Source organism: Shewanella sp. GXUN23E (assembly GCF_050865035.1).
Lineage (GTDB): Bacteria > Pseudomonadota > Gammaproteobacteria > Enterobacterales > Shewanellaceae > Shewanella.
This window is the reverse complement of sequence record NZ_JBOZWP010000009.1, coordinates 115,343-158,984: the sequence shown is the minus strand read 5'-3', so window position 1 is coordinate 158,984 and position 43,642 is coordinate 115,343. Positions and strand designations below refer to the sequence as shown.

Genomic DNA, 43,642 nt, shown 5'->3' with positions numbered 1-43,642 from the left:
GTCATTAGATCAAACTTTTAATCAAATTGGTATTATCACGCGTTTTGTGCAACTGACGAAGTTGTTCCAAGCCTGACTGCAATCATCCACTATGTCCTGATATCCTTTGAAACAGCGATTAGCGAGATGATGTTGACGTAGCGAGCTCCATACCTGCTCAATGGGGTTTAGCTCTGGAGAATACGGTGGCAATTTGAGTATCGACAAGTTGGGGATATCAACGGCAATGTCATTGGTATGCCACCCTGCACTATCCATTACCACCACAGCATGTCGTCCTGGTTTAGTGCGCTTGGCGATCAACTCCAGGTGCTGGCCCATGATGTCCTTGTTCACAAATGGCGTGATGATAGCTTCAGTTTCTCCCGTTACAGGACAGATAGTGCCGAAGAGGTGTGCGTATTCAAACTGCTGCTGTTTCAGCACTCTGGGTTTACTGCCTTTCGGTGCCCAGAGTCGTGTCGTTGTATTTTGCTGACCAAATCTGGCTTCGTCTTGAAACCAAGTATCAATCTGGTGTGGCAGTACATGGATGGGTGTGTGAAGGATTGTTTCCAGAGGGAACTTTTTTAAAAGCGTCCTGCACGCCCTGAGTCTGTTTTGGAAGCCTTGAGCGGCTGGTTATCCAGCTGAACCCAATGCTCTAAAGTAGCTTGTAGATATGATTGAGGTGGTACTCGACACCAAACTCACTCGATATGTATTGCCGGATATCTGCCCCGGTTAGCCTGCCGCCCCCATCCGATTGTGCTTTGAACTCAATATATCTGGCGAGTCTCTGCTTTGGGTCATTGGACAATGATGGTTTCTTGCCGGGTCGCTGCTTATCTTCAAGCCCCGCGGGTCCTTGTTCAAGATCGCTTGAGCCCCATGAGTTGACACGGATCTTGCCACCTTCTACTGGCTTGCTACTTGAGTACGATTACGGGATTGCAAAAATAAGGATACGGCGAGCAACCGCATACGCTTGTGAGGATTTTTTCTCTTTTGAGAGGCTAAGTAAGCGGTCAGCGGTTTCAAGTTTCATAATCCAATCGTAAGCAATTGAGTACCCCCACTATTAGTTCAAACTTCAAGGCGGAATGGTATAACACCAGACACTTCAGGCCCTATCTCATTCTGTCATTTTCCCAGGCCACTACAATCCTCTTTATCCAAATCAGAGCATTAGGTTAATGTTTTGGGGAGTCTATTGCTATCCAATGCCAGCTCTCTTACCTTTAGCGCAACCATATGATTCAGGGACCGACAATGAAACTCGAAATGATCTGTACCGGTGAAGAAGTGCTGTCCGGTCAAATAGTGGATACCAACGCGGCCTGGTTTGCCGACACTATGATGGCAGAGGGGATTGAAGTCTCCAGAAGGGTGACTGTGGGTGATCGACTGGATGACTTGGTGGAGGTGTTTCGTGAGCGCAGCCTGCATGCCGACGTGATTTTGGTCAATGGCGGACTTGGGCCCACTACCGATGATCTGTCTGCTGAGGCAATGGCGCTGGCCAAGGGAGAGCCTTTGATTGAAAACCGGGAGTGGCGTCAGCGACTGGAGGAGTGGTTCACCAGGAATAATCGGGCGATGCCGGCGAGTAACCTTAAGCAGGCGCTGTTACCCGCCTCGGCAGTGATGGTGGACAACCCTGTAGGTACAGCATGTGGTTTCAGAGTAAAGCTTAATCGCGCCTGGCTGTTTTTTACCCCTGGTGTGCCGTTTGAGCTTAAGCGGATGGTACCGGATCAGTTTATTCCTTTTATCAAGCAGGAGTTCAGACTGGATACCCCAACGCGGGTGAAGAAATTACTGACCCTTGGGCAGGGTGAATCCATGCTGCAGGACAAACTCGCACCTTTGTCGTTACCTGAGGGGATCACTCTGGGTTATCGCTCCAGCATGCCTTATATCGAAATCAAGTTATTTGCCCGCGGTACGAAAGCTATAGCTGCACTGGATAGCCTGATTGGTACTGTTCGCAACATGCTTGGCAATGCCATTGTTGCTGAAGACAAACCGTCGCTGGCAAAAGAAATCCATGATTTGATGTTGGCTAAAGGAAAAACTCTGAGTGCGGCTGAATCCTGTACCGGCGGTATGCTCACCAGTCAGTTGGTGGATTTCCCCGGAAGCAGTGCCTATTTGATGCAGGGCCTGGTGACTTACAGTAATGAAGCCAAGGTGCGTATTCTTGGGGTAAGTCCACAGATACTGGATGATTTTGGCGCGGTATCGATAGAAACCGTTGAAGCCATGGCGACGGGGGCACGGCAATTGCTCGACAGTGATTATGCCCTTTCCACCAGTGGCGTTGCCGGCCCGGATGGGGGCACGGATTCCAAGCCGGTTGGTTCGGTAGCTATCGCTCTGGCTACCCGTTATGGCGTGCATAGTCAGATGATCAAGTTGCCCCGTCGTTCCCGTGATTTGGTGCGCCAGATGAGCTGCGCTGTGGCCTATGACATGTTGCGCCGGGAATTAATCGGTGAAGCACCTATCGTCAATTATGAATCGATAGGACGCTTTCCCAAATAGTCTGCTGCGAGGCTTAAGTTGATATAGAAAAGCACAGCCAGAGCTGTGCTTTTGTTTTTTTGAGCAAGCGGTAAAAGGGTTATTTGAACACCAGTACCAATTTACCCGGCTCGACTTTGATTTCTTCAGTCACATTGGCCAGCATGGCCTGCTTTGACTCTTCGCGGTTGAGTACATATACCGGCTGGGTTTCCAGAAAGCCACGGATATAGCGCATCAATTCGGGAGCCACGCCTTTGATGGCCACCTCCAGATCTTTGGGGTTGGAGCTCAACTGGCTCAGCTGCAGGTCTTTCAGATAAATCCCCTGATTGTGTTTGTCATACCAGGGTTTGGCGTCAAACTCTGCGGTCAGGGTTGCCCGCAGGGGCAGCAACGGATTATTGATGGTGATACTGGAGTTGGCCAGTACCGTCATGGTATCCGGCTTTTCTCCCAGCCTGACTTCCACCTGATTGAGTTTCAGGTTTGCTGAGACTATGCCTGTACCCTGCTTCACATCGAAGCTGATCTCCTTGTTCAGATAGTCAGTCAGCTCCTGCTGACTGATACTGTACTGCGCGGCGCAGCCGGATAGCATCATCAAGCCCGCAGCCATAAATGGCAATAAAATGCGTTTCATCCTGTGTTTCTCATTCCAGCGGCAACACCCGCAATGGTTAACATCAGTGCCAATTGTACATTGGCAGACGCATCTTCTTTACGGGTACGGGCCAATAATTCCGTTTGCAGGAAGTTCAATGGGTCAATGTAAGGATTTCTCAACTGCACCGATTCCCGGTTCCAGGGCGTATGGGACATCAGTTCATTGGTGCCGGTCAGGGCCAGCACCGCATCTATGCCTAACTGCAAACGCTCTCTCAGAGTAACGCCTAGGTGATGCAATGGCTCAGGCACCAGCACGGTTTCGTAATAGCGGGCGAGATTGGGCTCTGCCTTGGCGTAAACCATCTCCAGCATGGAAATACGGGTATCAAAGAAAGGCCAGGCCGACATCTCTTTGAGCAATTGGCTTTCACCTCTGTCCATGGCGCTTTGCAGTGCTTCACCGGCGCCAAGCCAGGCAGGCAGCATCAGGCGGTTCTGTGACCAGGCAAAAATCCACGGAATGGCCCGCAGACTCTCGATGCCACCATCCACTTTACGTTTGGCCGGACGGCTGCCAAGGGGCAGCTTGCCCAGCTCAACCTCTGGTGTAGCCGCGCGGAAATAGGGCACGAAATCAGGTTCTTCCCGCACCACTTTGCGATAGGCCAGCACCGACTCATCGGCGATGCGTTGCATGCAGCTGCGCCACTCTGGTTTGGGTTCAGGGGGCGGCAGCAGGGTGGCTTCCATAACCGCAGAGGTATAGAGCGCCAGAGACTGCACTGCCAGTTTGGGCAGGCCGAACTTAAAGCGGATCATTTCGCCCTGCTCGGTAACGCGGATACGACCATCCACAGATCCCGGAGGTTGAGACAGAATCGCCCGGTGAGCAGGACCGCCGCCCCGGCCTATGGTACCGCCACGACCGTGGAACAGGTTGAGTTTAACGCCGGCATCCCGACACACCTGCACCAGTTGCTCCTGTGCCTGATACTGAGCCCAGGCGGCTGCCATTACGCCAGCGTCTTTAGCTGAGTCAGAGTAACCAATCATGACTTCCTGCATGCCTTTGGTATATCCACGATACCAATCAATAGACAGCAGTTCGCGGATGCAGTCAGCGGCATTGTTGAGATCATCCAGGGTCTCAAACAGCGGGACCACACGGATCGGGAAATGACAGCCGGTTTCTTTGAGCAGCAGCAACACTGCCAGCACATCAGACGGTGAGCTGGCCATGGAGATAACATAGGACCCCAGGGCCCGGGCAGGTTGTCTGGCAATCTCACGACAGGTTGCCAGTACTTCGGCAACATTGTCAGAAGGCTGCCAGTCGGCGGGCAGCAATGGGCGTTTCCCGGTCAGCTCGCGCAGCAAAAAGGCCTGCTTCTCGGTTTCAGACCAGTGGGCGTAGTCTCCCATGCCCAGATAACGGGTCAGTTCGGCAATGGCTTCGCCGTGGCGGCCGGCGTCCTGACGGATATCCAGTCTCAGCATGTGAATGCCGAAACAGGCCAGACGTCTGAGCATATCCAGCAGCAGGCCGTTGGCAATCAAACTCATGCCGCAGTCACACAAGCTTTGATAGATCTGGTTGAGCGGAGTTTTCAGATCATCCTCTTGCCAGATGATGCTGCTCATATCTACTTCCGGATTGTGGCCCTCGATGCGCAGGTTCAGATAATCAATGGTATTGCGCAGTTTTTGCCGCAGGTCCCTGAGCATATCGCGGTAGGGTTCATGGCTGTTATTGGTCAGAGCCTTAACCTCGGCATTGGCCTCTTCCATGGACAGTTCATTGACCAGCAGCACTATGTCTTTGAGATACAGACGGGCTGCAGCATGGCGATTTCTGTCGAGCACTTCGGCGGTCACTTTGGCAGTGACAAACGGGTTGCCGTCGCGGTCGCCGCCCATCCAGCTGGAGAAGCGAACCGGGGCGATATCAATCGGGATCTTTTTGCCGGTGCGCTCTTCAATTTGGTCATTCAGCTGACGCAGAAAGTCAGGTACCGCCTGCCACAGGGAGTTTTCAACGGTCGACAGGCCCCACCTTGCTTCATCCACCGGAGTTGGCCGTTCATTGCGGATCTCGTTGGTATGCCAGATCTGGGCGATCAGTTGCCGCAGTCGCAGGTGCTGGCCTTTGCGTTCCCGCTCACTGAGCTGATCATTTTCCAGCGCGCTCAGGCAGTCGATAATGGCTGAATATTTCTGGATCAGTGTGCGGCGGGAAACTTCAGTGGGATGTGCCGTCAGCACCAGATCGATATCCATATTCTCCAAGCACTCGAGCATCTTATCTTCATCGATGCGGCCATTGAGCATACGTCCCAGCAGCAGCTCGACCGGATCGGGCACGCAGATCAGCTCATCACAGTTGCGGCTGATGGTATGGAACTGTTCGGCGATATTGGCCAGATTGAGAAACTGGTTGAAGGCTTTGGCAAAAGGCACCAGCTCATCGTCCGGCATGGCGGTCAGCAGAGTGAGCATTTGTTCGCGGGCATTAGCATTGCCCTGACGGGATTGTTTCGCCAGCTGCCGGATCTGTTCAACCTTTTCCAGAAAGGTATCACCCAGATCACTCTTCATGGTATCACCCAGGATTTGCCCCAACAGGCTGACGTTGGCGCGCAGCGAGGCGTACATATCTGTCATATTTACTCCGGAAATATCACATGGATTACCGTCAGGCCAATTTTACCCAGCCTGAGGATACAAGCGGCAATCCGTTATCATTGTCTGTTCATCATACCCGGCTGTGTGTCTCTGTACAGGGGCGGGAAGGGCTTCAAATTTATTTCATGCAAGCGTTATAAATCAGCTCCTTAAGTAAGCTGATTGTGGGTTTGATATAGGCGGTGTCGAGATACTCATCCGGTTGGTGGGCCTGCTCAATGCTGCCTGGACCCAGTACCAGAGTCTGACAACCCAGATGCCGGAAGTAAGGCGCTTCAGTGGCATAGTTCACCACTTCAGGCTGATGTCCGCTCAGCTGGCTGACCTCTGCAACCCAGGGGGTATCACAACGGCCATGAAACGCCTCAGAGCCGGGGTACAGAGAGAAGATATCCAGAGTGCCGGGATACTCATCCTGCACAGGTGAGAGATATTGACGCAGTAAAAGTTCCAGATCTTCCAGTGGAATGCCCGGAATGGGGCGGATATCCAGATGCAGCTCGCAGCAGCCGCAGATGCGGTTGGCGGCATCGCCGCCGTGTATGTGTCCCAGGTTTAGGGTGGGATAGGGCACACTGAATACCGATTCACAGTAGTTGGCTTTAAGGTGTTCTCTGAGTTTCAGCAATTGTGTGGTTGCCAGGTGCATCACTTCGATGGCATTCAGTCCCTTGGCGGGATCTGAGGAATGACCGCTGCGGCCGGTGATGCGGATACCCTTCGCCAGATGGCCTTTGTGCATATACACAGGTCTGAGGCCAGTAGGCTCGCCAATAATGGCGTAATCCGGCTTGATGCGAGTTTCAGCGGCGAAGGCCTTGGCACCATTCATGGTGGTTTCTTCATCGGCGCTGGCGAGGATATACAGAGGCTGGGTCAACTTCTCCAGCGGCAACTCCTGCAGGGCTGCAATTATCAGTGCAAAGAAGCCTTTCATATCGCACGTACCCAACCCATACCAGCGGCCGTTTTTCTCGGTCAGCTGGAAAGGATCGCTGGACCAGCGGGCATCATCGAAGGGCACGGTATCTGTGTGGCCACTGAGCAGCAGGCCGCCGCGGGTATGGCCCGGTGGTACTATGCTGGCCAGCAGATTTTGTTTGCCCCGGCTATTGAACACGCTTTGGATCTGGCATTGAAAGCCCAAATCTGTCAACCAGTTATGCAAAAGGTCGATTAACGGACGGTTGGATTGATCCTGCTCAACCTCCAGTGCACTGATGGTTGGCGTGGCGATGAGGGATTGAAAGCAGTGGGTTAGACCCGGAACCTTGGGCATAGGGTAGTCTCAATATATTTATAAAATAGTTATTCATTTGAGTTGAATAATTAGTTTTCTGTGTTAGTCTGTCAATCAGTTTGAATATTTATCACTTTCGAGGCTGTAGCGTGAACATGGAATTGTATTGTGCTCTGGAGTCTGGCACTGCAACCGCGCAAGCGGATATCAACATGGTTTCTTCCTTCCTGCGACGATAATCCTTGTCATCGGCTTCTTGCCATGGGCGTTTGTTGTGCCCACTGTTTTTTTCCTCTCTACCTTAACAATAAACAGAACTGCTAAATGAAAAAAATCGCCATTATCGGAGCCAGCGGCTATACAGGCGCGCAACTGGCGGCCTTACTGAATCAGGAATCCGGCTACGCTATTCAGGGCCTTTATGTGTCTGAACAAAGTCAGGATCAGGGCAAAGCGCTGAAGGATTTGTATCCAGCATATCAGTCTCTGACTCAGGTACTCAAACCCCTGAATGACCAAAGTAAAGCCGACATTCTGGCGGAGGCTGATGCTGTGGCGCTGGCCACAGATCACCATATTAGTGCCGAATTAGTCGCCTGGTGTGTCGGGCAGAAGATGCCGGTATTTGATTTGAGTGGCGCCTATCGTTTTGCCGATAGCGGCCAATACCCCTCCTGGTATGGCTTTGAGCATCCTTATCCTGAGCTGCTGACCCAGGCTGTTTACGGCCTGGCCGAGTGGCATGCCGACAAAATTGCAGGCGCGGCTCTGGTAGCCGTTCCCGGTTGTTACCCTACCGCTTCACTGCTGGCGCTCAAGCCGGTGGCCGCCTTGCTGGATCCGCAAGTCAGACCCGTGATCAATGCCGTCAGTGGTGTGACCGGCGCCGGGCGCAAAGCGCAGCTGCATACCAGTTTTTGCGAAGTCAGCCTGACGCCCTACGGCGTACTGGGTCACAGGCATCAGCCGGAAATTGCCACTCAGCTGGGGGCGGAGGTTATCTTCACGCCGCATCTGGGTAACTTTAAGCGCGGCATTCTGGCCACTATTACCGCCAAGCTATTGCCGGGCGTGACTCAGGCCGACTTACAACAGGCGTTCAGCTGTTATGACCAGGCTCAGTGCGTGCATGTGCTGCCTCAGGGATTTCCCAAGGTAGACGATGTGGCTGGCACCAGTCAGTGCCTGATTGGCTGGAAGTACGATGAAGCCAGCCAATATCTGGTGATCGGCAGTGCTATCGACAACCTGATGAAGGGCGCGGCCAGTCAAGCTCTACAGTGCATAAAGATTCACTTTGAAAATAAATGAACCTTACTGGTCTAACCGTACCAATTGAATGGTGCTAAATCGAATCGGACTAATTGAACCGTACAGTAGGCAATCGCCTGGTGATGAGGGAAAGGAAATGTCATCCGCAAAGCAAAAAACACTGGTGTTGAAGGTTGGCGGCGCACTGCTGGAATGTGAAATGGGCATAGCCCGTTTGATGCAAACCGCAGCCAGCCTGCTGGAGCAAGGTAAGTCCTTGGTGATAGTCCATGGCGGCGGTTGTCTGGTCGACAAGCAATTGCAGCTCAATGGCATGGTGACGGAAAAGAGGGAGGGTCTGCGGATCACCCCGCCTGAGCAGATGCCCATTATTGCCGGTGCGTTGGCCGGCAGTGCCAACAAGTTGCTGCAATCTGCAGCCAAGGCGGCGGGGATGGAGAGCGTCGGTCTGTGCCTGGGTGACGGTGGTTTGCTGGAGGGACAGATTAAGGACGAAACGCTTGGCGCTGTGGGTCAGGTCAGTGGTGGTAATCCGGCTTATCTGAATTTCATCCTGTCCCAGGGCTGGTTGCCAATCATCAGTTCGATTGCGCTGGATATCAATGGTCAATTGCTCAACGTCAATGCTGATCAGGCGGCAACGGCGGTGGCCAAGCTGGTGGATGGTCAACTGGTATTGCTGTCTGACGTGTCCGGCGTGCTGGATGGCAAAGGTAAGTTAATCCCCTCGCTGGATGCGCAGGGCATTGCTGATCTCATCAAGCTTGGGGTGATAGATAAAGGCATGAAGGTCAAGGTGGAAGCGGCGCTGGAAGTGGCGCAGTGGATGGGCGAGCCGGTACAGGTAGCGTCCTGGCGGGATGCCGAACAGATGCTGGCACTGACCCGCGGTGGGCAGATAGGTACCCAAATCCAGCCTTAAGAACAAGTCAAAACAGAACATGAAGAATCCGCTGTTGAAGGAGAACGGGATGCAAGACTTACTGACGTTAAAAGAGCTGACGCAGGAGCAATTCAAAAGCTTACTGGCGCTCGCCAAACAGATAAAAGCCAGTCCGCAGGACTATGCCCAGGCGCTGGCGGGTAAAAGTGTGGTCATGTTGTTTGAGAAACCGTCTCTCCGAACCCGGGTCAGCTTTGATATTGGTATCAATAAGTTGGGCGGACATAGCCTGTATCTGGATCAGCAGAACGGTGCGCTGGGCAAGCGTGAGTCGGTGGCAGACTTTGCCAGCAATATTTCCTGTTGGGCCGATGCTATTGTCGCCCGGACCTTCAGCCACAAGACCATTGAAGAGCTGGCACAGCACGCCACAGTGCCGGTAATCAATGCGCTGTCTGATCTGTACCACCCCTGTCAGGCGCTGGCGGATTATCTCAGTCTGGCAGAGCAGATGGACGATCTCAGTCAGCTGAGACTGGCCTACGTTGGTGATGGCAACAATGTCACCCATTCACTGATGTTTGGCGCGGCGCTGCTGGGCGCGAAAATGACCGTTATCTGCCCGGAAGGACATTTCCCTGACGGCTTGATGGTGGCTCAGGCGCAGGAACTGGCAGCTCAATATGGTGGCGAGATAGTGCTGAGCTCTGAGATCGACAAGATTGAAGGCCACGATGCCATTTATACCGATACCTGGATCTCCATGGGCGACACCACCAAACTGGACGATATCAAAAACAAGTTTGCTCCCTATCAGGTCAATGCAGCCCTGATGGCCAAGGCCGGAGCGAGCTTCTTTATGCATTGTCTGCCGGCGCACCGTGGCGTGGAAGTGACTGATGAGGTGATGGATGGCGCAGGCTCGCTGATCCTGACTCAGGCAGAAAACCGTATGCATGCCCAGAATGCCCTGCTGGTGACTTTGCTGGCAAAATAACCTGTTACCCTGTTTCGGGCGCGCCACGCGACCCCTAAAAAATCTGAAGGATAGAAATAAAAATGAGCGATAAGGTACAAGTCAAAAAGGTGGTGCTCGCGTATTCCGGCGGTCTGGATACCTCTGCCATCATTCCCTGGCTGAAAGAAAACTATGACAACTGTGAGATAGTGGCTTTCTGTGCCGATGTGGGTCAGGGTGCGGCAGAACTCGAAGGACTGGAAGCCAAGGCGCTGGCATCCGGCGCGTCGGAATGCCATATCGTGGATCTGAAAGAAGCCTTCGTCGAAGAGTATATCTACCCGACTATCGCCACCGGCGCTATCTATGAGGGTACCTATTTACTGGGCACATCAATGGCCCGGCCGATCATTGCCAAAGCGCAGGTGGAAGTGGCCCGTAAGGTGGGTGCCGATGCCCTGTGTCATGGTTGTACCGGCAAAGGAAATGATCAGGTGCGCTTCGAGGGCTGCTTTGCCGCGCTGGCGCCGGATCTGAAAGTGATCGCCCCCTGGCGTGAATGGGATATGGTCAGCCGGGAAGATCTGCTGGAATATCTGGCTGAGCGCAAGATCCCAACCTCAGCCTCCGCCACCAAAATCTACAGCCGAGATGCCAATGCCTGGCATATCTCCCACGAAGGCGGTGAGCTGGAAGATCCCTGGAATGAGCCATCCAAACAGGTTTGGACCATGACGGCTGATCCACAGGATGCGCCAGATGAACCCGCTTACGTCACCCTGAAAGTGGAAGATTGCCGGGTGACCGAGGTCAACGGTGTTGCCATGAGCCCCTATCAGGCGCTGATGACACTCAATGAAATCGCCGCTCCCCATGGCGTTGGTCGTATCGATATCACCGAAAACCGGCTGGTGGGCATGAAGTCCCGCGGCTGCTACGAAACCCCGGGCGGTACTGTGATGTTTGCTGCGCTGCGCGCGGTGGAAGAACTGGTACTGGATAAAACCAGTCGTGAATGGCGTGAACAGATCGCCGCCCGTATGGCGCATCTGGTGTATGACGGCCGCTGGTTTACCCCCTTGTGCGCCTCGTTGCTGGCCGCCTCTGAGTCGTTGGCGACCCTGGTCAACGGCGAAGTGGTAGTCAAGCTCTACAAGGGGCAGGCGACCGCCGTGAAGAAACGTTCGCCCAACAGCCTGTACTCGGAAGCCTTTGCCACCTTTGGTAAGGATGATGTCTACAACCAGAAACATGCTGAAGGCTTTATCCGCCTGTACTCGCTGGCCAGTCGCATCCGTGCGCTGAACGAAAAGTACTAAAACGAGAAGCACTAATAAGCGTAAGCGGTAACTGACAACAGACGAATAAGGAGAGGGCGATGGCCTTGTGGGGTGGCAGGTTCAGTGGTGAGAGCAGTGCTCTGTTCAAACTGTTCAATGATTCACTGCCGGTGGATTACCGGCTGGTCGAGCAGGATATTCAGGGATCGGTCGCCTGGGCGATGGCGCTGGTGAAAGTCGGTGTGCTGACAGAGGCGGAAGGGCAGGATCTGAAAGCGGCACTGGATGCTCTTTTGGTGGAAGTGGCGGAAGATCCGCAGCAGATCCTGGCCAGTGGCGCCGAGGATATCCACAGCTTCGTTGAGCAGGCGCTTATCGACAAGGTCGGCGATCTGGGCAAGAAGCTGCACACAGGTCGCTCCCGCAACGATCAGGTCGCCACCGATCTCAAGCTGTGGTGCAAAGCTGAAGGTGAGCAGATCCTTGCCAGAATGCAGGTGGTCAGAGTGGCGCTGCTGGAGCTTGCCAGCCGTGAGCAGCAGGCGGTGATGCCGGGCTATACTCACCTGCAGCGGGCACAGCCGGTCACGTTTGCCCACTGGGCGCTGGCCTATGTGGAGATGCTGGAGCGGGACATCAGCCGGCTTGAAGATACGCTTAAGCGCCTCAATACCTGTCCGCTGGGCAGCGGCGCACTCGCCGGTACCGCCTATCCCATCGACAGGCATGCATTGGCTGCCAGTCTGGGATTTGCCGGGCCAACACTCAACAGTCTGGATGCGGTGTCAGATCGGGATCATGTCATTGAGCTGTGCTCATCGGCGTCGATCAGTCTGATGCATTTGAGCCGCATGGCGGAAGACCTGATCTTCTTCAACTCAGGCGAGGCCGGTTTTATTGAGTTGTCTGATCAGGTGACGTCCGGCTCATCCCTGATGCCGCAGAAGAAAAACCCCGATGCGCTGGAGCTGATCCGTGGCAAAACCGGGCGGGTGTATGGCAGTCTGATGGGCATTCTGACCACCATGAAAGCCCTGCCGCTGGCCTACAACAAAGACATGCAGGAAGACAAGGAAGGGCTGTTCGATGTCATGGACACCTGGAGTATCTGTCTGGAAATGCTGATCCCTGTGCTGTCCGGCCTTAAGGTCAAACGTGCCAATACCCTGGCTGCGGCGCAGGGCGGCTATGCCAATGCCACTGAGCTGGCGGATTATCTGGTCGCCAAGGGCATGCCATTTCGTCAGGCGCACCATGTAGTAGGTGAAGTGGTGGTGAAGGCCATTGCCGAAGGCAAGCCGATTGAGGCGATGTCACTTGAGTCACTCAAGGCATTTGCTGCGGTCATCGAGCAGGATGTGTATGAGATCCTTACCATTGAGTCCTGCCTGAGCAAGCGTGATGTGTTGGGGGGCACCGCGCCTAATCAGGTGGCTGCGGTGCTGGCGGCCAAATCCTGAGCCATGTCAAACCCGAAAAAAACGCCAATGTTGTCATTGGCGTTTTTTTTGATCTCTGAGCTGACACGGATCAGCTCAAGCACATCGATTTATTACAGCCTGAATCGATTGATTTCTTTATGAATTGCCCGGCTCTCTTCCTGAATTAGCATACATTGCTGCTCGCTGCTCTGGGCTTGAGTGGACACATCTTCAGCCGCATCCTTAACTTCCTGGGTGTTGCGGCTGATTTCTTCACTCACTGCTCGTTGCTCCTCTGCCGCGCTGGCGATTTGAATTGCCATTTGGCTTATCTGGGTAATGCCAACAGTGATCTGGCCCAGTCGATCGCTGGCGCGATTGGCGCAGTCGACACTGAGATTGGCCTGCCCGGCGCTGTCTTCCATGGCTGCCACGGCCAATGCAGCATTCTGCTGCAAGGTCTTAATCATAGTACCGACTTCTTCCGTTGCGGCATGGGTTCGCTGACTCAGTACCCGAACTTCATCAGCAACGACGGCAAAACCCCGTCCCTGAGCCCCCGCTCTGGCAGCCTCAATTGCCGCGTTCAGAGCAAGCAGGTTGGTTTGATCTGCAATTCCCTGAATATTTGAAAGGATTCTGTGAATTCCCTGCACATTTTCATCCAGCTCGCGTATTACCAGCTCCGCGCCTTGTAGTTTTTCCGCGACTGAACCTATGGCATTGAGGTTTTCCGTGATGATTGTTTGCCCCTGTTCACAGGCATCGGCGGAGTCTTTGGCTGCCTCTGCCGTCATCTCTGCATGGCTGGCCACCTCTCTGGCAGATACCGACATCTCGTGAATTGCGGTTGCCACTTGATCTACCTGATTACGTTGACGTTCTACTGCCCGGGTTGTTTGAGCGACGTTGTGTCCTGTTGCCAGCACCAGCTCATCCAGGTTACGGGTGTTGCTGGCGATACCACCAATTAACTGTTGCAGCAGAGCGATGAAACGGTTGACGCTGAGGGCGACCTCCCCAATCTCATCCTGCCTGACCAGCGTCAATCGATGGCTGAGATCCGCATCCCCCTGAGACAGCTCGTCCACCGCTTGTTTCAGCTCCTGCAGTGGTTGCAGCAGTCGTCCGATTATCCAGGTTGTCAGCAGGGCAACGCAGATGAACAGCCCCAGGCTCATCAACAGATTCAGTGTGGCCTGCTCTTCGACAGCCTGCATGGCGGTATCTTTGTCCATGACGATACCCAGACGCCAGTCAGTACCCGCGACCGGATAGATTGTCAGCCATTTTGTGCGTTGATCTCCCGCCCACTGAAACTCGTGTTTTTCGTGGTCGGCAACGATGTGATTCACCAGCGAAGAGGTCAGATCTTTGCCGATATAAGTCAGCGGCTTACCGGTCAAGGATTCATCTTTGTAGGCGAGCAGTTTGTTGTTGCCATCCACCAGGAACGCAAAGCCCTGATTCGTGACTTTGGTTTCAAGTACCAGATCGATGATCTTGTCGATTGTCAAATCGGCGGCCAGTACGCCGCTGCGTTCACCGCGGAAGGATTTGGCCAGGCTGACAACCAGGCTGCCGTTAACGTCCCGATAAGGCGCGGTCAGAATAACGTCGTCTGCCTGTTGTGCCTCCCGATACCAGGGGCGGGATTGGGCATCATAATTGGCAGGCCGGTTTTCTGTTTTATCGCCGGTCACGAAACTGCCGTCAGTAAACCCGGCATACACAGAAAGAAACCCGCCGGTTTTCTTGGTATGCAGCAACAGAGGGCTGATATCGTCGGGTCCGGCGATAGCCACTTCATTGACCAACACCATATGTTTGTGGCTTTGCAGCCAGTCACTGATGTAGCTGCTGGTAAACAGACCAATCTGGCTGAGTTCGGTATCGACGCTTTGTTGAGTTTGTACAGTCAGTACCTGATTGGATATCCCGGCTAACAGGGTACACACACAGGCCACTATGCTGACGCTGAATATAGTGAGTTTCTTCTTGATTGACAGTGACATTGCTGGATTCCGAGGCATTTTTCAAAACAAAGCCTTGTACCAGCTTTATGACGCAAAACAAATGCCGGTTGCCGTTAAAGCAGCAACCGGAAAAACTTGAATCAATTTTTGTGAGGAGATCAGGATTTTTTTAAATTGGTTATTTCATCTTCCCACACGATTTTGCCGCCCCGGATGCCATCTACTTTTTCACTGAACAGCTTTTCCAGTACATGACGTTTAATCTTGAGGGTTGGGGTCAGCACATCGTTTTCAATGGTCCAAGGTTCACTGACCACGACCACGGCATCCACGGTTTCGTGGGATTCCAGATGAGGATTGATGCCATCCAGCGTTTGTTTCAATGACGCGCGCACATGTTCCCTCGGCTGCTCACTGGCACCGGCGGACAGCTGCACCAGAGCCACAGGATGGGGCAAACCTGAGCCGATAACGCAGATCAGTTCCACATGGGCATCCTGTGCCAGCATGCGCTCGATAGGTACAGGCGCCACATACTTACCCTTGGCGGTTTTGAAGTTATCTTTCACCCGGCCGGTAATAGTGATGCAGCCATCTTCGTCAATGTTACAAACATCGCCGGTATGGAAGAAACCGTCGGCATCAAAGGCTTCTTCGGTTGCCTCGGGTTGCTGATAATATTCACACATCAGCCCCGGGCTTTTGATCATCAGCTCATCGTTTTCGCTCAGCTTCACCTGACAGCCTTCCACCGGCTTGCCAACTGTGCCTATCTTACTGGCGTCAAAGGGGTAATTGATAATTGAATAAGCACAGTTTTCGGTCATGCCCCAGGCTTCACAAATGTCGATCCCAATGCTGTGATACCAGCTCAGCAATGATGGCGGAATGGGGGCACTGCCAGAGCCGTTCAGGCGGCAATGTTCCAGTCCAAGCCCTTTGTGGATCTTGCGTTTGACCAGAGTGCGCAGCAGCGGGATTTTCAGCAGCAGGTCAAGCTTCTTGGCACTGCCGACCTTGGTGATGATGTTTTTCTGAAACAGGCTCCACAGCCGGGGGACCGAGAAGAATACAGTTGGTCGGCAGCGCTGCACATCGGCCACAAAGGAGTCCAGACTTTCCACAAATGCCACAGATGAGCCGGAATAGAAGGAAGAGCCCTCAATTGCGACCCGCTCGGTAATGTGCGCCAGCGGCAGATAGGACAGCAGTCGGTCTTCACCATGGGTTTTCAAATCCCTTACCACCGCCTGACAGGTCCAGCCATAAGCGGCGAAGGTTTGTACCGCACCTTTGGGCTTGCCGGTGGAGCCTGAGGTGTAGATGATGGTCATCACCTGCTCAGGTGTTGGCAGCGGAGCATCAGTCAGGGCTGCACCCAGAGTCAGCAACTTGTCCCAGCTGTACTGCGCCGGCATGGTGTTATAAGGCATGGCCAGGCGTAAAATTTCACCGCCTACGCCCGGCTCCTGATCTTGCCAATAGTCCAGCTTGCCGACGAATACCGCCTTGGCACCACTGTGCTCAAGTACATATTGAATGGTTTCGGCGTTGGCGGTCGGATAGATGGGGACACTGATATAGCCGCCATGCATCAGCGCCAGATCGGTAATAAACCACTCGGCGCAATTCTTGGAGAGGATGGCAACCTTGTCACCCGGTTGCAAACCCAAATGTCGCAACGCACCGGCAATTTGTTGCATCTGGGATTGAACATCACGCCAGCTGAATTGCTTGTACTGGCCATTGATAGGTTGCTTCAGATAGATGCTGTCTCCCTGGGTGCGTACCCAATGTGCCAACATCTCTACCGGGGTCTTGATTGCAGTTTCCATAATGGGTCTCTTGGGATTTTTATTGTTGTTTTTATTAGGGTTAGCCTGAATATCAGTGTCGCTGAACCAGTATGGCGATTTTTGTGATCGACCGCAAATTTTTGGTCTGACCAGATGGGCTCATTCAGGCGGGAATACAAGGGCAATCATAACTTGTATATACAAGGTTGAGGGTCAGACCTCTGGAGCTTCGCGCATTTTGCTCCACCAGGATTTATCCGCAACTATCTGGCCTTGCTCATTGATTACCGGATAGGGGATACCTTTGCGACGGCAGGCCTTGGCATAGATGGGATGGCCATTTTCAAACAGCATGGTCTGGCAAAAAGTATCATCGAGTTTGCGCTTGCCGTACATGCCGGCCGCCAGTCGTTGCCTTTGGGCTTCATACATCAGCAGGGCGGCTGCCACTGACACATTCAGGGATTGCACCATGCCTACCATGGGTACGGTCACATGAAAATCGGCGCTGTCGGTGGCTTGCTGACTTACACCGACTCTTTCATGCCCGAGCACAAAGGCGGTGGGTTTGGTGTAGTCCAGGGTGCGATAATCTACGGCATCGGCGCTCATGCCTGTAGTGACAATCTGCATGCCCTGCTGTGAAAAATGTTCCAGCGCCTGGTTGATGTGTGGGTATCTGCGCACTTTTACCCACTGTTGACTGCCGGATGCGGTATTGCCTGAGACCCGCATATCATCTTCCGGCCAAACGGCATGTACAAAAGGAATGCCGGCAGCATCGGCAGTGCGTAACACTGCGGCGATATTATTGGTCTTGTGAACCTGATCCAGGCAGAGGGTCAGATCCGGCTGGCGGTTATCCAGCATCTCATTGATGCGGGCAAATCGTTCCGGGCTCATAAGCCATCCTTATCGATATCTTCAGAAAAGCAAAAGGGCGCCAAAGCGCCCTCAGAGAAAGAAAACTGGTTTACAGTTCCATGATGCCGTCCATTTCGACCTGAGCATCTTTTGGCAACTGTTTCACACCTATGGCCGCGCGGGCCGGATAGGGCTGCTGGAAATAGCGCCCCATGACTTCGTTGACCGTCGCAAAGTTGGCCAGATCTGTCATATAGATATTGAGCTTGACGATATCGGCCAGGCTGCCGCCGGCGGCTTCACATACTGCGCTGAGGTTTTCAAATACCTGGACCACCTGGGTTTCGAACTCATCAGAGGCAATAGTCATGCTGAGTGGATCCAGCGGGATTTGCCCGGACAGATATACAGTATCACCTACCCGTACAGCCTGAGAGTAGGTACCTATGGCCGCCGGGGCCTTGTCTGTGGCGATAATGCGCTTGTCTGCCATTGGATATGTTCCTTGTTATCAACGGTTTCGTGAAGTGCGCAGAACTTCCGGCAGCACCCGGATACGGCGCATGACATTCGCCAGATGTACCCGGTCATGGACAGAGATCCGCAGGTTAATCAGATACACCCGACCATCCCGTTCTTCGGTGCTCAGGTTGTGAATATTGGAACCCTCGGAGGCAATAATCGAGGTGATCTTGGCCAGCGCACCCTGGTGATTAACGATTTCAATGCGCAAATTGGCCTGATATTCCGCGCCTTCCACATTATCCCACTGCACCGGAATGTACTTTTCCGGCTCCAGCTGGTAGCCACGAATGTTGGCGCAGTTTTCCATGTGCACCACCAGACCTTTCCCCGGACTGACGTGGGCAATCACGGTATCGCCGGGAATAGGGCGACAACAGTTGGCAAAGGTCACCAGCATGCCTTCGGCGCCACGGATTGGCATCAGGTTCTGCGGCCCCTTGGCCTTGGGCTCGGATTTTCCAAGCAGGCGCTGGGCGATAACCACACTCATGGCGTTGCCCAAACCTATGTCGGACAGCAATTCTTCCAGGGTGTTGTGTTTGGTTTCGGCTACGACTTTGTTGATTTGCTCAGGCGCGATATCTTCCAGTTTCACGCCATCCAGGGCGTGATTCAACAGACGTTTGCCCAAAGATACTGCATCTTTGCTGGTCAGACTTTTGAGCATCTGGCGGATCTTGGAGCGGGCCTTGGCGGTCACCACAAAATTCAGCCAGGCTGCGTTGGGACGGCTGCCCTGAGTGGTCATAATCGCCACTGTCTGACCACTGCGCAGTGGTTTGCTCAGTGGATAGGCCTGATTGTTGACTCTGGCGCCAACACAGGAATTGCCGACGTCGGTATGCACTTCATAGGCGAAGTCCACCGGCGTGGCACCCAGCGGCAGTTCCAGAATACGGCCATCCGGGGTAAATACGTAAATCTCTTCCGGGAACAGCTCGGTTTTGACGTTTTCCACAAACTCATAGGAGTTGGTGGCACTTTGCTGTAACTCCAATAGACTCTGCATCCACTTGCGGGCGCGCACCTGAGTGGTGGTGCCTTCGCTTTGCGGTTCGCCGTTTTTGTATATCCAGTGGGCGGCTACGCCTTTATCTGCCATCTGATCCATATCTTCAGTACGGATCTGGATTTCGATGGGGATACCACGGGGGCCGATCAGTGAGGTATGCAGCGACTGATAACCATTGGCTTTGGGAATGGCAATATAGTCTTTGAAACGCTTGAGTTTGGGCTTGTACAGGCTGTGCATGGCGCCCAGCACCCGGTAACAGGTATCGACATTGTCGACAATAATGCGGAACGCATACAGATCGGCAATTTCGGCGAACGACAGCTCTTTATGGCGCATCTTGTTGTAGATGGAAAAGAGGTTCTTCTCGCGGCCTTTTACGTCTGCGGCAATGCCGTTGTCTTCCAGACGGGTGACAATGGCGTTGTAAATATTGTCGATGATGGCTTTGCGATTGCCCCTGGCGGAACTCAGTGCGCCTTTGAGCGCCCGATATCGCATTGGGTAATAAGCCTGAAAACCCAGGTCTTCCAGCTCATTCTTGATATTATGAATACCCAGACGGTTGGCGATAGGCGCGTAAATTTCCAGCGTTTCTCTGGCAATCCGCCGGCGCTTATCGGGACGCAAGGCGCCCAGCGTCCGCATGTTGTGGGTGCGGTCGGCCAGTTTGATGAGAATGACCCGGATATCCTGAGTCATGGCCATCACCATTTTGCGGAAGTTTTCAGCCTGAGCTTCTTTCTTGTCGCGAAATTTCAGCTTATCCAGTTTGGATACGCCTTCGACCAACTCTGCCACCGAAGCACCAAATAACTCCGCCAGATCCTGGAAGGTGACGTTGGTATCTTCGATGGTGTCGTGCAGCAATGCCGCCATGAGCGTCTCGTGATCGAGACGCATCTCGGCCAGGATGCGGGCTACCGCAACCGGATGGGTAATGTAAGGTTCGCCGCTGGTGCGCATCTGCCCTTCGTGGGCATCTTTTGCGACCTGATAGGCCTGCTTGAGTAAATCAACTTGCTCGGGTTCAAGATACCCGGACGCAGACTCCTTGAGACCTTCAAACAGATACAATCAGCGCTCCTTACTTACAGATGATTACAGTGAACGGCCTTCGGCGATGGCAGTCACAGCAGCCAGTTCAGCAGCTTCACGCTCACGTACGCTCTGGCGCTCGTCGGCATCCAGAGTCTGGGCGTTGACCAGGCCCAGTTCAATTTCACGCAGGGCGATAACAGTAGGCTTATCGTTCTGCTCTTCAACCATAGGGTCTTTACCCTGTACGGCGATTTGGCGAGCGCGACGCGCTGCAACCAGGATCATGTCAAAACGGTTGCCGATTTGCTTAGCGGCGTCTTCAACAGTTACGCGAGCCATGGTTTGAAACTCCAGTATTTTCGGGTGGGAAAAATGACGCAAAATTGTACATGAAGGCAGTTATTCTGCCAACAGATCATTAAGCATACCACTGTGGGTGCGGATCTGACCAGCGGCCGTCAATCGCTGACTGCGAATGATGGTGCGCAGATCATGCAGCGCGGTTTCGAAGTTGTCATTGACTATGATGAAATCGTACTCAGCATAGTGAGACATTTCCGATACCGCCTGTGCCATGCGGCCGGCGATCACCTCTTCACTGTCCTGACCACGACCGGTCAAACGGCTTTCCAGCTCTGCACGGGAAGGAGGCAGAATAAACACGCCAATGGCTTCTGGCATCAGGGATTTCACCTGCTGGGCGCCCTGCCAGTCGATATCCAGAAACACATCAATGCCAGCGGCCAGGGTTTCCTCGATAACGGTGCGGGAGGTGCCATAGTAGTTGCCGAATACTTCGGCCCACTCAAAGAATGCACCTTGCTCAATCAGGGCTTTGAACTCATCGACTGAGACAAAGTGATAGTGCTGGCCATTGACCTCGCCCGGACGGGGCTGACGAGTGGTGTGAGAAACGGACACCTGCATATCTTTCGGCTTGTCTGACAGTAACGCCGAAATCAAAGAGGATTTTCCTGCACCACTGGGGGCAGAAACGATGAACAAATTACCACGCGCGCTCATGAGCCAATATCCGCTATCAAAATTAAAGAATAAATTCAGAATAGCCGGATATTATAACTGGGTGAAAGGTCCCAGTGCCAGAGTTTGACGATCTATTGTTGTTCTCTTGGCAATCAGGGAGGGTCAATGCTCCTTGCCGGTCTTCACTCGGCGCTGACGTCATTCACTCTGCCCGGCCAATCTTTGGCATTGCAGGGCGATTTTCCGTGTTGGCCAACGCGCTTGCTTAGCTGACAGCGACGGGGGAGATGATTTAAGCTGCCAGCAGATTTGGCACTGCCACAGAAATAAGGAGTGATAGTTTGTTCAGGTCGTTGTTTTGTCTGAAAGGGACTGACACCCGTAGTCGTTTTCTTGCCATAGTTGGTGCCTGCTGGACGGTGTTGTTGATCCTGCCCGTGCTGTTTGGTGCATCATTTTTTTCCTTGTTATTCATTCTGCCTGCTGCCGGCGTGATTATGGCCAGTGCGCAGCGGGTGAGCCATCCCGTTGGCTGGCCGGCATTGCTGCTGCCGCTGCTTTACGTTATCAGTGGCGTGCTGGTGGCCATAGCCTGGCCTGTGATGGCCTTGATAACGGCATTGATATCGTTGCTGCCTGCCTGGCTGCTTGGCCGGGCCGGAGTCACCGCATTGCCGGGTGGCACTCAGGGGTATCTGGCACCGGGGCAGCGCATGTCGCCGGGACGCAGACGGCGGGAGCCGGTATTTGGCGAGCAGGATGAGGCGGCCACTTTTGTGGACACTGAGGTGCAGTATTCAACTGCCGATACCGGCGCATCCGAGCCTGCGTTGCGGCAGCGCCCGGCGTCGACCCCGGCTGATATTGTTGGTCAATTGAAGAGGCTTGTCGCCTGCCATCCCAAGCTGCTTCCCGGGCTGCTATTGGTGACTGCGATTCTGGTGGTATTAACTGTGGTGGCAGTGCTATGGCCGACATCGGCGGAGGTTTCAACGCCGCAGGACGCTGAGCCGGCAGTCGAACCAGCTGTGGTCAGAGACGAAGTGAAATTACCTGATGGATTTTCGCTGGCGCTGGTGGATGACAGACTGGTGATGAGCTGGTTGGGTGATAAGGCGCCTGCTGGGGAGCTCTGGTCCCTTGCCACAGCCCGGGGCGATAAGCGCTGCGCAGCATTGACCTTCAACGATGGCAGTGAGTTCCGGCCTGTGGTGGTTAATATGACCGGAGATACCGTTACTGAAGCCTGGTTCTCGCCACTGGATGCCCGCAGTATTGTGCGCAATGTTGCTATGCGCGGCAGTGCCAAACTCTGTGGTTATGAGTTTTCACTGAAGGGCACTCAGTCGCGGCTTGAGGCCAACAAGGCTTTTGCCCAGTATCTGTAAATGCTTTACACTTGCCGCCTTGTAATGGAATGGTGAAAACCTCCCATGAGACAGCCGCCGTTGGCGGCTGTTGTGTTTTGTGTCGGCAAATAATAACGAACATCCAAATGCAGAATTCCGCGAACCTCACCCTGGTGATTATGGCAGCCGGTATGGGCAGCCGTTTCGGTGGCGATAAACAACTGGCGAACCTGGGGCCAAACGGCGAAACCATGTTGGCCCTGTCTCTCAAGTCCGCATACCGGGCCGGTTTTCGCCGTGCCGTACTGGTGATTCGCCCTGAGCTCGAGGCGACACTGACGACTCAGTTGGCCGGGTTACTGCCCGCGGATTTTGCCTGTCATTTTTGCTTCCAGCGACTGGACGACCTGCCAGTGGCCGTTGATATCAGCCATCGTACCAAGCCCTGGGGAACCGCCCATGCGCTGTACGCAGCGCGGCATTTGGTCAAAGGGCCGATGGCGGTGATCAATGCTGACGATTACTATGGTGATTCGGCTTTTGTGGCGCTGGCCGACGGCTTGGCAACGGGGGATGAGTGGCTGATGGTTGCTTACCCTCTGTATCGCACACTGTCGGAGTTTGGCGGGGTCAACCGGGGAGTATGTCAGGTCACTGATGGACGGCTGGAGTCAGTTGTTGAGTGGCTGAACATTCGACAGGAGCAGGGAGTACTGAGCGGCGAGCTTAACGGCCTGCGGCTGAATATCTCCAAAGATGCGCCTGTTTCCATGACCTGCTGGGGCTTCAGAGCCAATATTTTTCCACTGCTGGAGCAGGCCCTGAGCGATTTTGCACGTCATCATGCCGGTCAGGAAAAGTCTGAATGTTTCCTGCCATCTGTGGTGCAGTCGGCCATCGATGCCGGCCAAAAGGTTGCCATCTCAGTGGCTCAGGAAAACTGGCTGGGGGTCACTTATCCCGAAGATGCAGCCTGGGTAAAAGAACAATTAATGGAGTTAGCCGGTGAATGAATTGGTTTGGCAGCAGGTGCTGCCGCACTTTGGCGTCAGCCGTGGCAATGCCAAAGTCATGCCTTTGGGAAATGGCCATATCAATGACACTTTCCTGGTGCGTTCCGAAACCTGTGATTTTGTGCTGCAACGCCTGAACACTCTGGTATTCCCGACGCCCTGGGAGCTGGTGGGTAATGCCGAGCGGATCAGCCGCCATCTGGGCGCCAAACGTATCTCGGGTGAATACCTGTTACAGGTAGTGTCTCCCCATGCCTGTTGCAATGAATCACTGGGTGTTGATCTGGGGGAGGATGGATTCTGGCGTGCGATTGGTTATCTGGCCCACAGCACCAGCATTGAAGTGGTGGAGTCGCCGTTGCAGGCGCAGCTGGCTGCTCATGCGTTTGGTCATTTCGCCCGCAGCCTGAGCGATCTGGATGCCAATCTTATCCATGATGTCATCCCGAAATTCCATTTCCTGCCAGGTCGTATAGAAACGCTCAGGCAGGCCGCCTCGCAGGATTCTTTGGGGCGTTTGGCTCAGTGTAGCGAATGGGTGGATTTCGCGCTGGGACAGACAGGCCTGTTTGATGAACTGCGCGAGCTTGAGCCAAAACTGCCGCTGCGTATTTGTCACAATGACACCAAGATCAACAACATGCTGTTTGATAAGCGGGATATGAGCGCCATGGCGATCATCGATCTCGACACCTGCATGAAAGGGCATCTGATGTATGACTTCGGTGATATGGTGCGCACCTTCTGCTCGCCTGAGGCGGAAGACTCAATTGCGCTGGATAAGGTCGTGGCCCGTCCGGAGATCTTTGGCGCATTGGCCACCGGTTACACCCAGGCCATGGGAGAAGTGCTGACTGATGCCGAGCGGCAGAGTCTGTGGCTGGGTGCCCGCATCATGCCGCTGATGATAGGCGTACGTTTCCTGACAGATCATCTGCAGGGTGACACTTACTTCCATATTCATCGTGAAAACCACAATCTTGAGCGTGCTGCCAATCAGTTCACTCTGTATCAGAGTCTGTTGGATCAACAAGCGACATTAAAGCCCATGCTGGGCTAAGCCTGCTGTGATGAAAAAGCCCCGCAAGTTAAAACCTGCGGGGCTTTGTTATTTTGGCTGAATAGCAGAACTAGTCAGAAAGTTTTCTGAAGATCAGCGAAGTGTTGATGCCGCCGAAGGCAAAGTTGTTGCTCATGATGCAGTCGGTCTGCAGTTCACGGCCTTCGCCGCGGATATAGTCCAGGTCGCCGCAGCGCTCATCGATATTATTCAGATTGAGTGTGGGGTGGAACCAGCCGGTGTGCATCATCTCCAGCGCCAGCCAGGCTTCGACCGCGCCACAGGCACCCAGGGTGTGGCCCAGATAGCTCTTGAGTGAGCTGATAGGCGTGCGATTGCCAAAGATGTTGGCGGTGGCATTGCTTTCGGCAATATCGCCTTTCTCGGTGGCCGTGCCGTGGGCCGACACATAGCCAATGGCGGCCGGCTCGACAGCGGCCTGCCTGAGTGCCATTTCCATACAGATCTGCATGGTTTCCATCTGAGGCTGAGTCACATGGGCCGCGTCACAGTTGCTGGCATAACCGATGATTTCAGCATAGATTTTGGCGCCGCGGGCTTTGGCGTGCTCATACTCTTCCAGTACCAGACTGCCTGCGCCCTCACCAATCACCAGACCGTCTCTGTCGGCATCCCAGGGGCTGGGAGTCGTTTTGGGGGCATCATTTTTCAAACTGGTGGCAAACAGGGTGTCGAACACCGCGGATTCAGTCGGACACAGCTCTTCGGCACCGCCGGCCACCATCACAGTCTGGTACCCGTGTTTGATGGCTTCATAGGCGTAGCCGATGGCCTGACTGCCTGATGTACAGGCGCTGCTGGTGGGGATCACCCGGCCTTTCAGACCAAAAAACAGTCCCACGTTGACCGCCGTGGTGTGCGGCATCATCTGCACATAGGTCGTCGCGGTAATGGCGCTGGTAGTCTTGTCGTTGAGCATCACCCCAAAGGCGCCAATGGCCGGAGTGCTGCCGGTGGAGGAACCATAAGCAATACCGGTTTCACCATTGGTCAGTACCGGATGGCCAAGCAGTCCTGCCTGCGCCAGCGCCTGCTCGGTGGCCAGGGTCGACAGTTGCGATACCCGGCCCATGGAGCGGATTTTCTTGCGGGTATAGTGAGCGGGCAGCTGGAAGTTTTCGATGGGCGCTGCCAACTTGGTATTCAAGCCATCATATTGCTCGTAGCTTTCCATGTAGCGCACGGCGTTTTCACCGGCCCGCAGGCGGGGCTCAATTTCAGCCCAGCTGTTTCCGAAGGCTGTCACGCCTGACATACCGGTTACCACTACACGACGACTCATACCAAACCTCCATTAATGGATATCACCTGACGGGTGACATAGGCTGCCACATCCGACATCAGGTAACTGACCAGACCAGCCACTTCCTGTGGTTCTCCCATACGGCGCAGTGGTACCAACGGCAGCGCGTGTTCTTTGACCTGCTCATCCACCATGCCGGTGTCGATAAGACCGGGAGCCACGCAGTTGACCGTGATTTTTCGCTTGGCCAGCTCCAGCGCCAGTGATTTGCTGGCACCGATTATCCCGGCTTTGGACGCGCTGTAGTTGGTCTGGCCACGATTGCCGGCCATGCCGGAGACAGATGCCAGGGTGACGATGCGGCCACCTTTACGCAGCTGGATCATCGGCATCACGCAGGGATGCAGCACATTGTAAAAACTGTCGAGATTGGTGTGTACCACGCCATCCCACTCTTCACCTGTCATGGCGGGGAAGGCGGTATCTTTGGTCAGCCCGGCATTGCTGACTACGCCATAAAACGCGCCATGCTCGCTAATATGAGCCTCCAGTCTGGCCTTGCACTGCGCCCGATCGCGGATATCAAACTGGATGAGGTTGCCTTTGCCACCAGCGGCTTCAATGCTTGCCAGCGTCTGGGCGGCACCTGCCTGATCACCCATGTAGTGCACTGTGACCTCAAAACCATCCTGCGCCAGTTGGATGGCGATGGCCTGACCTATTCCTTTACTGGCTCCGGTGACCAGCACCCGACGATGATGACTCATGACTTCGCCTCTTTGTGTTGTTGCATGGCTGCGAGTTTCTCTGCACTGGGGACAAACGCGTTGAGCTGACTGACGGCTAGCTGCTGTCCCTGGCTCTCAATCCGGCAGCTGAATACTGCCATGCCATTATCTTCCATCAAGCGCTCTGCCCTGATGTCCAGGATCTGGCCCAGAGCGAAGGCTGACACGTCGCTGTGATATCGGCGACTGCCCAGCAAAAAGCCAATGGGCGGCAGACTGCCGGCCTGCCGGGCACGATAACCCGACCAGGTCGCCACTGTTTGGGCCATCAATTCTATGCCAACCCAGGCGGGGATCGTCTGGCTGTCGTGGTCGAAAAAGGTGTGCGCCTGTGTCACTTCCAGCTGACAGTGCACATGTTCTTCACCCGCGCTCAGTACTTTGTCGATCAGGATCATGGGGGCCTGATGCGGTATCAATTCGGCGACCGGAGGCAGCGGGATTGGAGTGGAAAAATCAGTCATTGGGGTATCCAAATATCAGGCTGATGTTATTGCCGCCAAAGGCAAAGGAGTTGCTGAGAATGACAGGCTTTGCCAGCGGGCAGCTGTCGGTAACCAGTTGAATGTCAGCGATATCGGCGCCAATTTCACCGCTTAGCGCCTGTTTGGGCAGCGGCAACTGATACTGCAGCAGGTGCCAGCAAATGGCGGCTTCCGTGGCGCTGGCGGCGCCCAGGGTATGGCCGGTCAGCGGCTTGGTTGAACTCACCGGGACACGGTTGCCAAACAGGCGGGCGATGGCTTTGGACTCCATGGCATCATTGAGTGCAGTGGCCGTGCCATGGGCATTGATATAACCCACATCAGCCGGTGTCAGCCCGGCATCGGCCAGCGCCTTTTGCATGGCTTCGAGTGCGCCTTTGCCTTCTGGCTCAGGGGCCGAGATATGGTGTGCATCTGAGCTGTCACCTGCGCCCAGCAGTTGCAGCGGGGTGTCACTGTCATCCCGCTCCAGGCTCAGCAGAGTAAAAGCGGCCGCCTCACCGATATTGATGCCGCTGCGCAGCGCCTCGAAGGGGCGGCACAGCTCGCTGGACAGGGCTTCAAGGCCATTAAAGCCATTGAGCGTCAGCTGGCACAGGGTATCGCAGCCGCCAACAATGACCGCATCGGCAAGGCCCGCGCGCAGCAGATTACGGGCTGACAGATAGACCCGGCCGCTGGAAGAACAGGCGGTGGACACAGTATAAGAGGGGCCGCTGACGCCAAATATGTCCGCCACAAAGTCGTTCAGATTGGCCAGCTCCTGCCGGTAATAGTGGTAACCCTCGGGAAACTCATCGTTTTTCAGGTACTGGGTAAAGGCCACTTCACCATCGGCAATGCCGGAGGTGCTGCTGCCAACGACCACGGCGATGCGCTCTGCGCCGTATCTTTGTTTGGCGCGCTCGATAAGCGGCAGCAGTGGCTGCAATGCCGACCAGGCCAGTTGGTTATTGCGGGTGTGATAGTGCGGATTGGCATGCGTTATTTGCGGCAGCACCTCAGTCACCCGGCCCACCACTGTGGATCTGCCATTATTCAGCACAGTACCCGCCGTCATCATGACGGGATTCACTCCGCTGGTCAGACACTGATGAATGCTCTCATGCTGCTGACCCATGGCGGAGTGAAAGCCGCAGCCGTGAATGTAAATGGCGGCGTTAGTGTGACTGTGATGAGTCATGGTCCGCTCCCTGGGAAAGCGTAGTAATGGTGATGGTCAGTCCGAGTGCGTTGTCCCTGAAGCTGATTGGGCCCGCCAGCTTATCGGCAGCGCTGTAATCAATCCGGATCATTGGCAGACCCTCTGGGCTTAGTAATTGTCGGCTCAGTCCCTGCTGCTGCAATTGCCAGCCGGTGCCGGCCAGCGCTTTGTCCCAGGCGGAGATGGGCCAGAGTGTCAGCATCAGATTCAGCGCCACCTGCTCAGGCTTGGGCAGGGTGTCGCCAAGGCCGGGCAATACGGCTGTGGTGATTTGGCCATTCTCATAAGTCAGGCTGAGAATACGGCTGCCCCAGGAGGAAAAGCCCGCCAGTGCCAGCTTTTGTGGGGTGATCTGCAGTTGTACCGGCAAAGTGCGGGTTTGGGCTTTGCCTTCCTGTTGCCAGCTGATGCGGATCAGCTGCGAGGCGCTCAGCGAGCCGCCGTACTCGGCCGGTGAGGGCAGAGTGATACGCACGCCCGGCGCCAGTTCCACCAGATTGTCATTGTCCGGCTGGGGCGACAGGCTGCAACCTGCCAGCCACAGCAGTGGCAACAGGGTCAGCCAGCGAATGGCGGACATAAAACGACTATTGCAGTGGTGCACCGTCACTCCTTGTTGATGTTTTCTCCATGGACATTTTTTCCGTGGATATTTTTTCCATGGGCATTTTTTCCATAGACATTTTCTCCATGGATATAGGTGCCAGGAACCAGGCCACTATGATACCTGTCAGTACCGTGATACCAAAACTGTGGATGGCCATGGTGTTACTCAGTGCCAGCAGGCCAAAGGACAGCAGGGTGGTGGCGGCCGACAGGCTGATCGCCAGCAGGGTACTCTGGCGCGACAGACTGTCATGCTCCCGGCGCCTGCCCTGCTCGGCAAAAAACAGGCTGTAGTCTATGCCGATCCCCAGGATCAGAATAACGGCCAGCAGATTGAACAGATTCAGTGGCAGACCGGTGAGATTGGTCACCGCCAGTCCGGCGATAGCAGCGACCAGGGTCGGCAGCATAATCCACAGCGAGCGCCGGGCGCCAAAACGCAGGGCCAGCAGGGCAAAAATCAGCCCAAACGCCAGCAGCAAAAGTTCGGTGACCCGGACGCGATACTCACCGAACAGGGAGGAAATTTCATCGGCTTTATCCAGCAGGCGAATGCTGCCGGAGTTAGCCGGGGCTTTCGCCTCCCCGGGATTTACCGGGGTGTTTGTCAGGGTGTTGGTAGCATCCGGGTCAGGGATGACCTCAAGCGCTTTGATGGCCTGCACATCCTGGATGCCGCTGAGCAGGATCACGGCGGAATACTGGCCGCTGGCATCCTGCCCCAGCCACAGGAACTTAAGACGCTGGGCTGCCGGTGATGCCAGCAGCTGTGCTGGTGTCAGGGGCGAGAATTGCTCCGGCGCTGTGGGCAGCTGTTTCATGCCCAGACTAGCCGCCAGCTGTGGCCCCTGACTCCGGTACAGCTGGTTAATCAGCGTAAAATTATGCTGCTGACTGGCAATGGAAGGTAAGTAGGTGCCCAGGCTGGTGAAGCTGGCCAGCTGTCCTGTCTGGGTGAGCGGTTGCAGCTGCGCATCCGTGTGCGCCAGTGCCTGCAACAATGCCTGCTCGCTGGCTGCGCTTATCAGCAGCATCTGCTGGGTGCTGCCCATGCCGGTGACCGCTTTGATCTCGGCTTCCTGCGCCTGCAGCGCAGCCGGCAGGGCCTGCAGCTGGCGGATGTCGTCATCATAATGCACATGATACAGCCCCAGTATTGAGATCAGCAGTAAGCCGGTTGGCAGCAGCGCTCTGATCCCGGGACGCTGCCAGAGTGCCAGTGTCTGCGACAGCAGATTAACCAAGGGCAGAGGCGCGTCTTTGACTTTGCTGGCGGCCAGCAGCGGATACCAGCACACCACAGTGAGATAGGCGCCAATCAGGCCAATGGCAGAAAACAGCGCCAGCTGCTGCAGGCCGGGAAAGGGCGCGACCAGCATGCTCAGATACCCCACCAGGCTGGTGACAAGGCCCAGGGTGATGGCGGCAAAGATATGCCTGAGCCCTTTAAGCGGATCCCAGTGGCTGCCGGCGGCCAGTCGGTCGGTCAGATAGTGGAAGGCATAATCGATGGACACGCCAATCAGGCTGGCGCCGAACACCAGACTGAACAGATGCACCTTGCCGAAAATCAGCAGGGTTCCGGCCAGGGCGCACAGCAAACCGCTGCCGATGGACAGCAGTGCCAGCAGCAGTGGCAGCGCGGAGCGGTAGATCAGCAGCAACAGCAGGACTACGCCGAGCAAAGATCCCAAGCCTATGGTGCTGATTTCATCTTTGGCACTCTGGGTACCAAAGGCGGCGTAAAACAGCACGCCTGTGTGCAGCACCTGTGCCTGCTGGCCATCAAAGCGCTGCTGCGCCAGCGAGTGCTCCAGCTGCTCCAATTGCGGCAATTTACTTTGCAATGCAGGCGAGTAGGGCGAGCCGGTCAGTCTGGCGGTGAGCAGCACATAGCTGTGGGTTTTACCCTCGGCATCGGGCTGATTGGCCAGTAGATACCCCTGCTGCATGCGGAATTTGCCCGCCTGTTGCCCCAGTGACTGCAGAAAGTCGCGAAACAGCAAAAACGGGTCATTGCCAAGTTCAGCGGCGGTGACCCCGGAAAACGGATTATATATCGCCTGCACCACCTTTTGGGTCTGTGCCTGTGGCTGGGTTTGCAGCCGCTGTTGCTGCTCTGTGGTCAGCAGATTGGCCTTGTGGGGATAGTAAAGCGAGGCCCAGGCCTGCTGCTCCTGCTCACTTATCTGCCCCTGAATATCGGTCAGCCAGCCAAGTGTGGCCAACTGTTTGCTGAAGGCGCTCGCTGCCTCGATGGCACTGTTGTCCGACGGCGCTTTGATCAGAAACAGCAGCTGATCTTCCATCTGCCCGGCTATCTGCTCAAACGCCCGTTGTGACAGCGGGTCCTGCTGGTTTTGTGGCAGCAGTTTAAGAATATTGGTCTCTATGGGGGAGCTGCCGCCAGCCAGAAACTGTGGCGCGAACTTCCAGCCCAGTACCATTGCTGCCAGCACCATAACGGCCAGCCACACCAGTCCTGCCAGCCACCTTAATACAGGCAGTCTGGGCGCCGTTGGCTGCTTGCTGTCAGAGGGCGAAGACACTGCGCTCATCCTGAGTCAGTTCGCTGGGGTGCGATTGATGCTGGAAGTGGATTTCCGTACTGTCGCCGCGCAGCTCGGATAGCACAAGGGTGTCGAGATCGGCGCCGCCACTCAGGGCTATGCTGGCAAACACCTGGGTCAGCGGCGGATGTTTGGGCGTCAGCAACAGCTGCCAGTGGCTGGCCGTACCGCTGAGCGACACCTCGAACTGCTGCTGCAGTTTTTGGGTATCCCCCTGAAACAGCGATAAAAACAGGTGACTGAAGTAAAACACCATAGGGTTTTCCTCAGCGCTCATGAGTTGCGGGGAGTCATCGCCGAATTGCTGGCTCAGTGTGTCCTGGGTAAGGATCAGTGACACGGGGAATGGCTGAATCTGTTGCCACCAGAGTCCCAGCTCCCGTGACAGCACAAACTGACCACTGGAGCTCAGCGGCTGATTGAACATGGCCATATGCCGCACCTGGGTAAAATCGCCTTTCACCAGCGCGTGGGCCGCCAGTTGCTGCTGCAACTGGCTGAGGTTGAACTCCTGCGCGGCAGTGGACTCTGCTGCTGACTTTGCTCCTGATGTTGCTGTTGGGTCAGCGGCATCAGCATCAGCCGTTGCCCACGCCGGGGCGACAAGCAGCCACAGGGGCAGCAGCAGGCTGATAAGCCATTTAGTCCGTGCCATGTTGGAATGCCTCCAGTTTATCCAGAAATACTCTGGGGGATGCCAGCAGCATTTCTTTGTCCTGCATGCGCACAGCCACCTGCATGGTGTGGGCCTTGGTCATCCGCTCGCCGCTGGTGGCGTCATAAATCACGTAATCCACCCGCATGCGGTTTTCCCATTCGGTCAGGGTGGCGGTCACCCGGATGGAGTGATTAAAGGGCACAGAGCGGATGTACTTCACCCGGGTGTCTATGATGGGCCACAGATAGCCGGAGTCGACCATCTCCAGATAGCTGTAGTGGATCTTTTCCATCATCACCCGGCGGGCTTCCTCGAAGTAGCGGAAGTAGTTGCCGTGATACACCACCCCCATGGGATCGGCATCCTGAAACGAGGTGGTGAGGGTGACTTCGGCGCTCAGCACTCTGGGTTGGGTGGCTTGCTCCATCAGTACAGACTCCAGTGGCGCTGCTCAATACGGGCGATAAAGTGACGCAGATCCGCTTCCAGCGGCCTGTCTTCCACCACTGGGGCGAATTCGGCCAAAACGGCCGCCACCATGGACTTCATCGCTGGACTGAAATGGCCTTCGTTCAGTTCATGGTGACGCTTGCGCAGCACTATGGCCTGGGTGGCGGCCAGCAAACTGGCGGCTGTGACCTGCTCGGTCAGCTCCAGTACCCGCAGGCAGTCGCGGGCGGCGATGGTGCCCATGCTGACTTTGTCCTGATTGTGGCACTCGGTGGAGCGCGAAAACACGCTGGCCGGCATGGTGTGCTTGAGTGCCTCGGCGGTCCAGGCGGATACGCCAATCTGCACCGCCTTGAAGCCGTGGTTAATGGGTTTGCGATCGCCTTCTGCGCCGGTCAGGTTGAAAGGCAGGCCATTGTTGAACTTGTAATCCATCAGCTGGGCCATCTGCCTGTCCAGCAAGTCGGCGATATTGGCGATGGCGGTTTTCAGGGTGTCCATGGCCATGGCAATGTGGCCGCCGTAGAAGTGGCCGCCGTGCAATACCCGCTCATTTTCGCCGTCGATAATCGGATTGTCGTTGGCGCTGTTCAGCTCATTTTCAATCAGCTGGCGCAGCCATGGCAGGCTGTCCTGCAGCACACCTATCACATGGGGAGCACAGCGCAGGGAATATCTGTCCTGCAGGCGATCGCTGTTGCGCGGTGGCCTGTCGGCCTGCAGATCGGCGCGCAGCCAGGCGGCGATCTGCTGCTGTCCTGGATGGGGCTTAACGGCAAACAGCGCTTCATCGAAATGGAAGTCATTGCCCTGCATACCCAGAGTCACCATGGCGGTAATGCGCGTCGCCAGCTGCGCCAGATATTCGGCGCGCTTGTAGGCGATACAGGCCAGCGCCGTCATCACAGAAGTGCCGTTCATCAGTGCCAGTCCCTCTTTGGGGCGCAGCACTATCGGGGCGATATTCAGCTCGGCAAATACCTCTGCGGTGGGGCGGTACTCACCCTTGTGCAGCACTTCGCGCTCACCAATCAACGCGGCCGCCACGTAGGACAACGGAGTCAGATCGCCACTGGCGCCGACCGAGCCCTCCTGCGGAATGCGCGGGGTAATATCCTGATTGATCAGGGTTACCAGTTGCTCCAGCAGCTCCATGCTGACGCCGGACATGCCCTGACTGAGGGAACACAGGCGGGTCGCCAGCACGGCTCTGGCTTGCTCACGGGACAGGTTTTTGCCCAGCCCGCAACCGTGAAAGCGGGTCAGGTGCAGTGGCAGGGTGGGCACCAGCTCGGGGGGAATACCAACCGTGCAGGAGTCACCATAGCCTGTGGTCACGCCATAGATAACCCCGTCTTCCTTAAGCAGGCGATCGAGAAACGCCACGCCGCGGTTAATCCGTCCGACAAAGCTGTCGTTGTGGTTTAACTCGGCGCCTGCGCCCTCACTGATGGCCACCACATCTTCGATAGTGAGGCGGTTTTCACCAAATAGAATACGGGTATTACTTGTCATGGTGTTGTCCAGTTAACTGCCAGAAATTGTAAAAGTTGTACCACTGCAATGGTGCCTTGAGGGTGTAGTGCTCCAGCCGGTGGGCATAGTCGCTGACCACCTCGGCCAGCGCCTGCTCCCTGTCTTGGCGGGGCAATATCAAGGGCTCCCTGAAGGGCTCGATATGTACGTGGAAATGGGGCTGGCTGCTGTTGTCATCCCGCAGGCCAAACAGCAGAAACACCGGCGCCCGGAGCGCCGATGCCAGTAAAAAAGGTCCCTGTGGGAACGGTGCCGGCTGGCCCAGAAAATCGGCCCACACCACCCGCTCTTCCTGGGTGGCCGAGGTGCGATCGCCGACAATCACCACGCATTCGCCGTCATCCAGCTTTTGCTTGAGCAAAATCGCGGTGGCAGGGCCCAGACTGTTGACCTGAATGAGATTCACACCCGCATCCGGGTTGATGGCCTGCATCACCTTGTTGAACTGCTCGGCATGCTGGGTGAATACCAGCGCATTTATCCTGATATCGGTATTTTGCCGCGACAGTGCCCGGCACAGCTCCAGATTGCCCAGGTGAGAGCCCAGCAGCAGCATGCCCTGTTTGCCCGCCGCCAGCCGCTCGAAATGCGCCTGACCATGCACGGTCAGATTGGCAGGGGTAAAGTCGCCCTGCCAGGCGGCCAGCTTATCCAGCATAGTTTCACCGAAGGATAACTGGTGGCGATAACTGCTGAGGTTTGCCGGCAGTTGAATGTCCCGCGCGCTGGCGTATTGACGCAGGCGATATAAAAAATCTTCGGATGCCGCGCGGGCCTGTTTGCCGGTCAGGTGGTAGTAACCGATCACCGGTCTGAGCATCAGACTGAATGCCCGTCTGCCCAGCAGGCGGTAGATCCACAGCAGGGATTTGATGCCCAGTATGGTGCCGCGCTCTTTGGTGCCGGACCAATGGGTTTGGGTGTTTGCCTGCGGCTGGCTGCTGGTGGTGTTATTGGCGTGCCTGAGTTTGCGGGCCAGCAGTGTGGGAATACGCGGCAGCATGCCGAAAAACAGCCGGGTGTGCATGGCGCTGATCTTGACGTTGTCCCGCAGCGCATCGAAGTGGGAGATGCCGCCTTCAGGGTAAATAACTCTGGTGGGGATAAAGCGGATATCGGCACCGGCCCAGTAGCTGCGCACCAGAATTTCGATATCAAAATCCATGCGTTTGCCCAGATGGCAGCTATCGAGCAGCGCCACCGTCGAGGCCAGTGGATAGGCGCGAAAGCCACACATGCTGTCTTTAATGTCCAGCGACAGGGTTTCTATCCACACCCAGATATGGGTGGCATAGCGACCATAAAGCCGGGATTTGGGTATCGACTCATCATAAACCGGCTGGCCGGAGATCAGGCTTTGCGGATAGTCGGCGGCCATCTGCAGCAATCCGGGCACGGACGCAAGATCATGTTGGCCATCGGCATCGATCTGAATTGCGTGACTGAAGCCCAGCGCCTGCGCCTGCCGAAGCCCCGCCATCACCGCGCCGCCTTTGCCCTGATTGTGTTGCAGCCGCAGCAGGTGGACATCATCCGACTCTGCCAGTTTGTCCAGGGCGATGCGGGTGGCCGCTTCACTGCCATCATCCACCACCACCAGTGGCAGCTTAAACGGGCGCAGTGAAGCCACTACACCGGCGACTGTGCTGCCGTGGTTATAACAGGGGATCACAAAGCAGGGGCGGAAATCCGTCATGCATCAGGCTCCAGTTTAATGCGTCCTGAAGAGTGCACGCCTTTGGGTGAACTGTAGCTGAAGGTCAGTTTGTTTTTGTCCGCCAGCCAGTTCAGTTCCAGCGTGACCCGCATGTCCGGCTCTATAGGTTCCTGAAACTTAATCACTTCCATGCCGCTGAATCGGGTCGGTGTAGCCAGCAGCTGACGGGCAAAGCGAATCGCCCAATCGATTTGGGTGACGCCGGGCAGCAGGGCAAACTGGGCAAAGTGTCCCTGAAAATCTGTCAGTGACGCCCCGGGCTGCAGTTCAACCCGGGCGCTGTGGCCTGTGACTTGTGTGGTCAGGGGCGTGGGAAGGACTCTGGCCATGTTATTGTTTCTCTTGTTGTTGGTCTTCAGTCTCAGCGGTAAACAGCTGATACAGCATCTGATATTGGCGCTTGCCCTGACTGTTCACCGGGATCTCGTCCAGCATGCGCAAACGTCGCGGGATCCCCACAGGCTCAAGATAATGTCTCAGCGCGCTGCGCAATGCCAGTTTGAACTTGCCTTTACCCAGGCGATTCAGTTCGGTTTTTCCTTTGTCGCTCAGGCAGATCACTGCAGCCACCGACAGACGCTGACCATCATCCAGTGGCAGCGCGACCGCATCATCGAGCCAATCGAGCTGGCACAGATAGCGCTCTACCTCGACCAGTGAAATCCTCTTTTCCTCGATTTTTACTATCCGATCGCTGCGCCCCTGCAATGAAAAATGCTGCTCATCGAGCATGTCGGCGCAGTCGCTGGTGCGATACCAGCCATCAAGGCAATCATCCGGGTGAACAAAGGCTGATTTAAGCAGGATGCAGCCATCGGCCGTCAGGGTCATGGCGTGATCCGGGAACAAACGCCAGGGAGTCTGTTCACTGTACTGCTGGCGGTAGGCAATACCACCGGTTTCGGTGGAGCCGAAAATTTCGAGCGGCAGCTGTCCAAACAGGGCCAGACAATCGGCGGCGGCCTGCGATGGCAGTGGGCCGCCGGAGGAAAACAGCTGGCGGTATGGCAAGCCGGCGGTTTCATTGCCCAGCCGTTTGAGCAGCGCCGGGCTGCTGATGAGGCAATTGTCCGGGGTGGCTGCTGCCATCACCTGTTCCGGGTAGGTGAGATCGTGGCGGGCGAATGGCATGCCTGCGCACAGCGGCCAGAGAATACGAAACAGCAGGCCGTAAATATGCTGGTGCGACACAGTGCTGACAATACTGCAACCTGTGAGTGCAGCTCCCCACTGCCGCTGCAGTCCCTGAATTTCCGCCTGCAACAGGCCCAGGTGTTTGCGAATGGCTTTGGGGGTGCCGCTGGAGCCGGAGGTAAAGAGTGTCAGGCTGATCTGTTCAGGCATCAGCGAGGTCAGGGGAGCCAGGGTATTACCCAGATGATCCGGCAGCTGTATCACAGATCCGCAGAGCTGTGAGGCTATATCGGTGGCAGCGTCGGTCAGCAGCGCATCAAAATGCGGCTGCAGCGCGGCCAGTGCGCCGGCCTGGTAATTGCCGGGCAGCACCAGTTGTTTGCCACTGTGACAGGCGGCCATAAAGGCCACGGCAAACCAGTAGCTGTCATCAAAGCACAGCGCCCAGCGTGACGCCTTGCAACGGCGCAGCTCTGAGGTCAGGCTGGCCACATCCTGTGTAAACCGGGCGCCATGGATGGGCTGTTCGCCGCCAAAGGCAACGGTGACATCTGCGGCCAGCGCCATGGGGATGTCTGCCAGCGGCAGGCATGCCTGCGGGGTTATTGTGTCTTTTTTGCCCATTGGCGTACCAACAACTCACAGATAAACAAGGTGCCTGCCAGCAGGTAGCTGAGCAGACCATTGTAGAGGGTCCAGATATGCAGGGGCATGAAGCAGGTGGCCAGCGCAATGCTGCCGTTCACGGCAAAAAAGCCGCACCACAGCAGGGTCACCTTGCGGGTGTAGCGTACGCCACTGGGGGGCAGATCCGGCTCCTGTAAACGGGCCAGTCGTTCGATAATGGTTTGCTTCTGCCACAGGCTGGTGGCAAACAGCGCCAGCATCAGCAGATTGACGACCACAGGATAGAAGGTCAGCCAGGCCTGTTTTTGAAACAGGTAACCAAGCCCGGCCAGCAGCAATCCGGCACCGCCGCTTATCCAGGCGAGGGTCCTGAGTTCTGCCAGTTTAGCCTGTTTGGCCGCGACAATACGCAGCAGAAAAATTCCCGCCATCAGCGCCGCAATGATGCCGATATCGAAGTGCTGCAGGCCAAAATAAACCGCCAGTGGGTAGGCCAGCAACACCAGTGCCGACACCAGCGTCAGCCAGGACATCAGTCTGCCTGCATCAGGCCGATCAGGGCATCGACGATATCATCGACGGTGCGCACAGACTTGAAGTCTTCAGGTTTGATTTTTTTACCGGTCTGATTCTGCAGATGTACCACCAGATCCACCGCATCAATACTGTCCAGATCCAGCTCCTGATAGAGTTGTGCGTCAGGCGTTACATCAGCTGCATCCAGTTCAAACAGCTCCACCAGGGTGGCCTGAACCTGCTCAAAAATTGCTTGTCTGTTAATGTCAGTCATCTTATTTGCTTTTTATTATGCTTGGTTTGCTGTGATGTATTTGGCTAGGCTGGCAACAGAGGCAAAGTGTTCGCGGGTCTTGGTGTCATCCGCATCAATCACAATGTTGTACTGCTTTTTCAGAGCCAGCCCAAGTTCCAGCGCATCGATGGAATCCAGTCCCAGACCATCGCCAAACAGTGGCGCGTCGGTGTCGATATCCTCTGGGCGGATATCTTCCAGATTCAGGGCTTCAATAATCAATACTTTGATGTCGTTATGTAATGTTTCCACTATGTCCTGCTTTTTTACGTAGTAGGTTAACTTTAATGCTCGGGCGCGGGGAACAGCACATGAGCTAAGTGACGATTCAGATTCCTGGCCGCTGCGGCCTGAGAATCTGCTGTCAGAAAATCACTGACAGGGATTTTACCTTTAACTTCCACCTTAAAAAACGGCTTACTGTCCGGAACCTGATACCACATCTTTTCTTTGGTTAAAAAGCTTGGTGTAACAGTAATATGCACCACTCGCATATCGGTTTGGGTGCGCACTGCAATTTGCGCCGCGCCCCGTTGCAGTTGCGATGGCTGCCCTGGCGTGGTGCGGGTGCCCTCGGGGAAAACGAGCAATACATTGCCATCTTTCAGTCTTTCACTGCAATCATTGAACAGCGAATCCGGCGCCTGATTGGGTATGTAACCGGCGGCTTTGACTATGCCTTTGATAAAGGGGTTGTGCCAGATAGCGGCTTTGACCAGACAGTCACACTGGGGCAGGCAGGAGGCGATCAGCACATAGTCAATCAGACTGGGATGATTGGCGACAATAATGCAGTTTCTGTCCTGCCTGAGCTGCTCGGCGCCGATGATACGGTAATCGATGCAGCCGGTGAACTTCATGGTGCGGCAGAAAAAGTTGAAGGTTTTCTGAATGATGCTCTGCACCTTCAGTTCCCGCGCGGTGTTATCTTTGATGGAGCGGGTCAGCAGGGGGAAGGCAATAAAGGTAAGACACAGTCCTCCCACGCCAAACAGGGCAAAGCAAAAACCGGTCGCCATAATGCGACGCAGCTTGTCCAGCCTTTGCATTATGCTCAGCTTGCCTGCCATCAGCGTTGCCACCGCCAGCTATGTCTGCGGCCATTGACAGTCCAGTCTGACAGTTGCTGACTCAAACCATGAATGACAGTCAATGCCTGCGGACGAGGATCCAGTGTCGTGGCGGCCAGCCGCGTGATCTGAATGTCATCACCGGCACTGAGCACCATTCCCAGGGCGTATCCCTGATGTGGCTGATTCTCGAACCTGTCATAGGGAGCCGGCATGGGCTCGTCAAAATCCACCAGTAATACAGTGTGCTGTGGATGACAGGCGAGGTAGGCCGCCGCTTCAATCAAACCGGCATGCAGCGAGTCCTCACCGGCACTGACCGAGGTGACCGGAACTGCGTGTCCGGCAGCGATGGTATACAGCCCTGAGGCGGTGTTGTGCACCGACTGAGAGAAGGCCATGGGAGAGGCGTCTTCGCCTTTGAGTATGGCCTCAACCAGCAATACGGTGCGGGGCAGTTCACTGTGACGACTGCTGAATACCACAAAATCAGGACGCAACCCGCGGGTCAGGCTCAGCGCAGTTTGTACTGCCATTTTGCTCAGACTGCTCATACGCCGGCGCATCATGGGAGGAATAAGATCGCTGGGTGGCGGGATGGCATCCGTGGGTTCCTGCAGCCAGTCTTGCTGATTGGCTTTGCCTGGAGCCAGTGCGTGCCAATTTTTTATACAGAATTGAATCTTGCTCATAGTTTACGACAGCGATGGGGTATCGATCCTTGCCAATAACAAAACTGCGGGTATTGTTAGTCAGTCGTTAGAACTGCAAAGAATATATGATTTTTAGGCTGTGACACAATTTTATCAACGTAGTTTGCATCTGAATCAGGAGGATTTATGAAGATGATCAAGTTGATAACCGTTGCCCTTATGCTCACGTCAGTCGTGGCGTGCGGCAAGATGCAACCGGTTAAAAATGTCCAATCAGCACCCGTTGCCTTCAATCTCACCACGGAACAGGTAAAATCGGCAATTTTACAGTCGGGTATTGACCGTGGCTGGGTGATGAAAGAGATAACACCCGGAGTGATTCGGGGTGAGATTTTCATCCGTTCCCATCATGCCGTGGTCGACATTGAATACAGCGATAAAAGCTATTCCATCAATTATGTGAGCTCCGACAATCTGAAATACGACGAAGGTAAAATCCATCGGAATTATAATCGTTGGGTCAATAATCTGGATGTCGATATCAAGCGTGCGCTGGCAAAGATCGCCCTGTAGGCTTGCTCCTCTCCTAAGGTAGTACTGTGCTTCAATTTTCCAAAGATCCTTTCAACGCGCTTCAGGCCAAAACTGAAGCGCAAAAACTGGCGTTTGCCCCCGTGGTTTTTCACTGTGCCCGAACTCTGAGAGATCTCGGTGTGTTGGCCGCGCTCGATGGTGCCGGTGAGTCCGGCATGGATGCGCCAGCGTTGCACCAACAGACAGGCGTATCTGAGTACGGCATCAAGGTACTGCTGGATATGGCGCTGAGCGCTGGCATAGTGCTGTGGCGCGATGAGCGTTATGTGCTTGGCAAGCTTGGGTATTTTTTGCTGCACGACGGCATGACCCGGGCCAACATGGACTTCACCGCTGATGTTTGTTACGCCGCCATGATGCATCTGACCGAGTCCATCACCGACGGCAAACCCGCGGGCCTCAAGGAGCTGGGAAACTGGCCAACCATTTATGAAGGCCTGTCTCAGTTGCCTGAAAAAGCGAAAGAAAGCTGGTTCCAGTTCGACCATTTCTATTCCGACAGATCGTTCCCGGTACTGCTTGAGCGGGTATTTGCCGATAAGCCGAAAATGCTGGTGGATATCGGCGGTAATACCGGCAAATGGGCGCTGCAGTGCTGTCAGTATGATGCGGATGTTGAGGTGACCATAGTCGACTTGCCGCAGCAGCTGGCGATGGCACGGGAAAATGCGCTGGCCAACGGCTTTGGCGAGCGTATTCATGGCTGGCCGGCCAATATGCTCAATCCTGAGCAAACCCTGCCTGCTGGCGCTGATGTATGGTGGATGAGCCAGTTTCTGGATTGTTTCTCGCCGATGGAGATTCTGCAGATCCTCAGGAAAGTGAGGGCTACCATGGAGCCGGATGCCAGAGTGTACATACTGGAGATGTTCTGGGATGCACAGAAGTACGACGCGGCTGCTTACTGTCTGAACGCCACTTCGCTGTACTTTACCTGTCTGGCCAACGGCAACAGTCGCTTCTACCGCAGTTCAGATTTCCTGCAACTGGCACAGGAAGCTGGCTTGCATCTGGCCAAGCGTATCGATGATATCGGTCTGGGACATACCTTGCTGGAGCTGACCGCAGGTTAATTACCCGGGTTAAGCCCGGCGGTCAAACGTCTGTCGGTATGCTCTAACCAGTTGAGTACCTGCTGCTGGAAGTCGGGAAACTCCCGGGTCATGCCCCGGGCATGCCGACAATCGGGCAGCTCCAGCAGCATCTTGTCGCCGGGCAGGGCATGATAAATCGCCCGGCCAAACTCGATGGGGACTATCCTGTCCTGCACGCAGTGCAGCACCAGCGCGGGCATATCCTGAAGGCTGGCGGCATCATTGCCAGCCGCCAAATCATCACGCATCAACACTGCCGATAACCAGGAATAGAGGTGGCCCAGTGGGTACTGCTCCAGCACATGGCGGGCGACCTGCTGATAGCTGGTAAAGCCTGAGTCTATGATGATCCCATCGACGGAGAGCTGTGTATCAGCCAGTGCGCGGATCAGCAGATTGGCCCCGGTTGAGGTGGCAATTACATACACCGGCAGCCCGGTGTACTGACGCAGCAGGCTCAATTGTCTGAGCATGTAAATGGAGTCTGCCACCGCCGCAACATCGGTGGCGTTGCCTGCAGAATGACCAAAGCCGGAATAGTCAAACAGCCACACATCAAAACCATATTCCACCAACCAATCGACTTTTTCCCGGGTTTGCTCCATATGGCCGCTGTTGCCGTGAAAGTGCAGCACTATACCCTGGGGCTCGTGGGTGGCTGGCAGCAGCAGGGTCGCGATCTGATTGCCCGAGTCGGAAGTGCGCAGAATAATATCCTGATTGAGCGTTTCCGCTCGCTTGGGTGAGAAAAACGCCTGATTGGCGCAACCCGCTATCATCATGAGCAACAACAGAATAATGCTGGTTTTCATCGGCTAAGTCCGTTTGACCCTGTTACTTAAGTGTACGAACCTGGTGACATTTGCGGATCCTTTTGTTGCTGATTTCCTGTCGGCATTTGCTACACTGCCCGGGCTCAGGGGAAAGCTAAGGAAAACAGGGAATGAAGCAAGAACAACAGCGGGTCGTGATTATTGGGGCTGGCCCCTCCGGCAGCGTGGCAGCGGCGTTGCTTAAGCAACAGGGTATCGATGCGCTGATTCTGGAGAAGGCCGTTTTTCCAAGGTTTTCCATCGGTGAGAGTTTGCTGCCGGCCTGTATGCGGGTGCTGACCAAAGCCGGATTGGTGCAGGCCGTTGATCGTGCTGGTTTTCAATTCAAAAATGGCGCCGCATTCAGCCGCAATGGCAAGCGTACCGCCTTCGATTTTACCGACAAGTTTACCCCGGGCCCGGGCACAACTTATCAGGTGCAGCGCGCCCGCTTCGATAAGCTGCTGGCCGATGAAACCGCCGCCATGGGCGTGGAAATTCGCTATCAGCACTGGCTGACCGATATCCACTTTGACGCCGACCGGGCGCTGTTGTCTGTCTCCTGTGAAGGCGGTGAGGACTATCAGATTGCGGCGGATTTTGTGCTTGATGCCAGTGGTTTTGGCCGGGTGTTGCCAAGACTGCTTGAGCTGGAGCAGCCTTCCTGTCTGCCCGGTCGCAGGGCGATTTTCACTCACATCATCGACGGCATCAGCGCCGATAACTATCCGCATTATGACCGCGAGAAAATCCTGATCTCTGTGCATCCCGACAATCATGATGTCTGGTATTGGCTCATTCCATTCAGCAATGGCACCTGTTCGCTGGGTGTGGTGGGCGAGCCGGACTTTTTTACAGGTTATGGCGATGACAACCTTGAAGCGCTTAAACAGATCACCTTTGAGGAGCCGGGACTGGCCAGTCTGCTCGCCGGGGCAACATTTCCAAACCCTGCCGGTGAGCTTGGCGGCTATTCGGCCAATGTCAAAAGCTTGTGGGGTGAGCGCTTTGCGCTGCTGGGCAATGCCGGGGAGTTTCTGGACCCTGTGTTCTCATCCGGGGTGACCATCGCATTGCAATCGGCTGATCTGGCGGTGTC

Annotated in this window: 40 protein-coding genes and 1 pseudogene (1 of these 41 only partly in view); 12 read left to right on the top strand and 29 right to left on the bottom strand. The window is 55.2% G+C overall.

Annotated features, from left to right (window positions below; translation table 11 throughout):
* Positions 1–21: 21 nt before the first annotated feature.
* Positions 22–963 (bottom strand): annotated as a pseudogene (locus tag ACRRUX_RS10450) (IS630 family transposase).
* A gap of 288 nt (positions 964–1,251) precedes the next feature.
* Between ACRRUX_RS10450 and ACRRUX_RS10445 the strand changes: the two are divergent.
* On the top strand, positions 1,252–2,526 hold the full coding sequence (locus tag ACRRUX_RS10445) for a CinA family nicotinamide mononucleotide deamidase-related protein (RefSeq protein WP_432529944.1): 1,275 nt from the start codon (positions 1,252–1,254) through the stop codon (positions 2,524–2,526).
* 79 nt (positions 2,527–2,605) lie between these two features.
* Here ACRRUX_RS10445 and ACRRUX_RS10440 read toward each other — a convergent pair whose 3' ends face one another.
* The 3 genes from ACRRUX_RS10440 to argE all read right to left on the bottom strand — a co-directional run bounded on the left by ACRRUX_RS10440 (position 2,606) and on the right by argE (position 7,075).
* Entirely contained in the window at positions 2,606–3,148 is a 543-nt protein-coding gene (locus ACRRUX_RS10440; protein ID WP_432529942.1) for a DUF1439 domain-containing protein, read from the bottom strand.
* Positions 3,145–5,775, bottom strand: coding sequence for a phosphoenolpyruvate carboxylase (gene ppc, locus ACRRUX_RS10435; protein WP_432529940.1), 2,631 nt, complete (start codon positions 5,773–5,775; stop codon positions 3,145–3,147). The genes ACRRUX_RS10440 and ppc overlap by 4 nt, the downstream gene beginning before the upstream one ends.
* Before the next feature lie 139 nt (positions 5,776–5,914).
* Positions 5,915–7,075, bottom strand: a complete 1,161-nt coding sequence (argE, locus tag ACRRUX_RS10430; RefSeq protein WP_432529938.1) for an acetylornithine deacetylase — start codon at positions 7,073–7,075, stop codon at positions 5,915–5,917.
* 285 nt (positions 7,076–7,360) lie between these two features.
* Between argE and argC the strand changes: the two genes are divergently transcribed.
* From argC to argH, 5 genes are all read left to right on the top strand, one after another.
* Positions 7,361–8,347 carry an N-acetyl-gamma-glutamyl-phosphate reductase gene (gene argC / locus ACRRUX_RS10425; RefSeq protein WP_432529935.1) on the top strand — a complete coding sequence of 329 codons (987 nt, stop codon included), beginning with the start codon at positions 7,361–7,363 and terminating at the stop codon, positions 8,345–8,347.
* A gap of 97 nt (positions 8,348–8,444) precedes the next feature.
* Positions 8,445–9,230, top strand: coding sequence for an acetylglutamate kinase (gene argB, locus ACRRUX_RS10420; RefSeq protein ID WP_432529933.1), 786 nt, complete (start codon positions 8,445–8,447; stop codon positions 9,228–9,230).
* A gap of 49 nt (positions 9,231–9,279) precedes the next feature.
* Complete coding sequence (locus ACRRUX_RS10415; RefSeq protein ID WP_432529931.1) at positions 9,280–10,188, top strand: ornithine carbamoyltransferase; 909 nt, start codon at positions 9,280–9,282, stop codon at positions 10,186–10,188.
* A 62-nt stretch (positions 10,189–10,250) separates the two neighbouring features.
* The gene (locus ACRRUX_RS10410) at positions 10,251–11,468 is read left to right on the top strand and encodes an argininosuccinate synthase (RefSeq protein ID WP_432529928.1); all 1,218 of its coding nucleotides are present in this window, start codon (positions 10,251–10,253) and stop codon (positions 11,466–11,468) included.
* 59 nt (positions 11,469–11,527) lie between these two features.
* Positions 11,528–12,889, top strand: a complete 1,362-nt coding sequence (argH, locus tag ACRRUX_RS10405; protein ID WP_432529926.1) for an argininosuccinate lyase — start codon at positions 11,528–11,530, stop codon at positions 12,887–12,889.
* Positions 12,890–12,981: 92 nt separating this feature from the next.
* Here the strand turns inward: argH and ACRRUX_RS10400 are convergent, their stop codons facing one another.
* From ACRRUX_RS10400 to gmk, 7 genes are all read right to left on the bottom strand, one after another.
* A complete protein-coding gene (locus tag ACRRUX_RS10400) occupies positions 12,982–14,865 on the bottom strand; it encodes a methyl-accepting chemotaxis protein (RefSeq protein ID WP_432529924.1) in 1,884 nt (627 codons plus the stop codon).
* Positions 14,866–14,984: 119 nt separating this feature from the next.
* Positions 14,985–16,661, bottom strand: a complete 1,677-nt coding sequence (locus ACRRUX_RS10395; protein WP_432529922.1) for an AMP-binding protein — start codon at positions 16,659–16,661, stop codon at positions 14,985–14,987.
* A 174-nt stretch (positions 16,662–16,835) separates the two neighbouring features.
* On the bottom strand, positions 16,836–17,525 hold the full coding sequence (gene trmH / locus ACRRUX_RS10390) for a tRNA (guanosine(18)-2'-O)-methyltransferase TrmH (RefSeq protein ID WP_432529920.1): 690 nt from the start codon (positions 17,523–17,525) through the stop codon (positions 16,836–16,838).
* Positions 17,526–17,595: 70 nt separating this feature from the next.
* The gene (locus ACRRUX_RS10385; RefSeq protein WP_432529918.1) at positions 17,596–17,979 is read right to left on the bottom strand and encodes a RidA family protein; all 384 of its coding nucleotides are present in this window, start codon (positions 17,977–17,979) and stop codon (positions 17,596–17,598) included.
* An 18-nt stretch (positions 17,980–17,997) separates the two neighbouring features.
* Entirely contained in the window at positions 17,998–20,100 is a 2,103-nt protein-coding gene (gene spoT, locus ACRRUX_RS10380) for a bifunctional GTP diphosphokinase/guanosine-3',5'-bis pyrophosphate 3'-pyrophosphohydrolase (RefSeq protein WP_432529916.1), read from the bottom strand.
* Positions 20,101–20,124: 24 nt separating this feature from the next.
* Positions 20,125–20,403, bottom strand: a complete 279-nt coding sequence (gene rpoZ, locus ACRRUX_RS10375; protein ID WP_115138876.1) for a DNA-directed RNA polymerase subunit omega — start codon at positions 20,401–20,403, stop codon at positions 20,125–20,127.
* Between the two features lie 60 nt (positions 20,404–20,463).
* Positions 20,464–21,087 carry a guanylate kinase gene (gene gmk / locus ACRRUX_RS10370; protein WP_432529914.1) on the bottom strand — a complete coding sequence of 208 codons (624 nt, stop codon included), beginning with the start codon at positions 21,085–21,087 and terminating at the stop codon, positions 20,464–20,466.
* 302 nt (positions 21,088–21,389) lie between these two features.
* Here gmk and ACRRUX_RS10365 point away from each other — a divergent pair, with 302 nt between their 5' ends.
* The 3 genes from ACRRUX_RS10365 (at position 21,390) to ACRRUX_RS10355 (ending at position 24,470) form a co-directional block, all read left to right on the top strand.
* Positions 21,390–22,436: a hypothetical protein gene (locus ACRRUX_RS10365; protein WP_432529911.1), complete on the top strand. Its 1,047-nt coding sequence runs from the start codon at positions 21,390–21,392 to the stop codon at positions 22,434–22,436.
* Positions 22,437–22,543: 107 nt separating this feature from the next.
* Entirely contained in the window at positions 22,544–23,410 is an 867-nt protein-coding gene (locus ACRRUX_RS10360; protein WP_432529909.1) for a nucleotidyltransferase family protein, read from the top strand.
* Positions 23,403–24,470 carry an aminoglycoside phosphotransferase family protein gene (locus ACRRUX_RS10355; protein WP_432529907.1) on the top strand — a complete coding sequence of 356 codons (1,068 nt, stop codon included), beginning with the start codon at positions 23,403–23,405 and terminating at the stop codon, positions 24,468–24,470. Before ACRRUX_RS10360 ends, ACRRUX_RS10355 begins: the two co-directional genes overlap by 8 nt.
* Before the next feature lie 70 nt (positions 24,471–24,540).
* Here the strand turns inward: ACRRUX_RS10355 and ACRRUX_RS10350 are convergent, their stop codons facing one another.
* From ACRRUX_RS10350 to ACRRUX_RS10270, 17 genes are read right to left on the bottom strand one after another with little or no spacing between them, the layout of a single operon-like run.
* Positions 24,541–25,773 (bottom strand): beta-ketoacyl-ACP synthase, encoded by a 1,233-nt coding sequence (locus ACRRUX_RS10350; RefSeq protein ID WP_432529905.1) that lies wholly within the window; start codon positions 25,771–25,773, stop codon positions 24,541–24,543.
* Entirely contained in the window at positions 25,770–26,501 is a 732-nt protein-coding gene (locus ACRRUX_RS10345; protein ID WP_432529903.1) for a 3-ketoacyl-ACP reductase FabG2, read from the bottom strand. Before ACRRUX_RS10345 ends, ACRRUX_RS10350 begins: the two co-directional genes overlap by 4 nt.
* On the bottom strand, positions 26,498–26,986 hold the full coding sequence (locus ACRRUX_RS10340) for a hotdog family protein (RefSeq protein ID WP_432529901.1): 489 nt from the start codon (positions 26,984–26,986) through the stop codon (positions 26,498–26,500). Before ACRRUX_RS10340 ends, ACRRUX_RS10345 begins: the two co-directional genes overlap by 4 nt.
* The gene (locus ACRRUX_RS10335; RefSeq protein WP_432529899.1) at positions 26,979–28,190 is read right to left on the bottom strand and encodes a beta-ketoacyl-[acyl-carrier-protein] synthase family protein; all 1,212 of its coding nucleotides are present in this window, start codon (positions 28,188–28,190) and stop codon (positions 26,979–26,981) included. Before ACRRUX_RS10335 ends, ACRRUX_RS10340 begins: the two co-directional genes overlap by 8 nt.
* Positions 28,168–28,815: a DUF3261 domain-containing protein gene (locus ACRRUX_RS10330; protein ID WP_432529897.1), complete on the bottom strand. Its 648-nt coding sequence runs from the start codon at positions 28,813–28,815 to the stop codon at positions 28,168–28,170. The genes ACRRUX_RS10335 and ACRRUX_RS10330 overlap by 23 nt, the downstream gene beginning before the upstream one ends.
* Positions 28,799–31,366, bottom strand: coding sequence for an MMPL family transporter (locus tag ACRRUX_RS10325; protein ID WP_432529895.1), 2,568 nt, complete (start codon positions 31,364–31,366; stop codon positions 28,799–28,801). The genes ACRRUX_RS10330 and ACRRUX_RS10325 overlap by 17 nt, the downstream gene beginning before the upstream one ends.
* Entirely contained in the window at positions 31,350–32,042 is a 693-nt protein-coding gene (locus ACRRUX_RS10320) for an outer membrane lipoprotein carrier protein LolA (protein ID WP_432529893.1), read from the bottom strand. Before ACRRUX_RS10320 ends, ACRRUX_RS10325 begins: the two co-directional genes overlap by 17 nt.
* Positions 32,029–32,472, bottom strand: coding sequence for an acyl-CoA thioesterase (locus ACRRUX_RS10315; protein ID WP_432529891.1), 444 nt, complete (start codon positions 32,470–32,472; stop codon positions 32,029–32,031). The genes ACRRUX_RS10320 and ACRRUX_RS10315 overlap by 14 nt, the downstream gene beginning before the upstream one ends.
* Positions 32,472–34,010, bottom strand: coding sequence for an HAL/PAL/TAL family ammonia-lyase (locus ACRRUX_RS10310; RefSeq protein WP_432529889.1), 1,539 nt, complete (start codon positions 34,008–34,010; stop codon positions 32,472–32,474). The genes ACRRUX_RS10315 and ACRRUX_RS10310 overlap by 1 nt, the downstream gene beginning before the upstream one ends.
* Entirely contained in the window at positions 34,000–35,727 is a 1,728-nt protein-coding gene (locus ACRRUX_RS10305) for a glycosyltransferase family 2 protein (RefSeq protein WP_432529887.1), read from the bottom strand. The genes ACRRUX_RS10310 and ACRRUX_RS10305 overlap by 11 nt, the downstream gene beginning before the upstream one ends.
* Positions 35,724–36,077, bottom strand: coding sequence for a 3-hydroxyacyl-ACP dehydratase (locus tag ACRRUX_RS10300; RefSeq protein ID WP_432529885.1), 354 nt, complete (start codon positions 36,075–36,077; stop codon positions 35,724–35,726). The genes ACRRUX_RS10305 and ACRRUX_RS10300 overlap by 4 nt, the downstream gene beginning before the upstream one ends.
* Before the next feature lies 1 nt (position 36,078).
* Positions 36,079–37,506 carry an AMP-binding protein gene (locus tag ACRRUX_RS10295; RefSeq protein WP_432529883.1) on the bottom strand — a complete coding sequence of 476 codons (1,428 nt, stop codon included), beginning with the start codon at positions 37,504–37,506 and terminating at the stop codon, positions 36,079–36,081.
* Positions 37,485–38,042 (bottom strand): septation protein IspZ, encoded by a 558-nt coding sequence (locus ACRRUX_RS10290; RefSeq protein WP_432529881.1) that lies wholly within the window; start codon positions 38,040–38,042, stop codon positions 37,485–37,487. The genes ACRRUX_RS10295 and ACRRUX_RS10290 overlap by 22 nt, the downstream gene beginning before the upstream one ends.
* Entirely contained in the window at positions 38,042–38,299 is a 258-nt protein-coding gene (locus tag ACRRUX_RS10285) for an acyl carrier protein (RefSeq protein WP_432529879.1), read from the bottom strand. Before ACRRUX_RS10285 ends, ACRRUX_RS10290 begins: the two co-directional genes overlap by 1 nt.
* A gap of 15 nt (positions 38,300–38,314) precedes the next feature.
* Complete coding sequence (locus ACRRUX_RS10280; RefSeq protein ID WP_432529877.1) at positions 38,315–38,572, bottom strand: phosphopantetheine-binding protein; 258 nt, start codon at positions 38,570–38,572, stop codon at positions 38,315–38,317.
* A gap of 32 nt (positions 38,573–38,604) precedes the next feature.
* The gene (locus ACRRUX_RS10275; protein WP_432529875.1) at positions 38,605–39,369 is read right to left on the bottom strand and encodes a lysophospholipid acyltransferase family protein; all 765 of its coding nucleotides are present in this window, start codon (positions 39,367–39,369) and stop codon (positions 38,605–38,607) included.
* Positions 39,370–39,389: 20 nt separating this feature from the next.
* The gene (locus ACRRUX_RS10270) at positions 39,390–40,082 is read right to left on the bottom strand and encodes a beta-ketoacyl synthase chain length factor (protein ID WP_432529873.1); all 693 of its coding nucleotides are present in this window, start codon (positions 40,080–40,082) and stop codon (positions 39,390–39,392) included.
* A gap of 147 nt (positions 40,083–40,229) precedes the next feature.
* Here ACRRUX_RS10270 and ACRRUX_RS10265 point away from each other — a divergent pair, with 147 nt between their 5' ends.
* Together ACRRUX_RS10265 and ACRRUX_RS10260 are read left to right on the top strand one after the other, a co-directional pair.
* Positions 40,230–40,616: a hypothetical protein gene (locus ACRRUX_RS10265; protein ID WP_432529871.1), complete on the top strand. Its 387-nt coding sequence runs from the start codon at positions 40,230–40,232 to the stop codon at positions 40,614–40,616.
* 26 nt (positions 40,617–40,642) lie between these two features.
* Positions 40,643–41,710, top strand: coding sequence for a methyltransferase (locus tag ACRRUX_RS10260; RefSeq protein ID WP_432529869.1), 1,068 nt, complete (start codon positions 40,643–40,645; stop codon positions 41,708–41,710).
* Here ACRRUX_RS10260 and ACRRUX_RS10255 read toward each other — a convergent pair.
* Positions 41,707–42,543 carry an alpha/beta hydrolase gene (locus ACRRUX_RS10255; protein WP_432529867.1) on the bottom strand — a complete coding sequence of 279 codons (837 nt, stop codon included), beginning with the start codon at positions 42,541–42,543 and terminating at the stop codon, positions 41,707–41,709. The genes ACRRUX_RS10260 and ACRRUX_RS10255 overlap by 4 nt on opposite strands.
* Positions 42,544–42,674: 131 nt before the next feature.
* Here ACRRUX_RS10255 and ACRRUX_RS10250 point away from each other — a divergent pair, with 131 nt between their 5' ends.
* Positions 42,675–43,642, top strand: partial view of an NAD(P)/FAD-dependent oxidoreductase gene (locus ACRRUX_RS10250; RefSeq protein ID WP_432529865.1) — the 5' portion only. 277 nt of this gene lie beyond the right edge of the window; 968 of the gene's 1,245 nt are visible here — the first part of the coding sequence; its start codon is at positions 42,675–42,677; its stop codon lies beyond the right edge, outside the window.

Bases quoted from the DNA above. Each gene is read 5' to 3' on its own strand.
- ACRRUX_RS10310 (WP_432529889.1), bottom strand. From the start codon at position 34,010: ATGACAAGTAATACCCGTATTCTATTTGGTGAAAACCGCCTCACTATC.
- ACRRUX_RS10350 (WP_432529905.1), bottom strand. From the start codon at position 25,773: ATGAGTCGTCGTGTAGTGGTAACCGGTATGTCAGGCGTGACAGCCTTC.
- ACRRUX_RS10315 (WP_432529891.1), bottom strand. From the start codon at position 32,472: ATGGAGCAAGCCACCCAACCCAGAGTGCTGAGCGCCGAAGTCACCCTC.
- ACRRUX_RS10345 (WP_432529903.1), bottom strand. From the start codon at position 26,501: ATGAGTCATCATCGTCGGGTGCTGGTCACCGGAGCCAGTAAAGGAATA.
- ACRRUX_RS10290 (WP_432529881.1), bottom strand. From the start codon at position 38,042: ATGTCCTGGCTGACGCTGGTGTCGGCACTGGTGTTGCTGGCCTACCCA.
- trmH (WP_432529920.1), bottom strand. From the start codon at position 17,525: ATGAGCCCGGAACGATTTGCCCGCATCAATGAGATGCTGGATAACCGC.
- ACRRUX_RS10360 (WP_432529909.1), top strand. From the start codon at position 22,544: ATGCAGAATTCCGCGAACCTCACCCTGGTGATTATGGCAGCCGGTATG.
- ACRRUX_RS10335 (WP_432529899.1), bottom strand. From the start codon at position 28,190: ATGACTCATCACAGTCACACTAACGCCGCCATTTACATTCACGGCTGC.
- ACRRUX_RS10295 (WP_432529883.1), bottom strand. From the start codon at position 37,506: ATGGGCAAAAAAGACACAATAACCCCGCAGGCATGCCTGCCGCTGGCA.
- ACRRUX_RS10395 (WP_432529922.1), bottom strand. From the start codon at position 16,661: ATGGAAACTGCAATCAAGACCCCGGTAGAGATGTTGGCACATTGGGTA.
- ACRRUX_RS10255 (WP_432529867.1), bottom strand. From the start codon at position 42,543: ATGAAAACCAGCATTATTCTGTTGTTGCTCATGATGATAGCGGGTTGC.
- rpoZ (WP_115138876.1), bottom strand. From the start codon at position 20,403: ATGGCTCGCGTAACTGTTGAAGACGCCGCTAAGCAAATCGGCAACCGT.
- ACRRUX_RS10410 (WP_432529928.1), top strand. From the start codon at position 10,251: ATGAGCGATAAGGTACAAGTCAAAAAGGTGGTGCTCGCGTATTCCGGC.
- ACRRUX_RS10300 (WP_432529885.1), bottom strand. From the start codon at position 36,077: ATGGCCAGAGTCCTTCCCACGCCCCTGACCACACAAGTCACAGGCCAC.
- ACRRUX_RS10305 (WP_432529887.1), bottom strand. From the start codon at position 35,727: ATGACGGATTTCCGCCCCTGCTTTGTGATCCCCTGTTATAACCACGGC.
- ACRRUX_RS10275 (WP_432529875.1), bottom strand. From the start codon at position 39,369: ATGCAAAGGCTGGACAAGCTGCGTCGCATTATGGCGACCGGTTTTTGC.
- gmk (WP_432529914.1), bottom strand. From the start codon at position 21,087: ATGAGCGCGCGTGGTAATTTGTTCATCGTTTCTGCCCCCAGTGGTGCA.
- ACRRUX_RS10415 (WP_432529931.1), top strand. From the start codon at position 9,280: ATGCAAGACTTACTGACGTTAAAAGAGCTGACGCAGGAGCAATTCAAA.
- argB (WP_432529933.1), top strand. From the start codon at position 8,445: ATGTCATCCGCAAAGCAAAAAACACTGGTGTTGAAGGTTGGCGGCGCA.
- ppc (WP_432529940.1), bottom strand. From the start codon at position 5,775: ATGACAGATATGTACGCCTCGCTGCGCGCCAACGTCAGCCTGTTGGGG.
- argE (WP_432529938.1), bottom strand. From the start codon at position 7,075: ATGCCCAAGGTTCCGGGTCTAACCCACTGCTTTCAATCCCTCATCGCC.
- ACRRUX_RS10285 (WP_432529879.1), bottom strand. From the start codon at position 38,299: ATGACTGACATTAACAGACAAGCAATTTTTGAGCAGGTTCAGGCCACC.
- ACRRUX_RS10400 (WP_432529924.1), bottom strand. From the start codon at position 14,865: ATGTCACTGTCAATCAAGAAGAAACTCACTATATTCAGCGTCAGCATA.
- ACRRUX_RS10385 (WP_432529918.1), bottom strand. From the start codon at position 17,979: ATGGCAGACAAGCGCATTATCGCCACAGACAAGGCCCCGGCGGCCATA.
- ACRRUX_RS10270 (WP_432529873.1), bottom strand. From the start codon at position 40,082: ATGAGCAAGATTCAATTCTGTATAAAAAATTGGCACGCACTGGCTCCA.
- ACRRUX_RS10445 (WP_432529944.1), top strand. From the start codon at position 1,252: ATGAAACTCGAAATGATCTGTACCGGTGAAGAAGTGCTGTCCGGTCAA.
- ACRRUX_RS10320 (WP_432529893.1), bottom strand. From the start codon at position 32,042: ATGGCACGGACTAAATGGCTTATCAGCCTGCTGCTGCCCCTGTGGCTG.
- argC (WP_432529935.1), top strand. From the start codon at position 7,361: ATGAAAAAAATCGCCATTATCGGAGCCAGCGGCTATACAGGCGCGCAA.
- ACRRUX_RS10340 (WP_432529901.1), bottom strand. From the start codon at position 26,986: ATGACTGATTTTTCCACTCCAATCCCGCTGCCTCCGGTCGCCGAATTG.
- ACRRUX_RS10265 (WP_432529871.1), top strand. From the start codon at position 40,230: ATGAAGATGATCAAGTTGATAACCGTTGCCCTTATGCTCACGTCAGTC.
- ACRRUX_RS10440 (WP_432529942.1), bottom strand. From the start codon at position 3,148: ATGAAACGCATTTTATTGCCATTTATGGCTGCGGGCTTGATGATGCTA.
- argH (WP_432529926.1), top strand. From the start codon at position 11,528: ATGGCCTTGTGGGGTGGCAGGTTCAGTGGTGAGAGCAGTGCTCTGTTC.